Origin of the sequence: Micromonospora sp. NPDC005173, assembly GCF_040608515.1 — a bacterium.
Taxonomy (GTDB): Bacteria; Actinomycetota; Actinomycetes; order Mycobacteriales; family Micromonosporaceae; genus Micromonospora.
In genome coordinates this window covers 57,062-112,538 of sequence record NZ_JBEXIK010000003.1, presented here as the reverse complement: position 1 = coordinate 112,538, position 55,477 = coordinate 57,062, and the positions used below count along the sequence as shown (strand labels likewise).

52 protein-coding genes (2 of these 52 cut by a window edge) are annotated in these 55,477 nt (G+C 71.9%); 23 read left to right on the top strand and 29 right to left on the bottom strand.

The features are described from left to right. Window positions 1-449, bottom strand: the 5' portion of a protein-coding gene (locus ABZV00_RS05740; RefSeq protein WP_355602198.1) for a hypothetical protein. 97 nt of this gene lie to the left of the window's left edge; the window shows 449 of its 546 coding nt (coding positions 1-449); the start codon lies at window positions 447-449; the stop codon falls past the left edge of the window. A 67-nt stretch (window positions 450-516) separates the two neighbouring features. On the opposite strand from ABZV00_RS05740, the gene ABZV00_RS05735 reads away from it, so the two are divergent. Next, window positions 517-1,746, top strand: coding sequence for a trypsin-like peptidase domain-containing protein (locus ABZV00_RS05735; protein WP_355602196.1), 1,230 nt, complete (start codon window positions 517-519; stop codon window positions 1,744-1,746). Between the two features lie 74 nt (window positions 1,747-1,820). On the opposite strand, the gene ABZV00_RS05730 is transcribed toward ABZV00_RS05735, so the two are convergent. From ABZV00_RS05730 to ABZV00_RS05705, 6 genes are all read right to left on the bottom strand, one after another. Then, entirely contained in the window at window positions 1,821-2,966 is a 1,146-nt protein-coding gene (locus ABZV00_RS05730) for an alanine racemase (RefSeq protein WP_355602194.1), read from the bottom strand. Beyond that, window positions 2,963-4,561, bottom strand: a complete 1,599-nt coding sequence (locus tag ABZV00_RS05725; RefSeq protein ID WP_355602192.1) for an IucA/IucC family protein — start codon at window positions 4,559-4,561, stop codon at window positions 2,963-2,965. Before ABZV00_RS05725 ends, ABZV00_RS05730 begins: the two co-directional genes overlap by 4 nt. After that, window positions 4,558-6,183, bottom strand: a complete 1,626-nt coding sequence (locus tag ABZV00_RS05720) for an IucA/IucC family protein (RefSeq protein WP_355602190.1) — start codon at window positions 6,181-6,183, stop codon at window positions 4,558-4,560. The genes ABZV00_RS05725 and ABZV00_RS05720 overlap by 4 nt, the downstream gene beginning before the upstream one ends. Continuing rightward, window positions 6,180-7,349, bottom strand: coding sequence for a siderophore biosynthesis protein (locus ABZV00_RS05715; RefSeq protein ID WP_355602188.1), 1,170 nt, complete (start codon window positions 7,347-7,349; stop codon window positions 6,180-6,182). The genes ABZV00_RS05720 and ABZV00_RS05715 overlap by 4 nt, the downstream gene beginning before the upstream one ends. 79 nt (window positions 7,350-7,428) lie before the next feature. Beyond that, window positions 7,429-8,916, bottom strand: a complete 1,488-nt coding sequence (locus ABZV00_RS05710) for an MFS transporter (RefSeq protein WP_355602582.1) — start codon at window positions 8,914-8,916, stop codon at window positions 7,429-7,431. 92 nt (window positions 8,917-9,008) lie between these two features. Beyond that, window positions 9,009-9,731: a siderophore-interacting protein gene (locus ABZV00_RS05705; protein WP_355602186.1), complete on the bottom strand. Its 723-nt coding sequence runs from the start codon at window positions 9,729-9,731 to the stop codon at window positions 9,009-9,011. Window positions 9,732-9,867: 136 nt separating this feature from the next. On the opposite strand from ABZV00_RS05705, the gene ABZV00_RS05700 reads away from it, so the two are divergent. After that, window positions 9,868-10,428 carry a GNAT family N-acetyltransferase gene (locus ABZV00_RS05700; protein WP_355602184.1) on the top strand — a complete coding sequence of 187 codons (561 nt, stop codon included), beginning with the start codon at window positions 9,868-9,870 and terminating at the stop codon, window positions 10,426-10,428. An 11-nt stretch (window positions 10,429-10,439) separates the two neighbouring features. Here ABZV00_RS05700 and ABZV00_RS05695 read toward each other — a convergent pair whose 3' ends face one another. Further along, window positions 10,440-12,329, bottom strand: coding sequence for a sigma-70 family RNA polymerase sigma factor (locus tag ABZV00_RS05695; RefSeq protein ID WP_355602182.1), 1,890 nt, complete (start codon window positions 12,327-12,329; stop codon window positions 10,440-10,442). A 347-nt stretch (window positions 12,330-12,676) separates the two neighbouring features. Here ABZV00_RS05695 and ABZV00_RS05690 point away from each other — a divergent pair, with 347 nt between their 5' ends. The 3 genes from ABZV00_RS05690 (at window position 12,677) to ABZV00_RS05680 (ending at window position 14,817) form a co-directional block, all read left to right on the top strand. Beyond that, the gene (locus ABZV00_RS05690; RefSeq protein ID WP_355602181.1) at window positions 12,677-12,862 is read left to right on the top strand and encodes a hypothetical protein; all 186 of its coding nucleotides are present in this window, start codon (window positions 12,677-12,679) and stop codon (window positions 12,860-12,862) included. Between the two features lie 348 nt (window positions 12,863-13,210). Then, window positions 13,211-13,933 (top strand): SigB/SigF/SigG family RNA polymerase sigma factor, encoded by a 723-nt coding sequence (locus ABZV00_RS05685; protein WP_355602580.1) that lies wholly within the window; start codon window positions 13,211-13,213, stop codon window positions 13,931-13,933. A gap of 83 nt (window positions 13,934-14,016) precedes the next feature. Continuing rightward, window positions 14,017-14,817 carry an SDR family oxidoreductase gene (locus tag ABZV00_RS05680; protein ID WP_355602179.1) on the top strand — a complete coding sequence of 267 codons (801 nt, stop codon included), beginning with the start codon at window positions 14,017-14,019 and terminating at the stop codon, window positions 14,815-14,817. Between the two features lie 38 nt (window positions 14,818-14,855). Here the strand turns inward: ABZV00_RS05680 and ABZV00_RS05675 are convergent, their stop codons facing one another. From ABZV00_RS05675 to ABZV00_RS05665, 3 genes are all read right to left on the bottom strand, one after another. Then, complete coding sequence (locus ABZV00_RS05675) at window positions 14,856-15,923, bottom strand: DUF2855 family protein (protein WP_355602177.1); 1,068 nt, start codon at window positions 15,921-15,923, stop codon at window positions 14,856-14,858. A 128-nt stretch (window positions 15,924-16,051) separates the two neighbouring features. After that, entirely contained in the window at window positions 16,052-16,225 is a 174-nt protein-coding gene (locus ABZV00_RS05670) for a hypothetical protein (RefSeq protein ID WP_355602175.1), read from the bottom strand. Window positions 16,226-16,674: 449 nt separating this feature from the next. Then, complete coding sequence (locus ABZV00_RS05665) at window positions 16,675-17,007, bottom strand: nuclear transport factor 2 family protein (RefSeq protein WP_355602173.1); 333 nt, start codon at window positions 17,005-17,007, stop codon at window positions 16,675-16,677. A gap of 145 nt (window positions 17,008-17,152) precedes the next feature. Between ABZV00_RS05665 and ABZV00_RS05660 the strand changes: the two genes are divergently transcribed. Then, window positions 17,153-17,668, top strand: a complete 516-nt coding sequence (locus ABZV00_RS05660) for a helix-turn-helix domain-containing protein (protein WP_355602171.1) — start codon at window positions 17,153-17,155, stop codon at window positions 17,666-17,668. A gap of 85 nt (window positions 17,669-17,753) precedes the next feature. On the opposite strand, the gene ABZV00_RS05655 is transcribed toward ABZV00_RS05660, so the two are convergent. Continuing rightward, window positions 17,754-18,647, bottom strand: a complete 894-nt coding sequence (locus ABZV00_RS05655) for a LysR substrate-binding domain-containing protein (RefSeq protein WP_328423058.1) — start codon at window positions 18,645-18,647, stop codon at window positions 17,754-17,756. Between the two features lie 79 nt (window positions 18,648-18,726). Between ABZV00_RS05655 and ABZV00_RS05650 the strand changes: the two genes are divergently transcribed. Together ABZV00_RS05650 and ABZV00_RS05645 are read left to right on the top strand one after the other, a co-directional pair. Further along, on the top strand, window positions 18,727-19,557 hold the full coding sequence (locus ABZV00_RS05650) for an NAD(P)-dependent oxidoreductase (protein ID WP_355602169.1): 831 nt from the start codon (window positions 18,727-18,729) through the stop codon (window positions 19,555-19,557). Beyond that, entirely contained in the window at window positions 19,554-19,961 is a 408-nt protein-coding gene (locus ABZV00_RS05645) for a RidA family protein (protein ID WP_355602167.1), read from the top strand. The genes ABZV00_RS05650 and ABZV00_RS05645 overlap by 4 nt, the downstream gene beginning before the upstream one ends. A gap of 22 nt (window positions 19,962-19,983) precedes the next feature. On the opposite strand, the gene ABZV00_RS05640 is transcribed toward ABZV00_RS05645, so the two are convergent. Beyond that, entirely contained in the window at window positions 19,984-21,561 is a 1,578-nt protein-coding gene (locus tag ABZV00_RS05640; RefSeq protein WP_355602165.1) for an MFS transporter, read from the bottom strand. 184 nt (window positions 21,562-21,745) lie between these two features. Between ABZV00_RS05640 and ABZV00_RS05635 the strand changes: the two genes are divergently transcribed. Further along, window positions 21,746-22,225 (top strand): helix-turn-helix domain-containing protein, encoded by a 480-nt coding sequence (locus ABZV00_RS05635; protein WP_355602163.1) that lies wholly within the window; start codon window positions 21,746-21,748, stop codon window positions 22,223-22,225. Window positions 22,226-22,234: 9 nt separating this feature from the next. Here the strand turns inward: ABZV00_RS05635 and ABZV00_RS05630 are convergent, their stop codons facing one another. The 6 genes from ABZV00_RS05630 to ABZV00_RS05605 form a co-directional block, all read right to left on the bottom strand. Further along, complete coding sequence (locus ABZV00_RS05630; protein WP_355602578.1) at window positions 22,235-23,410, bottom strand: zinc-dependent alcohol dehydrogenase; 1,176 nt, start codon at window positions 23,408-23,410, stop codon at window positions 22,235-22,237. Between the two features lie 127 nt (window positions 23,411-23,537). Continuing rightward, window positions 23,538-25,757 carry a glycoside hydrolase family 27 protein gene (locus ABZV00_RS05625; protein WP_355602161.1) on the bottom strand — a complete coding sequence of 740 codons (2,220 nt, stop codon included), beginning with the start codon at window positions 25,755-25,757 and terminating at the stop codon, window positions 23,538-23,540. A gap of 47 nt (window positions 25,758-25,804) precedes the next feature. Further along, window positions 25,805-27,892, bottom strand: coding sequence for an alpha-galactosidase (locus ABZV00_RS05620; RefSeq protein ID WP_355602159.1), 2,088 nt, complete (start codon window positions 27,890-27,892; stop codon window positions 25,805-25,807). Then, window positions 27,889-28,710 (bottom strand): carbohydrate ABC transporter permease, encoded by an 822-nt coding sequence (locus tag ABZV00_RS05615; RefSeq protein WP_328423044.1) that lies wholly within the window; start codon window positions 28,708-28,710, stop codon window positions 27,889-27,891. Before ABZV00_RS05615 ends, ABZV00_RS05620 begins: the two co-directional genes overlap by 4 nt. Next, window positions 28,710-29,627, bottom strand: coding sequence for a sugar ABC transporter permease (locus tag ABZV00_RS05610; RefSeq protein WP_355602157.1), 918 nt, complete (start codon window positions 29,625-29,627; stop codon window positions 28,710-28,712). The genes ABZV00_RS05615 and ABZV00_RS05610 overlap by 1 nt, the downstream gene beginning before the upstream one ends. Window position 29,628: 1 nt before the next feature. Then, window positions 29,629-30,924 carry an extracellular solute-binding protein gene (locus ABZV00_RS05605; protein ID WP_355602155.1) on the bottom strand — a complete coding sequence of 432 codons (1,296 nt, stop codon included), beginning with the start codon at window positions 30,922-30,924 and terminating at the stop codon, window positions 29,629-29,631. A gap of 159 nt (window positions 30,925-31,083) precedes the next feature. Here ABZV00_RS05605 and ABZV00_RS05600 point away from each other — a divergent pair, with 159 nt between their 5' ends. From ABZV00_RS05600 to ABZV00_RS05565, 8 genes are all read left to right on the top strand, one after another. After that, window positions 31,084-31,830, top strand: a complete 747-nt coding sequence (locus ABZV00_RS05600; protein WP_355602153.1) for an SDR family oxidoreductase — start codon at window positions 31,084-31,086, stop codon at window positions 31,828-31,830. A gap of 37 nt (window positions 31,831-31,867) precedes the next feature. Then, window positions 31,868-32,578 (top strand): FadR/GntR family transcriptional regulator, encoded by a 711-nt coding sequence (locus ABZV00_RS05595; protein ID WP_328423036.1) that lies wholly within the window; start codon window positions 31,868-31,870, stop codon window positions 32,576-32,578. Continuing rightward, complete coding sequence (gene dgoD / locus ABZV00_RS05590; RefSeq protein ID WP_355602151.1) at window positions 32,575-33,720, top strand: galactonate dehydratase; 1,146 nt, start codon at window positions 32,575-32,577, stop codon at window positions 33,718-33,720. The genes ABZV00_RS05595 and dgoD overlap by 4 nt, the downstream gene beginning before the upstream one ends. After that, entirely contained in the window at window positions 33,717-34,553 is an 837-nt protein-coding gene (locus ABZV00_RS05585; protein ID WP_355602149.1) for a hypothetical protein, read from the top strand. Before dgoD ends, ABZV00_RS05585 begins: the two co-directional genes overlap by 4 nt. A gap of 11 nt (window positions 34,554-34,564) precedes the next feature. After that, a complete protein-coding gene (locus ABZV00_RS05580) occupies window positions 34,565-35,185 on the top strand; it encodes a bifunctional 4-hydroxy-2-oxoglutarate aldolase/2-dehydro-3-deoxy-phosphogluconate aldolase (protein ID WP_328423030.1) in 621 nt (206 codons plus the stop codon). Next, window positions 35,182-36,123: a sugar kinase gene (locus ABZV00_RS05575; RefSeq protein ID WP_355602147.1), complete on the top strand. Its 942-nt coding sequence runs from the start codon at window positions 35,182-35,184 to the stop codon at window positions 36,121-36,123. Before ABZV00_RS05580 ends, ABZV00_RS05575 begins: the two co-directional genes overlap by 4 nt. Before the next feature lie 45 nt (window positions 36,124-36,168). Further along, on the top strand, window positions 36,169-37,053 hold the full coding sequence (locus ABZV00_RS05570; protein ID WP_355602145.1) for an SMP-30/gluconolactonase/LRE family protein: 885 nt from the start codon (window positions 36,169-36,171) through the stop codon (window positions 37,051-37,053). A gap of 104 nt (window positions 37,054-37,157) precedes the next feature. Next, window positions 37,158-38,261 carry an L-dopachrome tautomerase-related protein gene (locus ABZV00_RS05565; protein WP_355602143.1) on the top strand — a complete coding sequence of 368 codons (1,104 nt, stop codon included), beginning with the start codon at window positions 37,158-37,160 and terminating at the stop codon, window positions 38,259-38,261. Window positions 38,262-38,358: 97 nt separating this feature from the next. On the opposite strand, the gene ABZV00_RS05560 is transcribed toward ABZV00_RS05565, so the two are convergent. Continuing rightward, a complete protein-coding gene (locus tag ABZV00_RS05560; RefSeq protein ID WP_355602141.1) occupies window positions 38,359-39,114 on the bottom strand; it encodes a dienelactone hydrolase family protein in 756 nt (251 codons plus the stop codon). 165 nt (window positions 39,115-39,279) lie between these two features. Here ABZV00_RS05560 and ABZV00_RS05555 point away from each other — a divergent pair, with 165 nt between their 5' ends. Genes ABZV00_RS05555 through ABZV00_RS05540 form a run of 4 tightly spaced genes read left to right on the top strand, consistent with a single transcriptional unit; the run spans window position 39,280 to window position 41,282 of the window. Continuing rightward, window positions 39,280-39,735, top strand: a complete 456-nt coding sequence (locus ABZV00_RS05555; protein WP_328423020.1) for a hypothetical protein — start codon at window positions 39,280-39,282, stop codon at window positions 39,733-39,735. Beyond that, window positions 39,732-40,235, top strand: coding sequence for a universal stress protein (locus ABZV00_RS05550; RefSeq protein WP_355602139.1), 504 nt, complete (start codon window positions 39,732-39,734; stop codon window positions 40,233-40,235). The genes ABZV00_RS05555 and ABZV00_RS05550 overlap by 4 nt, the downstream gene beginning before the upstream one ends. Further along, entirely contained in the window at window positions 40,232-40,753 is a 522-nt protein-coding gene (locus ABZV00_RS05545) for an SAV_915 family protein (RefSeq protein ID WP_355602137.1), read from the top strand. The genes ABZV00_RS05550 and ABZV00_RS05545 overlap by 4 nt, the downstream gene beginning before the upstream one ends. Beyond that, a complete protein-coding gene (locus tag ABZV00_RS05540; RefSeq protein WP_355602135.1) occupies window positions 40,689-41,282 on the top strand; it encodes a winged helix-turn-helix domain-containing protein in 594 nt (197 codons plus the stop codon). The genes ABZV00_RS05545 and ABZV00_RS05540 overlap by 65 nt, the downstream gene beginning before the upstream one ends. 26 nt (window positions 41,283-41,308) lie before the next feature. Here the strand turns inward: ABZV00_RS05540 and ABZV00_RS05535 are convergent, their stop codons facing one another. The 7 genes from ABZV00_RS05535 to ABZV00_RS05505 form a co-directional block, all read right to left on the bottom strand. Further along, on the bottom strand, window positions 41,309-41,989 hold the full coding sequence (locus ABZV00_RS05535; protein ID WP_328423012.1) for a response regulator: 681 nt from the start codon (window positions 41,987-41,989) through the stop codon (window positions 41,309-41,311). After that, entirely contained in the window at window positions 41,986-44,538 is a 2,553-nt protein-coding gene (locus tag ABZV00_RS05530; protein ID WP_355602133.1) for a DUF4118 domain-containing protein, read from the bottom strand. The genes ABZV00_RS05535 and ABZV00_RS05530 overlap by 4 nt, the downstream gene beginning before the upstream one ends. A gap of 94 nt (window positions 44,539-44,632) precedes the next feature. Beyond that, a complete protein-coding gene (locus tag ABZV00_RS05525) occupies window positions 44,633-45,514 on the bottom strand; it encodes a potassium-transporting ATPase subunit C (RefSeq protein ID WP_355602131.1) in 882 nt (293 codons plus the stop codon). Beyond that, entirely contained in the window at window positions 45,514-47,721 is a 2,208-nt protein-coding gene (kdpB, locus tag ABZV00_RS05520; protein WP_355602129.1) for a potassium-transporting ATPase subunit KdpB, read from the bottom strand. Before kdpB ends, ABZV00_RS05525 begins: the two co-directional genes overlap by 1 nt. A gap of 20 nt (window positions 47,722-47,741) precedes the next feature. Then, on the bottom strand, window positions 47,742-49,397 hold the full coding sequence (gene kdpA / locus ABZV00_RS05515; protein ID WP_355602127.1) for a potassium-transporting ATPase subunit KdpA: 1,656 nt from the start codon (window positions 49,395-49,397) through the stop codon (window positions 47,742-47,744). Further along, window positions 49,397-49,486: a K(+)-transporting ATPase subunit F gene (kdpF, locus tag ABZV00_RS05510; RefSeq protein WP_036390805.1), complete on the bottom strand. Its 90-nt coding sequence runs from the start codon at window positions 49,484-49,486 to the stop codon at window positions 49,397-49,399. Before kdpF ends, kdpA begins: the two co-directional genes overlap by 1 nt. A 519-nt stretch (window positions 49,487-50,005) precedes the next feature. Next, window positions 50,006-51,046: an SAM-dependent methyltransferase gene (locus tag ABZV00_RS05505; protein WP_355602125.1), complete on the bottom strand. Its 1,041-nt coding sequence runs from the start codon at window positions 51,044-51,046 to the stop codon at window positions 50,006-50,008. Between the two features lie 72 nt (window positions 51,047-51,118). Here ABZV00_RS05505 and ABZV00_RS05500 point away from each other — a divergent pair, with 72 nt between their 5' ends. Next, window positions 51,119-51,910: a zf-HC2 domain-containing protein gene (locus tag ABZV00_RS05500; RefSeq protein WP_355602123.1), complete on the top strand. Its 792-nt coding sequence runs from the start codon at window positions 51,119-51,121 to the stop codon at window positions 51,908-51,910. 57 nt (window positions 51,911-51,967) lie between these two features. Here the strand turns inward: ABZV00_RS05500 and ABZV00_RS05495 are convergent, their stop codons facing one another. Together ABZV00_RS05495 and ABZV00_RS05490 are read right to left on the bottom strand one after the other, a co-directional pair. Beyond that, window positions 51,968-52,642, bottom strand: a complete 675-nt coding sequence (locus ABZV00_RS05495) for a TetR/AcrR family transcriptional regulator (protein WP_355602121.1) — start codon at window positions 52,640-52,642, stop codon at window positions 51,968-51,970. A gap of 220 nt (window positions 52,643-52,862) precedes the next feature. Then, window positions 52,863-54,113, bottom strand: coding sequence for a DUF222 domain-containing protein (locus ABZV00_RS05490; protein ID WP_355602119.1), 1,251 nt, complete (start codon window positions 54,111-54,113; stop codon window positions 52,863-52,865). A gap of 260 nt (window positions 54,114-54,373) precedes the next feature. On the opposite strand from ABZV00_RS05490, the gene ABZV00_RS05485 reads away from it, so the two are divergent. Beyond that, on the top strand, window positions 54,374-55,477 hold the 5' portion of the coding sequence (locus ABZV00_RS05485; protein WP_355602117.1) for an acyl-CoA dehydrogenase family protein. It continues 63 nt past the right edge of the window; only the first 1,104 of its 1,167 coding nucleotides appear in the window; it begins with the start codon at window positions 54,374-54,376; its stop codon lies off the right edge, out of view.

Here is a 55,477-nt window from a genome sequence, read left to right as displayed (position 1 = left end):
CCGGGATCGAACTGAACGAGCGGCACCCACTCGCGCATGACCCGGTGCAACTCCTCCTCCAGCTTGAAGTCCTTCTGCTCCGGCGGAATGACGAGGTCGCCGGCCCCCTGCCGGGCCTCGAGGTTCTCCAGAGCCATCATCAACTCGGGAGTGCTGTAGAGGTGGTCGGTGTACAACTCACCGATGCCCCGGGTGTAGCCGCCGAACCGGAACGCGGCGTAGGTCGCGTCCGGCCAGAGACGGCGGGCCAGGGCGTAGAGCTCCCGGCGGTGTGGCAGGTCACGCGCCAGGCGGGTCTGGAATTCGGACAGGCCGTCCTCGTCCTCCTCGTACTCCTCGTACTCCTCAACGTTCAGCCAGCCGGGGATCGCCGCATGGACGACGGCGAAGAGGGTGCGCCCCGGGGCAAGAGCTGAAGCCGAAGACCCGGGACATAGATAGATTTGCATGTTTATCTGGGTTCCGGTATGAAGGCTGCAAGCACGTCTGGGTGCTGGTTCCTGGGGAGGAGCGACGATGAAACATGCCCTGCGACGCCTACGAACGGTGGCCGTCTCGCTCGGTGCCTGCACACTCGGGCTGAGCTTGCTGTCGGTACCCGCCGCCGAGGCGTACTCGGTTCAACCTCTCGCACCGCAGTCCGAGCGGGCACCCGAATCGGATCAGTTCTCGGCCGAGGGCGTCACCACGGTCGGTGAGCTTCGCACCATCAACGGCTCGCTGTCCTACGCTGAGGACGGCGGGACGCAGATCATCCGGCACCCCGGCGCGTCGTACGTCAAGGTGCACTTCAGCTCGCTGCGACTGGCTGACGGCGAGTACGTGACCGTGTCGAGCCCCGACGGCCGGGAGAGCTACCGGTACGACCGCTACCTGAACCGGAAGACCGGCGCGGACTACACCACCGACGGACAACCGGGCTTCTGGGCGATGTCGGTGGACGGCGACACCGCGGTGGTGACGGTGCACAGCAGCCGCACCTCCCGCAGCAGCGCCGCGACCATCGACCGGTTCTGGCGCGGCTACGACCCAACGGAGATCACGCAGCACAACTTCTCCACGCAGTCCGTCTGCAGCACCGACGCCCGCCGCGACGTGGTCTGCTACCAGACCAGCCACCCCAACGAGTACGCCAAGGGCAGGGCGGTGGCGCGGCTGCTGATCAGCGGCGGTGGAATGTGCACCACCTGGCGGGTGGGCAACACCAACCGCATGCTGACGAACAAGCACTGCTTCTCGACGCAGTCCGCAGTCAGCGGCAGCGAGATGCAGTTCAACTACCAGTGCGCCACCTGTGGCGGCTCGAATCCCGGCGCCGGCACCAAGGTCAGTGGCGCCACCCTCTACAAGGTGAGCAGCGGCGGCTCCAACCAACTCGACTACACCCTGTACTCGGTGAACAACTTCACCAACATCCAGACCTTCGGCACCCTGTACCTGGCGACGACCGCCACCACGACCGGCACGAGGATGTACGTCCCGGGGCACGGTGACGGCAGCCCGAAGCGACTGTCGATCTTCGAGGACACCCAGAACGGCGCGAACTGCACCGTCAAGAACGCGAACTACAACACCTGGAACATCAGCTACAGCTGTGACACCTCTGGCGGCAACTCGGGCTCGCCGGTGCTGAACGCCAGCCACCGGGTGATCGCCCTGCACCACCTCGGCGGTTGCCCGTCGAACCAGGGCGCGAAGGCACACCTCATCTACAACGAGATCGCCAGCCTGATCGACAACGGCTGACGGCAACTGACGACCACGGGCCGTCGGGGCGCGCTGCGCTCCGACGGCCCACCGGCATCCAGCACCTGCCGGGGTCACGACCCCAGCGGTCGGGCCGCCCAGTCGGCGGCGAGTTCATCTGGGTCACCGGTCCGGAACAGCGGCGGCTCGTGCAGCAGGAAGTCGCGGTGACTGATGTTCCAGGCATACGCCCCGGCCATGGCGAAGGCCAGCACGTCCCCCACGCCGATCGGCCCCGCGGTGGCCGAGCGGGACAGCACGTCCTTCGGGGTGCAGAGTTGCCCGACCACGGTGACCGGCCCTCCGTCGGTCCGTGGAACGTCGACGTCCCGTCGCCGGTGCACGCCGAACGGCTGCGGGTGACCCTTTGCCACGGGTGTGCGCAGGTGGTGAGTGCCGCCGGTCACCACCACGAACCACTCGCCGTAGGAGCGTTTCACGTCGATCACCTCGGTGAGGTACGCCCCGCAGTAGGCGGTGACCGACCGGCCCGGCTCGATGCGCAGCCGCAGGTGCGGGTACGCGTCGACGACCTTCGCCAGTGCCTGGCCGTAGCTCTCCCAGTCGAACCGTGCCGTCGGGTCGGCGTAGTCGACGGCCATGCCGCCGCCGACGTCGACCTCGGCGGCATCGATCTCGGCGACGGACCAGCGGACCACGGCGGCGGCGACCTCGCCGGCGAGCGGGGCGTCCAGCCCGCTGGCCAGGTGGGCGTGGATTCCGCGTACCTCGATGCCGGCGGGCGGGCGGCGGGCACACTCCACCGCGTCGGCCGGGTCCATGCCGAACGGGCTGGGTCCGCCGCCCATGACCAGGCTCGCCCCGGGCGCATCCACCGGCAGGTTCACCCGCAGCAGCACCTGGGCCGACCTGCCGGAGGCGGCAGCCAGTGCGCCGAGACGCCGTAGCTCGGCCGGCGACTCGACGTGGATGCGGTGCACCCCGGCGGCGAGAGCGGCGGCGAGGTCCTCTTCGGTCTTGCCGGGCCCGGCGTACGCGGCCGGCTCCTGCCCCGGCAGCACCTCGGACAGTCTCCGCAGCTCGCCGCGGCTGGCGGCCTCGAACCCGTCGACAACCGGAGCCAGGGTACGCAGCACGCCCGGATCCGGGTTCGCCTTGACCGCGTAGAGCAGCTCCACCCGCCGTGGCAGCGCGGCCCGGATGGATCGGGCGTGCGCGGCCAGCCCGTCGAGGTCGTGGACGTAGACCGGTCGGGTCACCGTGGCCCGCCCATCGGGTTCGGCACCGGCACGAACGGCGCGGCCCGGTCGGCGTCGCGTCGCCACCGGACCAGCAGGTTCGCCTTGGCCACCAGCGGCTCCCCGTTCAGCAGCCCGCGCAGCTCGGGCGGCTCGCCGAGGTCGGCGGCCACCGCCGCGACGACCGCACGTAGCTCCTGCCACAGCGACCGTTCGATCCCCGGCTGCGCGTCGGCGAGCGCACCGCAGACGCCGGCCAGGTGGTTGACGAACAGGCAGTAGACGATTCGGCGGCGAGCGGCCCGCGGACCGTAGCCGGCCTGCGGTGGGACGCCGTCCGGCCAGGTGACCCACCGGTCGGTGTCCAGCTTCACCCCCTCCAGGTCCCGCAGCAGCATCCGTACCGGACGGCGCTCCCGGTCGAGCACCACGACCACGTTCTGCAGGTGTGCCTCGTGCACGACGCCGTCGCTGAGCCAGCAGCGCAGCACCGCCGGCACCAGCAGCCCGATGTACGCCCGCCACCAGGCCACCGGATCCGGTACCGCCAGCGGCGCGGCGGCCAGCGCCGCCGCGAGGATCGGAGTGTCCCCGGGTCGCAGGTGCGGGCGCAGGCCGGTGCGCAGGATCGTCCCGTACGCCTCGTCCGCGCCCGGGACGTCGACCGTGCGGTAGGCGGGCTCGGCGAGCAGCCCGACCCCGGCCGGCATCGGCACCCGGGCCAGCAGGTCGGTCAGGGTGACCGCGCCGGTGAGCTCGTACCGCGCGTTCTTGCGCAGGCAGTTGGTGATCCGGACGTGCAGGCTGGTCTTGACGAACAGGTCGGCCTCGGGGGCGTAGAGGGTGCGGACGCTCGCCGTCGGCCGTACCGGAACACCGGACGCACCCAGGTGACGCAGCCGGGGATGCGCTGGCGGGATCAGCGACAGTTGCCAGGGGTGTACCGGCAGCACCCGGTGCCCGGCCGGGGGCCGCGGCGGGTCGAGGGCGGCGATCAGCGGGTCGAACGGCCCGGCGCCGGCGACGAGGTCGTCCGGCACGGCGAGCCAGTGCAGTCGGAACGCGGTACGCAGCTCCGGCGCGTACCCCCGCCAGGTGTCCGGATCACCGCTGCGCCACTTCGGCGCCGGATGGTGCGGGTGGCCGAAGACCAGCGACTGTTCGGAGTCGACGTACGCGTCGATGGCCGGCTCGCCGGTGGGAGTGGGGTCCTGTGCCGGGCGCTCGGCCAGCAGCCGGGCCACCGTGTCGCGGCTGGCCCGGACCTGCCCGACGAACTCGTCGTTCACCAGGCCGGTACGGGCGGCGAGTTCCGCCGCGACCAGCGTGGCCAACCCGTCCGCGTCCAGGTCCTCCCACCTGCCGTCGTCGGCCATCCGCTGCACCGGGCCGGCGTAGCGGTGCGCGCCGAGCGGGGAGGTTCGCGCGACGGCGCAGCGCAGCGTCACGTCGAGGTGCCGTAGCAGCAGACGCGCGGCACCGCCAGCCACGGTGGTGTCGCCGTCGGGCAGGGCGATCTCCCGCAGCAGACAGCCGAACACGGTGTGGGCGGTGGCAAGGTCGGCGCGCTGGCTGGTGTCGACGCCCGGCCGGGAGCGCAACTGTGCGCTCGTCATCGTGTCTCCTGTAGGTAGTTCGGGCCGGTGCGCCGGTAGTACTTGTTGATGTCGGCGCAGCCCAGCCGCTGCTTGGGCAGCAGGGTGCCGGCGGTGAGCATCGCCTTGATGGGTAGTCGGGCCGCCTGGAGAACCCCCTCGGTGAAGGATCGCACCGCCGGCCCGTCGCCCCAACGGTCGCGGGCTGCGGCCAGCCGGGGTGCCAGCGCGGCGGCCGGTGACGGCACGGGCAGGCCTCGGGCGGCCAGGGCGATCAGGGGTGCCGCCGCGGCCAGGTGCAGGGTGATGGTGATGAACACGTCGGCGAGCTCCTGCGGATCGCGCGCCCACATCCGGTCGTCCCGCAGCGGGAGCCCGCCGGGACCGCGATGCCGGAGGTCCAGTCGGGCGCCGTCGTTGTCCTTGTAGAGCAGGCCGATCGACCCGTCGGGGTGCACCAGCAGGTGGATGTTCTGCGGGTGCGCCTCAAGGGCCACCCCGTGGCGTAGCCAGAGGCAGACATGCCAGTCGAGCAGGAGGTCCAGGTAGGACCCGAGCACCCTCTCGGGCTGCCCGGCGCTGATCCGTTCGAGGACGGTGCCCGCGACCGGGTCGGGTGCGGCGAGGGCTGCGACCGGCACCACGTGCACGCCGGTCAGGTCGCGCGGAAAGCGGCGCAGCAGGAAACTGCGGCGCTCGTCGCCGTCGACGTGTGCGTAGGTGCTCTCGTCGGCGTGCCGGATCCGGCCGGTAAAGGCTGGTTCCGCGCTGGCGATCCGGTCTAGCAGCCCGGCGACCGCCGCGCCGTCGGCGAGCGAGCCCGGGTCCAGTGTCCGCCGGTTGCGGGCGCCGAGGCTCGCTGTCGGCAGCGGCAACTTCAGGTGAACGTACGGGTCATGGTCGAGCGCCACCGTCCGCATGGAGAGGGTGGGCCGCGCGGAGAACGTCGGCAGGTCCGCCACCGGTAGCGCGTCGCGTGCCGCGATGAGCGGATGCACCGGCATCAGCAGCTGATCCGGGCGCTGTGCCCGCGGCCACCATGGCGGGAGATCGCCGGTGAGCCGCACCTGTTCGGCGGAGGCGGCGTACCAACTCAGCCGGAAACGCGGCGCGTGTTCGGGGGCGTAGCGGAGCAGTTCGTCGTCGCTGAGCCCCGGACGGGAGCGGTCGGTGGGGTAGACCGGATGACCGTGGTGCGCGGCGAGTACGTCGTCCAGGAGCGCCGCCGGCATACCCGTGGGGGTGATCGGGCGCTCGGCGGCCACCTCGGCGAGCACCCGTGACCGAGCAGCGGTGACGAGCCGTCGCGCCCGCAGGTCGGCGCGACACTCGGCTCCGAAGTCCCGCCAGCCTGCCTCGGCCTCCGGGTCGTCGTGCGGAGCGAGCAACGTCAGCAGCCCCTCCACGGTGTCCGTCCGGCGGGTGTCTCCGTCCACGACGACGTGCACCATCGGTGCGGCGCTGCGCAGGGCCTGCTGGAAGCCGCCAGCGCGGACCGGTATCCGCAGCAGCCCGGCACCGTGCGGCACCTCCCACCTGTCGGGGCCGTCCGGCCGGCCTCGGCTGAGCAGACCGAGGTGGTCCTCGCGCAGCAGGGCGTCGAGCACCCGGACGAACACCTCCCGCTCGCAGTCGTCGCTCACTCGACGATCGTCCACTGCAACCCTTGGTGGAAGGCGGCCAGCGACTCCCGGACGGTGTCCTGGTCGGGGCCGATCGCGTGCAGCGCGGCGAGGTAGTCGCGGTTCGTGCCGGTACGATTCGCGATCCGGCCCAGCTCGCGCAGGGGTCGGCAGCCCAACCGGACCTCGCCGTGGACCGTGTCCAGTGGGCCGGGTGCGGCGGTGAGCCGGCCCGACCGGTCCGCGCAGACGTACTCGACCCGGGCGTACCGGTCGACGGTGGCGGGCAGGTCGAGGGCGGCCAGCGGCTCGCCGAGGTGCAGCCGGATGACGTACTCGAACAGCGGCACGCCGAGCAGTTCGGCGAGGATCAGGTCCATCCGGTCGCCGATGAGGCGGTAGTTCACCTCGATCAGCCGGACCCGGCTGTCCTGGACGACGTACTCGGTGTGGCAGGCGCCCAGGCCGACACCGAGCGCGTCGAGGCACGCCCGAAGCTGGGTGCTGATCTGCTCCGCCGGGGGCGACCAGTCGAGGCTCTCCTCGGTGAAGGTCGGTGGCGGGCCGAGGTGGGTGCGCCACCCGCCGAGGACAGCCAGCGCCGTACCGTCGCCGAGAGTGTCATGTGTCCGCAGCTCCCCGGCGAGGTACTCCTCGACCACCAGTGCCACATCCGGCCGCCGGCCGCGGATCTCGGCGACCCGGGCGTCCAGCTCTCGATCATCGGCCACCAGGTAGGCGTCCTCGCTGGCCACCCCCTCGCGGGGTTTGACCACCGCTGGGAACATCTCGCCCGGCGCGGCGGGTGGGACACCAGGGTCGACGGCGACGGCGCGGACCAGGTCGAGCCCGGCAGCCTCGATCGCCCGGCGGGTGGCGGCCTTGTCCTTGCAGAGCCGGGCGGCGTCGGGATCCTTGCCGGGCAGGCCGAGCTTGCGGGCGGCGATCGCGGTGACCTCCTGAAGGTGGTCGCTGTTGGACAGTAGCGCCGCCGGCCGGTCCCCTGCTGTCGCCGCGACCACCGCTGCCGCGTCCCGGATCGCACACCGCGCCACCGGCACCTCGGCCGGCCACTGCTCGGGCCGGTCGGTCAGCACGGTGACCGGCAGTTCGAGTGCGGCCGCCGCTGGTAGGAAACCTTCCAGGACGGCGTCGGTGGGGTTGAGCGCGGTGATGTACAGCCGCATACGGCCTCCGTCGAGGGCGACGATCGTCGTGATTAGGGTAGCCTACCCTTATTGTCGGGATGTAAGTGGCTTGTCCTGACTATCTGCCAACGGCCGGATCGGCTGGCCCGGGGCGCACGGACTCCGATCGCTGCGCCCGGTGCAGCAGCCCGGCGGCGACCAGGCCACCGACAAGCACAGCGGCAGCGCCCACCGTCTGCCCGGTCTCCAGCGCCGAGGCGAAGGCGACGGTGACGGCCTCCCGCTCCGGCCCCTCGCCGGCAGCGGCGAGCGCTGCGGGGAACGACCCGGCGCCGGCCAGGGCGGCGGGCAGCAGGGCGGCGAACCGGGCGTTCAGCACGGCGCCCAGCACCGCGATGCCGAGGCTGCTGCCGACCTCGGTCATGGTGCCGTCGACGCCGGCACCGGCACCGGCCTTCTCCGCCGGGATCGCGCTCATCACCGCCTCGACGATCGCCGGGTTGGCCAGCGCGCAGCCGACGCCCATGATGAGCAGCCCACCCAGCAGCAGCCCGTAGCCGTCGGAGGGGACGAGGGTGATCACCGCGAGGCCACCCGCGAGCAGCGTCATGCCGACGGCGATGGCGGCCGCCAGGCCGAGCCGACGGATCAGGGCGGCGGCGACGCCGCTGACGTTGAGCAGCACGATGGACAGGGCGAAGGGTGCCATCCGCAGGCCCGCCTCCCAGGCGGGGTAGCCGCGGACGAACTGCAGGTGCTGGGTGAGCAGGAACAGCGCGCCGGTGGCCCCGAACGTGATCAGGACGACCCCGGAGACCGCGCCGACGAAGCGCCGGTCCCGAAAGAAGTGCATGTCCAGCATGGGATCGGCGATCCGCCGCTCCCAGCGGACGAAGAGCCCGAGCAGGAGCACGCCGACGGCTGCCGTGCCGAGCACCTCGGGCGACGCCCACCCCCGGTCCGGCCCGGAGATGATGGACCAGACGACCCCGGTCAGTCCGGCGGTGGAGAGCGCCGCGCCGACCACGTCGAGGCGGCCACCGGCCGGGCCGCGGGACTCGGGTATCAGCGCACGGCCGGCGACAAGGCAGACCAGCACGATGGGGACGTTCATCAGGAAGATCGCGCCCCACGGCAGGTGGGCGAGGATGGTGCCACCGATCGGTGGCCCGACGGCGAAGCCCAACGCGCTGGTGGCGGCCCAGATGCCGATCGCCCGGGACCGCTCGGCGCCGTCGAAGACCTGCATGGCGATCGCGAGGGTGGAGGTGGCCAGCAGCGCACCGCCGACGCCCATTCCGGCCCGGGCGGCGATCAACTGCCCGCTGGTGGTGGCGAGCCCGGCGGCGAGCGAGCCGAGTCCGAACAGGACGAGCCCGGCGAGCAACATCCGGCGGCGCCCGTACCGGTCCGCGGCGCTGCCGGCGGTGAGCAGCAGACCCGACAGCACCAGCGCGTACGCGTTGATCATCCATTGCACATCGGCGGTGCTGGCGCCCAGCTCGGTCGTGAGCACCGGCACCGCCACGGTCAGCACCGTGTTGTCCAGCACCACGACGAGTTGGGCGACGCAGAGCACGGCCAGGATGAGCCACCGGTGGGGCAACCGGGTCGATGCCGTGAGCGCGGCGGTCGGTTGACCCGCCGCGTGGGTGTTCGTCGACGTGTCGACGACCGCTCCGCGTCGGCCAGCGGGGGTCACGCCACGGCCTTCGCGGCTTTCCAGTAGCCGAGGGAGATCAGCTGGCTCTTGTCGACGCCCAGGGTACGGCGGATGTGCCGGATGATGCCGCGGGTGCTGGCCGCCTCGCAGGCCACCCAGTAGTGGGCGGTATCGCTGGCCGGCAGGGTGGCGCAGACCGTGTCGACCAGGTGTTGACCCGCGTCGCGCCGGGGCACCCAGGTGACGTCGTGGTGCGCCCGAGCCCGTGGCGCGAGTGCCTTCTCACCCTCGTGGGCGTACTCCAGCCAGACCGTCGCCGGGATGTCGGCGCCGGCGTCGAGCAGGCTGTTCACCGCGGCCAGGGATGCCGCGTCGCCGACGAGGTAGAGGTGCTCGGGCGCGGGGTCGGGCAGTTGGTAGGCGCTGCCCTGGACGGTGGCGCCGATGGTGTCGCCGACCTGCGCCGTGGTGGCCCAGCGGGCGGCGCAGCCGTCGTGGATGGCGAATTCGAGGCTGAATCGGCCGGTGGCCGGGTCCGGGTCCACCAACGTGTAGGCACGCTGGTGCGCACGGCCGTCGTTGTCGAACCACAGCCGGATCCACATGGTGGGGTGAACCCCGCACGCCTCCAGCAGGCCGCCCCCGTCCAGGAGCAGCCGCTGGTAGTGCCCTTCGACCGACTCGGTGCCCAGCACGGTCAACCGAAAGTCCCGGCCTCCCATGGCCTTGAGGACCAGGGCCTCCCAGTTCCGTTTCACGCACCCTCCAAGTAAGGTCAGCCTTCGTTAGGGCAGGGTAACCTAAGTTGAGCGCCCGACGGAACATGCATTCCTCTCGCCTCGGTGCCACGTACCGATGAGCCACTCACCACTCCGCAGCAAGGGACGGCGCCTCATGACATACCAGGAGAAGATCTCGGGCCTCGGCGAGTTGTCGTTGGTAACCGTGCAACCCGACCGGCACGCCGAACTGCTGCACAGTTGGGTGACCCGGCCCCGCAACTCTTTCTGGGGCATGGGGTCGCACACCTTGGAAGAGGTACGCGAGATATACGCGTTCGTCGACAGTCTGCCGACGCACCACGCGTACCTGATCATGATCGACGCGGAACCGGTCGGCCTCTTCCAGACCTATCAGCCCGAGGCGGACCCGGTCGGCGAGCGCTACCCGGTGCAGCCTGGGGATGTCGGGATGCACCTGCTGCTCAGCCCTGACCGGCGCCTCGCCCAGGGCATCACCAGCGCCGTCGGCCCCGCCCTCGCCCGCTTCCTGTTCCGTGACCCCGCTGCCCAGCGGATCGTGGTCGAGCCGGACGTCCGCAACCACCTCGCGCTACGCCGGCTGGAGAGCGAGGGCTTCACCTACGGGTCCGAGATCGACATGCCGGACAAGCATGCCCAACTCGCGTTCCTGACGCGCGCCCGGTTCGAGTCGAACCACCCGACGTCGGCCTGACCGTCGGCTGCTCAGCGGGCGGCCTGGAACGCGCGTCCGACCAGGGTCGCCTCGGTGCCGTCGCTGAACAGCCCGGACCGGTCCTTGTCGGTGGCGGGTAGGCCGAACCAGGCGTAGCGCTGCACGTAGGAGAGTTGGCCCAGCATGCTGGTGGCCGCGGTGAGGAAGGCCGCCTGTTGCTCCTGACTGGGAAACTGCTGGCGTCCGCCGTCGAAGCGGATCAGCGCGAACTCGGTCAGCCAGATCGGCTTCTTGTACCGCTGGTACACGGCCTGCAGGTACTGCTTGAGCTGGTTCACCGCAGTGGCGGTGGTGAACTCGGCACCGAACCAGTGCAGGGTGATGAAGTCGACCCGGTGACCGCGGGAGGTCGCGCCGGTCATGAACCTGTCGAGCCAGCCCTGCGGGTCGGCCCCGCCCCAGGCGACCGCCGGGCTGCCCAGCCTGCTGCCGGTCGCCATCAACTGCGGCCACAGGTCCAGCGCCCGCTCGACGGTCATGTTCGCCTGCTCGGGCAGGTCCGGTTCGTTGAACGTGAGCAGGTACGGCCCGGCCGCCCTGGCCCGGGCCAGATCTGCGGCGGTCACATTCTCGGCGCCACGGATCATCGGTACGAACGTCGCACCCTGCGGAGTGCTGATACCTGGGTGTTGGGTGCCCCAGGTGTAGTACCAGCCGGCCTTCGAGTTCGCCAACGCCTGGCTGACCCCGGCGAAGTTCCACACCCCGACGCCCTTCCTCGTCGAACTGACCGCCGGTGCGGCCGGTGCCCTCGACGACGGTCGCGCACTCGGTGACGGCGCGCCGCTCGGGGATGGGACGGCGGCGGGTGTCACGGCGGGCGGGACGGCCCACGAGGGTGCGGGCGGATCGTCCGGTCGGATCACCACCAACGCGGTGAGGGCGAGGATGACGGCTGCGGCGCCACCGACAAGCGCCGGAAGCAGGCCGCGGGGCCGGTTCACCGCCAGGTTGGCGATGCCCTGTCCGCTGCCGACGTCGGTGGGCACACCGCCGGGTGGGGTCGTCCCGGCGGTGTGCCCGGCCGTCGGGTCCGGGGGGTGGTACCCGACGGCCTGCGAGGCGGCCGGGGGAAGGGCCGCGCTCGGGAAGTGGGCGCTGAGGCTGGCCGGCAGCGGCAGCAGCGACAGACCGGCGAGCAGCCGGTCGATCGGCACCAGGCTGGTGCCCAGGCGCCCGCAGGACGCGCAGTCCCGGACGTGCCGGGCCAGTCGTTTGCGCCACAGTGGATTGGGAGTGCCGTCCCACCCGACGGCCGCGGCCCGCAGGTCCGGGCAGCCGGGGCGGGTCCGTAGCGCGCGGACGACGGCCCGCGCACTCTGGATCTGTTCCTTCATCCGGTGGATCCGCACGGCGACGTGGCCTGGGGAGAGCGCGAGCGCGTCGGCGACCTCGGTCCGCGCGAGCACGCCGGTCTCCTCCAGCCACCAGAGCGACAGCAGTTCCTGGTCGTCCGGGTCGAGCCAGCGGGTCGCCTCGGCGACCTCGCGTCGTTGGTCGGTGAGACCGAGCCGGAGGATGGTGATCGCCGCGAAGTCGGAGGCCGGGTCGGGCACGTTGTGGATCGCATCGAGCCCGGCGTCGCGGTTGAGTGCGACCCGTCGGCGCTGTTCCCAGTCACGCACCTGACGGATGGTGATCGCCACCAGCCAGGACCGGAAGGCTGCCGGGTCGTTGAGCGCGGGCAGGTGCCGGACCACCCGTACCAATGTCTCCTGGACCACGTCGTCGACGTCGGCGTGGCCGCGGAGCGCCCGGCCGACGATGTTGTAGACCAACGGGAGGGAGGCCGCTACGACGTCATTGAGAGCGCGCTGGTCGCCCTGTCGGGCCGCGACGACCAACCCGGTGTCGGGTTGTCCTCGACCGGTTGACGACATGGGTCTCACTCCTTCTGCGCTCATCGTCGGGGCGCTAGCGCTGTGCGCGCGGACACCCTCTTGATCGGAGACCCGTGGCGGCGGGTCGGATTACGGAATTCTCCAGAGACAACTGTCGGCCACCTACCGCCCGGGTGCGAGTCAGGGCGGATGTGGATGGCCCCCGATGGCGGCGCATGGTCGACGGCGACGCCGGGTATGGTGCGTGTGTAGGTGTCGCCGGGCGCTCGCCCGCGATCGAGACACCGTGCTCTGGCGCCAGAGTGAGCGCCGGGTTTATCGCGAGGTTGTGCGGCAGGAACTGCCGACGGCCGGATGCACCCCTCTGCTGAAGACAGGACCCTTGCATGACTTCGAACAACAGTGATCGACCGGCGTTGTTTCTCGCCACCGCGACCGCCGACGGGCTCGACGGCCCGGGCGTGACCTTCGACGGCAGCGAGGAGGCCATGCGGCGACTCCGCGATCCCTTCGCGGTAAAGGCGAGTCGGCCGGGTGCGCAGGACGCCGACAACCCGGATCAGCGCGATTGATCCGGCGGACTCCCGCCGCCGAAGAGGACGCCCGCTCGCACCACGCGCACCTCGCGACTTGCGGGCATCCCCCTTTCGGCTAGTAATACATCGCTCTTTCGGGTAGCGTTCCACCCATCAAGTGGAACGACATGACGCGGTGGCGAGGCCCGTGCTCGTGGCCTTGCGACAGCGCACCCCGCCCGTCCGTGCGCTCCGGCGGCAGCCGGTTCGGAGATCTTCCGGTCGACCCGATCGACGGGCACATGCGGGAAGGACCATCCCATGGTCACTACCTTCGAACCGGCGACCAGCACGCACGTCAGCCAACGGAGCAAGGTCCACAGCGGGGATGAACTGCTGGTCGCGATGGCCGCGATGCAAGCCGACGACCCCCGCCGCCCGGCGCTGCGGGACCGCACCATCGAGGCGTGGTTGCCGCTCGCCCGCCACCTGGCGCGCCGCTACTCCGGACGCGGCGCAGCCGACGAGGACCTGGCCCAGACCGCCGCGCTCGGTCTCATCAAGGCGGTCGACCACTTCGACTCCACCCGGGGCATCGACTTCACCGGGTACGCGATCCCCACCATCATCGGCGAGATCAAGCGGTACTTCCGCGACCGCACCTGGGCCGTGCGGGTGCCCCGCCGTCTGCAGGAACTGCGCCTGTCGATCAGCGCGGCGAACAGCACCCTGACCCAGACGTTGGGCCGCTCGCCGACCGTGGCCGACATCGCGACCTACCTCGAACTGTCCGAGGAGACCGTGCTGGAAGGACTGGAAGGTGCCCGCGCCTACCAGGCCACTTCACTGTCCACCCCGGTCGGCGCTGACGGCAACCGGGAGCTCGGGGACACCCTCGGCGCCGACGACCACGAGATGGACCGTGTCGAGATCCGCGTCGCTCTCGGCCCCGCCCTCGTCAGGCTGCCGGAACGAGAGCGCGAGATCCTGAATCTGCGCTTTCACGGCAACCTGACCCAGGCGCAGATCGCCGATCGGGTCGGCGTCTCACAGATGCACATCTCCCGGCTGGTCGCCCGATCGTTGGCCACTCTGCGCCGCCACCTCTCCGACGACAGCGCCTTCTGACCACCGGCACCGTTACGGTCAAGGTTGCCGGAAGCGGTCCCCCGACTCGGGGCGGCCGGGACGTGCGAACGAACAGGACAACCATGACCGTCCACATCGATCTGGCCGGAATGACCGCGCTGGTCACCGGTTCGACCCAGGGAATCGGTGCCGCCATCGCCACCGGGCTCGCCCGCGCCGGGGCCCGGGTGGCGGTCAACGGCCGTACCGCCGCTGGCGTGCAGCGGGCAGCGGTGGCGTTGCGCAGCGAGGTTCCCGGCGCCGACGTGATCGAGGTCGATGCCGACGTGTCCAGCGACGAGGGCACGGCGCGGGCGCTCGGCCTGCTGCCGACCGTCGACATTCTGATCAACAACCTCGGCATCTTCGGCCCCACTCCGGCGCTGGAGATCTCCGATGACGAGTGGCGTCGCTACTTCGAGGTGAACGTGCTGGCCGGCGTCCGGCTGACCCGCGCCTACCTGCCCGCGATGATGGAACGCGGCTGGGGGCGGGTGCAGTACATCGCCAGCGACTCGGCGGTCGTGATCCCGGCCGAAATGATCCACTACGGCGTCTCCAAGACGGCCCTGCTCGGCGTCTCGCGCGGGTTCGCGAAGGCTGCCGCCGGCACCGGCGTGACCGTCAACTCGGTGCTCGCCGGGCCGACGCACACCGGCGGCGTCGAGGACTTCGTCTCCGAACTCGTGGGCGACAGCCTGCCATGGGATGAGGCGCAGCGGGAGTTCATGCGGCTGCACCGGCCGCAGTCCCTGCTTCAGCGGCTGATCGAGCCCGAGGAGATCGCCAACATGGTCACCTACCTCGCCTCTCCCCTCGCCTCCGCGACGACCGGCGCCGCCGTCCGGGTCGACGGCGGCTACGTCGACGCGATCATCCCGTAACCGGCTACCGCCGCCGGCACGCGTCGGCCATCAACCGTTCAGAACTGGACGACGTGGCCCACGCGCGGCGGCGTGCGACCCGTGAGGACCTCGAGCCACGCGTGCTGCAGGGCCTCGGGTCCCGTACCGACCTGGACGTCGAGCCACCCGCTCACCACGCCGGTGAACCGTCGCCAGGCCTCGGTGAACCGTTGGTCGAGCCCTTCGCGGCCCCAGTCCAGGCTGCGCTTGCGCATCTGAACCGGTGCGAAGAACACCTCCTCGGCGGCGTCGGCGTTCGGCGTCTGGTTGGTGAGCCCGACCGCGATGTCCCGGACGAGCTGATCGCCGAGGTGCCCGCGCAGAGCGGCTCGGGTCGAGGACGCGCCGGACAGGTCGAGATAGACGGTCGGGACCGCGTCCAGGACGCCGATGTCGTGGTAGGAAACGACCTCGTCGTAGCAGCCGAGTGACCGCGTGAAGGCGAGGTTGCCGGGTGAGGTGAGCCCGACCAGACGGGGGCCACGGCCGTGCAGTTCGAACGCGGCGGCATAGGCGGTCTTACTGGACGCCGATGACAGCACCAGCGACGCCGCACCGTAGAAGTCGTTGTCGACGACCTGATCGGCCAGCATGAAAGAGGTGAAGAACAGCGGCCGGAACAGGATCAGCAGGTCCTCCTGGTCCGGCCGGTACGCCGGGTCGCCGGAGGTCGACCGGTAGACGTTGTACGGCGAGGGCAGCCCGGCCCGGTGCGCGCTCGCGTCGCGGAACCCGGACTCGTCCACTCGGTCCGGCCGCACCACCAGGTGACCGGCTGGCGGGAGGTAGCCGTAGACCCGCAGCCCCGCCGCGACCTCCGGAACCCGCGACGCGATCACCTCGGCGAAGCCCCACAACGGCGGCAGCCCCCACTCCCGCCCGAGCCCGCGGGGGTCGGGCGGGAAGAACTGCCAGTAACGCATCGAGTCACCGAGCACCGCGTAGGTCACATTGTTGGCGGTGAGGCCGACGCGGTCCACGCGTAACAGCACCTCGCCGTCGGACAGAGCCGGCGTCGCGCCCTCGACGAGCGTGCTCCGGCCGAGGTCGTCACGGGCCACGGCGAATGTCCACGAGTCAGCCATGGCCTGACGCTAGACAGCCCTCGAAACGGAGACAAGTGCACTGCGGGTGCAAAATCCCACTCGCCGATGCTCGAGATCCGGACGCGCTGAGGTAGCGAGACGGGCGAGCAGCGCGCGCGACGCCACCCTCACGTGGACGGGGCGTCGGCGAGCTCAGCAGGATCGAGGTGCAGGGTGGCGAGCAGCCCGGAATGCTTGGCCGGATCGACCTGCTCCGGCAGCTCGCGCTCTACCCAGTCGGCCCTGGCCTGCTGACCCCGGTCGCGAAGGGCGTTGACGATCTTGCTTCGGGCGATCCTCATCTGGTGCTCCCTGATAGTGCCGTCCGGAACGATCATGCTCACGGACGGCGCGTGAACGCGCGGGTCGGATCCCACCACCGGCCATCGCAGCGAACCGAACGTGCCGTGCCTGGTGAATCCGACAGCCGGGAGTTGGTCGGCGAGGAAACAACACGACCAGCACGTCGCGGAGCTGAGGGATGACGATGGGAAACGCCGCTGATGGGCTGGTGGCGACGGCATCTGGCGCCACCGGAGGTCCCGGTCGACATGTTCACCGTACGCCCCCGGACGGTGTTGGGCCGCACCTGCACCGCTGGCCGCTGGCCGGGATCGGGCGGCGGCAGCCTGGTCAGGGCTCCAGCACCACCTTGCCCGCCCGGTTGCGGGTCTCCGCGAAGAGTCCGGCGGACACCTCGGTGAGCGGACAGCCGGCGGCGATCTGCGTCGAGGTGGCCGTCAAGCGCTCGTCAGGGTGCGATCCGCAGGACCCGGATGGAGCTGTCGTCGTAGTCGCTGAAGCGGTACCGGAGCCCGGCGAACGGGCTGCCGGGGAAGTCGCCGGTGATCGTCGCGGTCACGATGGTGCCGGCGGGGGTGTCCTCGACGTCGGTGATCTCGTACGTCACCAGCGGCACCTCGCGGCGCCACCGGCGGATGGCCTCGATGCCGCGGTACTCGGTCGACTCGTCCTCGACGACGGCGTCGTCGGCGAAGAGGGCGAAGTAGTCATCGTGGTCCGGCTGGCCGGCGAGCTCGAAGTAGCGGCGGATGACGGCCGGCGCGGTGTGGCTGGTGGTCATGGTCGGTGTCCTTTCCGAGGGAATGATCGACATCGGTACCCCTCCAGGCAGCATGACGTGGACGTCTCCGAGACGCCGTATAGTTGCTTCTGAAACAGAACCGACTGACTTCGAGACTAGCACCGACTCGGGAGAGGGCAACTTCGTGGCAGGGAAGATCCGGCTGGAGGACCGCGAATGCCCTCTGTCCAGCGCACTGGGCTACGTGGGCGAGTGGTGGACGCTCCTGATCTTGCATGATGCTTTCGACGGCTACACCCGCTTTGATCAGTTCCAGGCCAATCTGGGTGTCTCGTCCAGCATCCTGACCAGCCGGCTCAAGACGCTCACCAGCCAGGGGCTGCTCGAACGTCGCCGCTACCAGACCAGGCCGGACCGCTACGAGTACGTCCTCACCGACCTCGGGCGCAGCCTGCGCCCCGTCGTCGTCGCCCTCGCCGCCTGGGGAAACTCCCGCCTCGACCCGAGCGAGCGCAGCATGATCCTGGTCGACCGGCACACCGGCGTGGAGGCCGACCCGATCATCGTCGACCGGAGCAGCGGACGTGCGCTCGACGACAGCGACTTCGTCTTCGCCGCCGGCCCCGCCGCGAGCGAGGCCATGCGCAAGCGCTACGAGCACATCCCGACCCGAGCGGTCCCCGACCAGCACCAACCCTGACCGGTCAGCGGTCGCCAGGCCAGTCGGTTGAGGCCGGCGCGCAGACCGGCGCGCCGCGTTCCCGGTACCGCCAGATTCGCCAGGCTCAGCCCAGCCCTGCCGCCCGGTCCAGATGGGTAAGGAACCGCCGCACCGCCGGAGGTCGGCTCCGACCGGCGACGGTGGCGGCGAAGACCCGCCGGACGGAGGCGTCGTCGGGGTGCAGGCGGAGCAGGGTCAGGTCGGGCGGAGCGGCGCGTACGGCCAGGGCCGGCACCAACGCGACGCCCAGGCCGGCCGCGACGCAGCCCAGCTTGCCGGTCCACTCCGCCGCGACGATGTCGATCCGCGGCCGGAAACCCGCCGGCAGGGTGGCTCGCAACAGGGTCTCCTCAGCGGTCGCCGAGCCGGCGATGAACGACTCATCGGCCAGGTCGCGCAGGCGGATGGTCCGCCGGTGGGCGAGCCGATGCGTCCGGGGAACGGCCACCAGCAGCGCCTCGTCGACGAGGTGGTGCAGGTCGAAGTGGTCGCCGTCGAGCGGCTGGTCGGCCGCGGCGCTCACCACGGCGACGTCGGCGTCACCGTCGACCAGGCGCTCCAGCAGCCCCGGCGTGAGCCCTTCGACCAGCGACAGGGCCACCTCGGGATGGTCGGACTTGAAGCTGGCCAGAGCGCGCGGCACGAGCGCGGCGACCGCTGTGGGGAACGCGCCGACCCGCAACCGGCCGGCGGACAGGTCGCGCAGCGCCGCCAGGTCCCGCCGGGCGGTGTCCAGCCGGTCGAGCACGGCCTCGGTGTGGCCGAGCAGGCAACGGCCCTGCTCGGTCAGGGCGACACCGCGCGGCAGCCGGTCCAGCAACGGCGACCCGGTCTCGGCTTCCAGCGCGGCGATCTGTCGGGACACCGCCGACTGGGTGTAGCGCAGGCTGCGGGCCGCAGCCGTGATGGAGCCGTGCTCGGCGACGGCACGGAAGACCTGGAGCGCGTTCAGCTGCATCCTGCCATGTTCTCCCAGCATGGCAGCGATGCGTAACAGTCGTTGGTGGCATGGCTTCCCGCCACCTAGCGTTGGCGACATGAACGAGATCGCCCTGCTGGGCACCGGCACGATGGGCACCGCGATCGGCCGCCGGCTGCTGGCCACGGGCCAGCGGCTCACCGTCTGGAACCGTACGTCCGGCAGGACGGCGCCGCTCGTCGAGGCCGGGGCGCGAGCCGCCGGGAGCCCTGCCGAGGCGGTCCGGAACGCCGACATGGTGATCACCATGCTCACCGACGCGGTCGCCGTCCGGCACACGTTGGTCGACTCCGGCGCGGCGTTGGCGCTGCGCCCGGGCACCCCCGTGGTCGAGATGTCCACCATCGGTCCCCAGGCCGTGGCGGAGCTGGCCGCGCTACTGCCGGCAGGAGTGCCCCTCGTGGACGCGCCGGTCGCCGGCAGTGCCGGCGCTGCCGAGACGGGCCGGCTCGTGGTGTTGGCCGGCGGCGAGGAAGCGGCCGTCGAGCGGGTCGCCCCACTGCTGGAGACGTTGGGCACGGTCCGCCGCTGCGGTGGCTCCGGCCGCGGCGCCGCCCTGAAGCTGGTGCTCAACACCGCACTGGTCACCGCGGTCACCGCGGTCGCGGACGCGCTCGCCGTCGCGGACGCCGTCGGTCTCGACCGACGTACGGCGGTCGAGGCGCTCGGCACCGGGCCGCTCGGCGGTGCGGTCGCCCGGGCGACCGCCACGGACGCCGCGTTCGCCGCCGCTCTAGCCGCCAAGGACGCCCGGCTCGCCCTCGACGTGCTGGGCGACGCGCCGGTGCCCGTTCTGCGCGCCGCCGCGTCGGCGTTGGCGGCCGCGCCCCATCAGCAGGACGACATCGCCCGCCTCACTGAGGCTGCCGCACCGAAGGAGAAAAGATGAACGTGACCCTGGACAATCCGACGACCGTCGCCGCGCCGTTCGGCGACCGGTTCGCGCACGTCGCCCGCCTCGACCTGCCCGGGGGCGCGCTGCTGATGCTCTCCGGTCAGGTCGGGGTCGACGACGCCGGCGCGGTGGTCGCGCCCGGGGACGTGCAGGCGCAGTCCGAGCGGATCTTCGAGTTGATCGGTGCGCTACTCGCGGCGCACGGCGCCACCTTCGCCGACGTGCTGCACGTCCGGACCTTCCTGACCGACCTCGGCGACCTGGCCGGCTACGCGACCGTCCGCAACCGGTACTTCGTGGAGACCAGGCCCGCCAGCACCACTGTCGAGGTGAACCGGCTCTTCCTCGACGGCGCGGTGCTGGAGGTCGAGATCACCGCGGCCGTGACCACGGGCTGACCGCCATTGGCGACCGCTGGCGTCAGTGCTGGTGCGGCCGGTTCCGGACGAGGGCGAGCGCGAGCACGGCGGTGGCCAGGAAGACGATGCCGTTGACCCGTAGCCCGGCCTGCACGCCGGCGGTCAGGGCCTCGGCGAGCGCTGACCGGACCGGGTCGGGCATCGCCTGGTCGCCGGTGGCGCCGGCGACCACCGCCGACTGCACGGCGGTCCGGGTGGGCTCGCCGACCTGGTGGGCGGCGAGCCGGTCGGGCAGGTCGGCCAACATCGTGGTGGTGAGCAACGTGCCCAGCAGGGACGAGCCGAGCACCGAGCCGACCTGGCGGGCGGCATTGACCGCGCCGGAGGCCATGCCCGCCTGGGCGGGCGCGACGCTGGCCAGCGCCGCCGCGGTCGCCGGGGCCACCACCAGGGCGCTGGCGGCGCCGAACAGCGCGAGCAGCGGCCAACGGTGGCCGAACGGGGTGGCCGGGCCCTGGGCGGCCAGCCCGAAGCTGGCCAGGGCACCGAGGACGAGACCGGCGGTGAGGGGTGCCTTGAACCCGGTACGGCGGATCATCCGCCCGGCGCTGAAGGCCACGACCGCGTAGACACCGAAGAGCACCAGCATCCGCCAGCCCGTGTCCAGCGGGCTGAGCGCCTGAGCGCGTTCGTGGAACAGAACGAGCAGGATCGCCACGCCGGTGAAGCCGAACAGCGACACCGCGGCGACGACCATGACGGCGCTGAACGACGCGGACTGGAACAGCCGCACATCGAGCATCGGCGCATTGGTGCGCAACTCGACCAGCACGAAACTGACCAGCGCGGCGGCCGAGACGATCCAGGTCGTGGCCACCACCGGGCTGGTGTAGCCGTCCCGACCGCCCTGGATCATGGCGTAGACGGCGGCGGCGATGGCGAGGGTGCCGAGGAGCAGACCGGGCACGTCGAGTCGGCCAGCGCTCGGCCGAGACTCGGCCACTCCGATGGCGGCCACGACGAGGGTGACCACGCCCAGCACGATCGTCGACACGTAGACGCTGTGCCACTGGTGGTGGCGCAGCAGGGCGCCCGCGATGAGCGGACCTACCGCGAGGCCGATGCCGGAGGCGGCCGACCAGGCGGTGATGACCTCGGTGCGCCGGTGCGGGTCGGTGAAGGTCGCGCCGAGGATCGCCAGGCTGTTCGGCAGGATCAGGGCCCCGCCGAGACCCGCGAGCAGCTGCCCGGCGATCACCCAGGCCACGGTGGGAGCGCCGGCCACGACGGCGCCGCCGGCGATCATGGCAATGACGCCGGCGCTGAACATGCGCCTGCGTCCGTATCGGTTGCCCAGCGTGGCGGCGGACAGCACCAGGCTCGCCACCACCAGGGTGTAGGCGCTGGGAATCCAGATCAGGGTGGTCGGGTCGACGCGCAGGTCCCGCTGGATGGTGGTCAGGGCGGAGACGGTCGCGGTGATCTGGAGGAACGTGATCATCGCGCCCAGGCACATGGCGATCAGGGTGACCGCGCGGGAGCCGCGAAGGGATGGCCGCGCGGTGGCGTCCGGCCCGGGGACGCTCGCGTGCCGCAGGCGTGCTGGCCTGGTCGGGGCCGTGGTGCGCTGGTCGGTCACAGGGCTTCCTAGGGGTCGATCCGCGCGGGCACCGGTGGTCCAGCGCTGGCGGCGGGCGGAGAGGCGGATGGTGGCGGTCGGGGCAGCTGAGGCCCAGCACCTGACTATGGCAGCACGAAGCCAGCCGGACCCTAGTGAAGCACCTGACTAGCCGTCGCGCAAGTCAGGTCGTACCCTGGTAACCATGGGTGACCTCTTGGAGGACCGCGACTCCTGGTCGGCGGCGAACTGCTCCATCGCCCGCGCGATGGATATCGTGGGCAGCAGGTCGACGATTCTGATCATGCGCGAGGCTCTGCTCGGAACGCGCCGATTCGACGACTTCGTCCGCCGAGCCGGGATCGGCGAGCCCGCCATGGCGGCCCGACTCAAGGAGCTGGTCACCGCCGGCGTGCTCGAACGGATCCCCTACCGGGAGCCGGGGCAGCGCACCCGCCACGAGTACCAGCTCACCCGCAAGGGTCGTGAGCTGTTGCCCGTCATCACCGCGCTGCGCAACTGGGGCGACACCTGGGCCGCCGACGACGCCGGCCCCTCCGTGCTCGCCACCCACCATGACTGCGGCCAGCCGGTCCGGGCCGTGCTGCGCTGCGACGCCGGACACGACGTTGGCGAGGGTGAGATCGACATCGCCGCCGGGCCCGGCTTCATCCGGCGCGGATGACGACGGGCGTCATCCAGCGGGCTCGAAGACGGCCCGTACGCAGCCGTCGGTCTTGTTCTTGAACATGTCGTAGCCCTGCGGAGCCTGGTCGAGCGGCATGGTGTGAGTCGCCAGGTGCTCGGTGACGAGTTCACCGCGCGCCATCCGTTCGAGCAACATCGGAATGTAGCGGTGGCCGTGCTGCCGCGCGCCGCGCAGCGTGAGGCCCTTGCTCAGCACCGCGCCGAGCGGGAACCTGTCCACCGGGCCGGCGTAGACGCCGAGCAGGAACACGTTGCCGCCCTTGCGGCAATGGTGGATCGCGTCGCGGGCGGCGACCGGCGGCTCCGATTCCAGCCGCAACTGCTGCTTGATCTGGTCGTACCAGAATTGCTGGCCGGTGCCGTGCGACTCCATCCCGACCGCCTCGATGCACACGTCCGGCCCGCGCCCGCCGCTGCGTTCCAGCAGCTCACCGCCCACGTCGTGGGTCTGATAGTTGAGGGTCTCCACACCCAGGCTCGTCTCCGCCATCCGTAGCCGGTTGTCGAGACAGTCGATCACGACCACCCGCTCCGCGCCCAGCAGGACCGCTGCCCGCGCCGCCATCTGGCCCACCCCGCCGGCACCCCACACCGCCACCACGTCACCGGCCCGTACACCGCCCAGGTCGGCGCCCATCCACCCGGTCGGAGCAGCGTCGGAGGCGAACAGCGCACGCTCATCGCTCACCCCGTCCGGAACAGTGAACGCACCCTGGTCGGCGTACGGGACCCGGATGTACTCCGCGTGACTGCCGGCGAAGCCGCCGAGGGCCTGCGAGTAGCCGTAGCAGCCGGCGGGTGCGAAACCCCAGTCGCTCTCGGCGATCACCGGGTCGGTGGTGCCGTTGTCGCACAACGAGAACTGCTGCTGCTGGCAGTACCAGCAGCGACCGCACGAGACGAACGAGCAGACCACCACCCGGTCGCCCACGGTGTGCCGGCGCACCTGCGGACCGACCTCGACCACCTCACCCAGGAACTCGTGGCCGAGGACGTCACCGCGACTCAGGAACGGGATGTGGCCGCCCAGCAGGTGCAGGTCGGAGCCGCAGGTCACCGTCTTGCGCACCCTGATGATGACGTCCTGCTCGTTGCGCAGCTGCGGGTCCGGCACCTGGGTCACCGCCAGTTCGTTGGCGCCCTGCCACACGAGTGCCTTCACCGTCGTCCCCGCCGCGTTGCCATCCACCCAGCCTGGGGTGCCCGCCCCTTCCGTTGCGGTGATCACCGCAGCACCACCGGAACGGGTGCGGGTGGCGGGCCGCCGGCCGGCGCCCCGCCACCGTGGATCAGAGGACGAGCTGGTGCACCCGGTCGTCCACGCCGCGTACCGCCAGCCAGGCGCTGCCGTTGGCGCCGGCGGCGGCACCCGGTGCGCCCCGGAAGGCGTCGGTGGCGAACTCGCCACGGCGGAACCAGCCGCCCCACGCCCCGTCGACCAGGTTGCGCTGCCAGAGCCGGTTGTCGGCGGCCAACGCGAACAGGTAGACCCGGCCGGCGGTCGCGAGCAGGGTCGGGCTGCCGCTGGTGGTGCCGCCCACGCTGGTCCAGGCCGACCAGGTGGTGCCGGTCCGGCTGCGCCACCACACCTCGTCGGTCCGGCTGCGGACCGCCACGTGCAGCACGCCGGCGTCATCGACGACCGCACTCGGCCGCCCGTAGAACGGCCGGTCCTCGGGCGCGCCGATCCCGGTCCAGCCGGTGCTCGGGGTCCGCGACCAGAGCTTGCCGTCGGCGCCGCGGACGACGAGCGTCCACTCGGTCGGGCTGGTCCAGGCCACCGTGGGTCCGTCGGTCAGCGTGCCACCGAGGCTGCGCCACGGCCCCCACTTCCCGGCGACGTAACTCCGCTGCCAGGCAGCGTTGTCGGTGCCCCGGACGAAGACGTCGAGCCGGCCACCCGGTGAGGCGTACGCCGCCGGCTGGCCGAGGATCCGGCCACCGACCGGGCCGCCGAGTGACGTCCAGCCGGTGCCCCACGTCGCGCCGGAGCGGGTGTTCACCGCCAGCGCGCCCTGCCCGTTGCGAACGAAGGCGGTGGCGTGCGTGTCGTCCACCCGGACCAGCGCCGGGCTGGCGCTGGCGGTGCCGCCGAGGCTGGCGCCGGCGACCTGGTCGGTGCCGGTCAGGCCGAGCATGGCCACCCCGTGCGCCGGGACCTCGACGGTGTACGAGCCGGTGAACGGCTGAATGCCGGCGGTGCCCAGCGCGGCGTCGACGGTGGCACGGGACCACAGGTCGCGGATCGTGACCGACCCGCCGAGCGCGACATCGGCGAAGTTCACCGTGATCGTCTGCGCGGTGTCGTGCCGGTTGAGCAGGGCGACCGCCCGCCGGCCCGAGCCGGTGAGCACCTTGCTCCAGACCTGCGCGTCGACCCCGGTGTCGGCGACCTTGATGCCCTGCCGGACCAGGGGGTCCTGGTTCACCGCGATGATCTCCGGGTTGGTCAGCGCCGAGATCATCTCGGTGGGCAGGCCGCGCGGGTCGGAGCCGATCACCAGCGGGGCGGCCATGATGGACCACATGCCGAGCTGCGTCTTGGACTCCTCCAGGCTCAGCTCGTACCCGCCGCCGGGCAGCGGGCGCATCGGCAGCAGGTAGTCCGGGTCGTTGTAGTGCCCCGGCCCGGTGGCCGCCGGGTGGTACGCGTTGACGTCCATGTTGCGCAGCACCCAGGGGAAGGCCCACTGCGGGGTCGGATCGGTGAGCCCCACGTCGGTGTAGGTCCGCCAGGAGTCGGCGATGGTGGGCGCGTAGGTGTAGCTCCAGGTGGAGAGCTGTTCCGGGGTGTACGGCCCGCCGCCCCAGTCGGAGCTGACCGGGTTGCAGATGTTGAGCAGCATCGGCCGGGGCGACTGGCGTACCGCCTCGGCGAGCTCGCGGAAGGTGGTCTCCGGGTCCAGGCCCGCGGCCCGGCCGCAGAGCCAGTCGGCCTTGAGAGCGTCGAAGCCCCAGCCGGCGAACTGGGCCACGTCGGCCCGGTAGTGGCCGTTGCTGCCCAGCCCACACTGCCCCGGCAGGTACGGCCCGGCGTCGGTGTAGATGCCAGCCTTCATCCCTTTGCTGTGGATGTACGCGGCCAGCCCGGCCATCCCGCCGGGGAACCGGGCCGGGTCGGCGACCAGCCGGCCGGCCTCGTCACGCGGGGTGGGCGCGGCCCAGTTGCCGTCGATCCAGACGTACGTGTAGCCGGCGTCCCGCAGGCCGCTGCTGACCATGAAATCGGTGACCGACCGGACCTCGGCCTCGGTGGGATCCCCACCGAGACCGAAGTAGGTGTTCCAGCCCTGGTACGGCGTCGGCGCGAGCCCACTGTTGAAGAAGGCCGGCGCACCCTGGTCCTCAGCGCCGGTGGCGGCCGGGGCGTGACCGGGTCGGCCCGGCCCGCCGTGGCCGCCGGCCGGTGGTGGAGCGGTGTGCGGTGGGCCGGCCATGGCCGGCAGCGGGCCGACCAGGCCCAGGCCGAACACGGCCAGGGCGGCGGTCAGCGGTCGGATCAGGCGCATGGGGGTACTCCTGTCCCTCGGGGGTGGGGTGCGGTGGTGCTCCGGCCTCAGTCGCGGTGCAGCACGATGAGGTCGGCGTCGTGGGTCGGGCCCCAGTGCACGGGCAGGCCGACCGCGCTGAGGTGGCTGCCGGAGTAGCGCCGATCGCCGTGCCGGTAACGGGCGGCCGGATCCAGGCCGCGCAGTGGCAACCGGACCGGGCGGGACGGGAGCAGGCCTGCGCCGTCCAGCCGGCCGGTGTGCCAGGCCAGCACGACCACCCGGCGCTCGTCCGGCGCGGTGTACTGCACCGCGCAGCGGGCCTGGTGGGGGCCGCCGATCAGGTGCACCTCGCCGTACGTGACGACGTCCCGGATCTCCTTGTACCGGGCGATCCAGCCGGCCGCCTCGGCCCGCTGTGCCGGCGTCCAGGCCCGGATGTCGGCGCCGACGCCGAGCACGCCGGCCATCGCGAGCACGAACCGGAACGCCAGTGAGCGCGGGCGCGGGTCGAACAGGCCGGGCGCGTCGGTCACCCAGGAACTGAGCAGGTGCGGGGCGTTGGCGTGCAGGAAGCCGTACTGGATGGCCAGTCGGTCGAGCGGGCCGGTGTTGTCGCTGGGCCAGAAGACGTCGGCCCGGGCAGCCATCGCCAGGTCGGTGCGCGCGCCCCCGCCGGCGCACGCCTCGATCAGCACGCCGGGGTGATCCCGGCGCAGCCGCTCGTAGATCCGGTGCAGGTTGGCCACGTGCGCGCCGTCCAGGTCGAGCGCGCCGACCCCGTCCGGCCGCCCCGGCTCGGTACGCGGGCGGTTGAAGTCCCACTTCAGGTAGTCGATGTCGTACCGGCGGAGCAGACCGTCCACGGTGGAGTGCACGAACTCGGCGACCTCCGGCCGGCCCAGGTCGAGCAGGTACTGGTTGCGTACCGGGGTGAGCGGTCGGCCGTCGACGGCGTAGACCCACTCCGGGTGCTCGGCGTAGAGCGTGGATCGTGGGTTGACGCACTCCGGCTCGACCCAGAGCCCGAAGTTCAGCCCGAGCGCGCGGACGTCGGCGATGAACGCGTCGAACCCGGCCGGGAACTTCGCCGGGTCGGGCGTCCAGTCACCCAGGCCGGCGGTGTCGTCGTCGCGGCCGACGAACCAGCCGTCGTCCACCACGAACGTCTCCACGCCCAACTCGGCGGCGATCCTGGCGAGCGCCAACTGGCTCTCCGCCTCGACCGCGAAGTAGGTGGCCTCCCAGGAGTTGTAGAGCACCGGACGTGGGTTGAGCCGCTCTCCGGCGAGCAGCCGCTGGTGGGTGTGCCAGACCCGGGCCAGCCCGTCCAGGCCGTCCGGGCTGTACGCCCCGGTGACCACCGGCAGGGTCAGCCGGTCACCAGGGGCCAGCTCCAGCGGGCCGTCGACCAGCTGACGGCCGGCCCGGACCCGGGTCAGGCCTCCGGTGTCCCGATCGGCGCTGATCTCCCACGAGCCGGTCCAGGCCAGCGCCACCCCCCAGGCGGGGCCGGCCGGCTCGGCCGTGTCCCGGACGGCCAGCCAGGGCACGTGCAGGTGCCCGGGCGCGCCCTGGGCACTGCCGATGGTGAACGTGCCGTGGCCCAGCTCGACGTGGGAGAGCTGGAACTCCTGCGCCCACTGCCCCCACTGGTGGCTGAGCAACGCGCCGTGCGGGGTCGGTACGCAGAACCCGGCCGATCCAGCCCGCACCACCCGCAGCGGACCCGTGCCGCCGTTGGTCAGCTCGACCCACCGCTGCACCACGTCGGTGCCGGCGGGCACCCGGTAGTGCACGGTGGCGCGCAGCCCGGTGACCGGGTCGGCGAACCCGACCGCCAGCTCCCGCTGGTCGGCGTCGGCCCGTACCTCGGTGTGACCGAAGCCCACCCGGCGCTGCCCTGCGGAGGTCTCCACCACCAGGTCGGCACCGGTGAACGGCCGGTCGGCGTCGGTGGCGTACTCGATCGGGGCGGCATCTCCGGCGGTGAGGAACGGCACCGGGCCGTCGTAGGCGACCGGCGACGGCCCGTCGGAGACCCCGTGCGGACCCCACGCGACCAGCTCCAGCCACCGGCCGTGCGCCGGCACGGTGACGGTGTACTCGGTGTGCGTGCCGCGCAGCGTCCAGCGCCGCCCGGCCGGGGTGCTCACTTGACCGCCCCGAGCGCCAGACCGGAGACGAAGTGCCGCTGGAAGCGCAGGAAGACCGCGACCGTGGGCACGGCCGCGATGACCGTGCCGGCGGCGATGACGTTCCATGAGGACACGAACTGCCCCTGGAGGCCGAGCAGCGCGGGGGTGACCGGCATGTTGTCGTCAGTACGCAGCACGGTGATCGCCCAGAGCAGGTCGTTGAAGATCCAGGTGAAGGAGAGCGCGCCGAGGGCGGCGAGCGCGGGCCGGGTCAGCGGCAGCATCACCTTGGTGAAGATCTGCGCCGGCCCGGCGCCGTCGATCGTGGCCGCCTCCTGGATCTCGCCCGGCAGCTCACGCATGAAGCCGTGCAGGACGAAGGTGTAGAAGCCGAGGCCGAAGCCGACCTGCACCGCGATCAACGCCCAGAGCGTGTCGTACAGGCCGGTCAGCTCGCTGAACTTGGCCACCGGGATGAGCAGGATCTGTGGTGGCAGCAGGTTGCCGGCGAGCATCAGCAGCAGGATGGTCCGCCGGCCGGGGATCCGGAAGCGGCTGAGGGCGAACGCGGCCATCGCGGCCAGGGCCAGGCTCAGCGCCACCGACGGAACCGTGACCAGCATGCTGTTGATCAGAGCCCGCAGCTCACCGCCGTCGGTCCACGCCTGCCGGTAGGTGTCCAGGGTGAACGAGCGCGGCAGGCTGCCGACCCCGTGCGCGGCGATGTCGTCGAACGATCGGGTCGACATCACCACGACCCAGATCACCGGCCCCAGCCACAGCAGCGAGAGCAGGATCATTCCGGTGTGGAAGGCCCCGGTGCGGAGCTTGTTCATCACGCTTCCTCCCGGAACGCGCGGACCAGGTAGCCGAGGATGACCGCCAGCGCCAGCACGAAGATCACCACGGCGATCGCGGAGGCGTAGCCGAGCCGCAGGCTCTGGAACGCGGTCGAGTACATGTAGGTGCTGAGCAGCTCCGACGAGTGGTACGGCCCGCCCTTGGTGAGTGCCCAGACGATGTCGAACGAGCGCAGCGAGTCGATCACGATGACCGAGAGCACCACGGCGTTGACCCCACGGAGCTGGGGAATGGTGACGTGTCGCAGCCGCTGCCAGGAGCTGGCGCCGTCCATCCGGGCGGCCTCGTGCAGCGCCGGGTCGATCGCCTTCAGCCCGGCCAGGTACAGCACCATGACGTACCCGATCTGCCGCCACAGGGCGGGCAGGATCACCGCGTACAGCGCGGTCTGCGGGTCGGCGAGCCACGGCCGGATCAGTTGCTCCAGGCCCACGGCCCGCAGCAGCGTGTCGGCAACACCGTCGGGCTGGTAGAAGACCCGCCAGACCAGCGCGGTTACCACCAGGGAGAAGACGACCGGGGTGAACAGGGCGGCCCGGTAGAAGCCGACTCCGCGCCGTTCCCGTTGCAGGACCAGCGCCATGCCGAAGCCGCCGAGCACGGAGAGGCCACCGAAGAGGACAAGCCAGATCACCGTGTTGAGCAGTGCGCCCCGGAAGGTGGCGTCGCCGGCCAACTCGACGTAGTTGTCGACGCCGACGAACGTGGGCGGCGACATGCCGTCCCAGCGGGTGAGGGAGAACCAGAAGCCCTGCAACGCTGGCCAGAAGACCCAGACGCTCTCGACCGCGAACGGCACCAGGACGAACGCCACCAGCAGCGGCGACAGTCGGGCCGACCGTCGCCGCCGCCGGGTGGGGGTGACCGGAGTCGTGGAGATCGTTGCTGTCACGTCAGCCCTTGAAGACCTTCTCGGCGCTGGTCTGCCACTCCCGCAGGATCGCGTCGATCTGGTCCGGCTTGTCCATGAACTTGGTCAGCGCGGTGTCCGCGGTCGGCTGGAGCGCGTCGCTGGAGTCGCGGTTGAAGAACTGGGTCAGCTCCTTGGCGTCGTCGAGCATCGCCTTGCCCTTGGCCACCAACGGCGAGTCGGCCGCCTTGGCCCTGGGGTTGGCCGGCAGCACGATGCCCGAGCTGGCCTTGACGTACGCCTCCTGCGCCTCGACCGAGGACAGGTAGCCGAGCAGGGCCTTGGTGCCGGTCGGGTTGGCGGTCTTCGCGCTGGCGAAGAAGCCGTCGGTCGGGGCCTCCTCGGCCACCGGCACCGCCGGGTCGATGATCGGGAACCGGAAGAAGTCCAGGTCGCCGAGAGCGTCCTTCGGCGCCGCGTCGGCGAAGAAGGTGCCGATCAGGAACATGCCGGTCTTGCCGGCCAGCAGAGCGGTCGTCGCCTCCTGGAACGGGTACGCCTTGCCCTTGGGGTCGAAGTAGGGCAGGGCCTCGCGCCAGCGGGTGAAGACCGCCTTGACCTTGGGGTCGTCGAAGCGCTGCTTGCCGGCGAGCAACTCGCGGTGGAACGGGGCGCCGTTGATCCGGATGTTGAGGTAGTCGAACCAGGCCGAGGCCACCCACGGGGTGTCGCCGAGACCGATGCCGATCGGCGGGATGCCCTTGCTCTTCAGCGTCTCGCACAGCGCCAGGAACTCGGTCCAGGTCTTCGGCTCCTGCACGCCCCACTTGGCGAAGTTGGACTTGCGGTAGAAGAAGCCCCACCAGTAGTTGTTCATCGGCACGAAGACCTGCTTGCCGCTGGCGTCGGTGGAGAGGGTGCGCAGCGACTGGGGGTAGTCGCCCAGCGACTTCCAGACGTCGGAGACGTCCAGCAGCAGGTTGCGGCTGGAGTAGTCGTTGGCGACCGAGCCCGCGTACCAGGTGTAGAGGTCCGGCGGGTTGGCCGAGGTCAGGTAGGTGGGCAGCTGGGTCCGGAAGGTCTCCGAGGCGATCGTGTTGAGGCTCGCGGTGCCCTTGCCCTGCGCGTTGAAGTTCGCGATCAGCTTCTCCATCGCCGCCTTGGCCTGCGGCGAGGAGAGATTGGACTGAATGGTGACCGCGCCGGATCCGTTGCCCGTCGTCGGCCCGCTGGCCGAGCTGGCGCACGCGCTGAGGAACGAGCTGGCGCCGAGTGCGCCCAGGCCGGCGAGCCCGAGGTGACCAAGGAATCGCCGGCGACCGGGGTCGAAGTCGCTCACGAGGGTGTCCTTCCTCTACGACACGTAGCGTCACGGCGCAATGTGTCGTCCATGTGAATGTGTGTGACCAGAAGGTTGCATCGGCACTCGTCGGCTGTCAAGATATCTTCGTAATTAATGATTAGATGAGATCAGAGGCGAGGTCAGGTGGATCAGCCTATGCGCCGGCTTGAAGGCAAAAACGCGCTGGTCACCGGCGCGATGGGCGGCATCGGTGCGGCCACCGCACGGCGGCTCGCCGCCGAGGGAGCGGCGGTCGCGCTGCTCGACGTGCGCGATCCGGCCCCGCTGGCCGAGGAGCTGACCGCCCAGGGCGGGCGAGCACTGTCCGTAGTGGGCGACGTCAGCGAGGAGGCCGACTGGACGGCCGCCGTGGCGGCGGTACGGGGCGGTCTCGGGCCGGTGGACATTCTGGTCAGCAACGCGTACGCGGTGCAGGTCGCGCCGGCGCACGAGACCAGCAGGCAGTCCTGGGACCACCAGATCGGGGTCAGCCTCACCGGCTCCTTCCTCGGCGTCCGGGCCTGCCTCGACGACCTGCGGTCGCGTGCGGGCGCGGTGGTGCTGGTCTCCTCGGTGCACGCTCTCGTCGGGCTGCCCGGCCGGCCCGCGTACGCCGCGGCCAAGGGCGGCCTGGTCGCGCTCGGTCGCCAGCTCGCCGTGGAGTACGGCCCACAGGTGCGGGTCAACACCGTGCTGCCCGGGCCGATCCTCACCGGCGCCTGGGCCGACGTGTCCGAAGAGGACCGCCAGCGCAGCGTCACGGAGACTGTGGCGAAGCGGTTCGGCACGCCGGACGAGGTGGCCGCGACAGTGGCCTTCCTCGCCTCACCGGACGCCGCCTATGTCACCGGCGCGAGCCTGGTGGTGGACGGTGGCTGGACCGCAGTGAAAGCCTCGGCCTGAGAGATCGACACCGACCAACAAGAAGGCCAGGAGAGCATTGGCACAGTACGCACGCCGCGGCGTCCACGGGCAGACCGTCGAAGCCATCGCCCGACGCATCCTCACCGGTGAGATCGCCGCCGGGGCGACCCTGAACATCGTCGCGTTGCAGGAGGAGTTCGACGTCAGCCTGACGGCACTGCGCGAGGCGCTGAAGGTGCTCTCGGCCAAGGGCATCGTCGACGCCCGGCAGAAGCGTGGCACGTTCGTCCGGCCGCGAGCGGACTGGAACCTGCTCGACGGCGACGTGATCCGCTGGCAGTTCGCCGAAGGCGCCGACGAGCACCTGCTCGAAAAGCTGCACGAGGTACGCGCCATCATCGAACCGGCCGCCGCCCGGCTGGCCGCCAGTCGGGCCACCGAGGACGACGTGGCCGCTCTCGACCGGGCGCTGGACGAGATGGCCGAGGCCAACGGTGACCCCGCCGCCGCCGTCGCCGCCGACCTGTCCTTCCACCGCGCGCTGCTCGCCGCCACCCACAACGAGCTGCTGGAGCGGATGGAGGTGGTGATGGAGACCGGGCTCGCCGAGCGGGACCGGCTGGTGCACGGCGGCGCCCCGCACGACGACCCGGTGCCCAGCCACCGCGCGGTGGTCGACGCGCTGCGCGCACGGGACGAGACGGCGGCCGAGACCGCCATGCGTGAGTTGCTGGACAAGGCCGTCCGGGACGTGGAAAAGGCACGGAAACAGAGGGGCAGTCGGTGAAGATCGAGCGGATCGAGACCTTCCTGGTCGCGCCACGGTGGTTGTTCTGCCGGGTGGAGACCGACGACGGGCTGGTCGGGTGGGGTGAACCGGTGGTCGAGGGGCGCGCCGAGGTGGTGCGCAGCGCGGTCGAGGTGCTCTCCGAATATCTGATCGGCGAGGATCCGCTGCGGATCGAGCAGCACTGGCAGGTCCTCACCAAGGGCGGCTTCTACCGTGGCGGCCCGATCCTCTCCAGCGCCGTCGCCGGCCTCGACCAGGCACTCTGGGACATCGCCGGGCAGGCGTACGGTGCACCGGTGCACGCACTGCTCGGCGGTGCCGTCCGGGACCGGGTGCGGGTCTACTCCTGGATCGGCGGGGACGAGCCCGACGAGGTCGCCGATGCCGCCGCCGCGCAGGTCGCCGCCGGTTTCACCGGGGTCAAGATGAACGCCTGCGGGCGGCTCTCCGCCATCCCCACCTCTGCCGAGGTGGACGCGGTGATCGGCCGGGTCGCCGCCGCCCGGGAGGTGCTCGGCGCCGACCGGGACATCGCGCTGGACTTCCACGGCCGCGCCGGGCTGGCCGCGGTACGCCGGATCCTGCCCGAGCTGGCACCCCTGCGCCCCTTCTTCGTGGAGGAGCCGGTCCTGCCCGACCAGGCCCACCACCTGCGCGACATCGTCGCCGGCACGCCGATCCCGGTGGCCACCGGCGAACGGCTCTACGGCCGCTCCGAGTTCCTCGGCCCGTTGCAGGCCGGGGTCGCCGTGGTCCAGCCGGACCTGTCGCACGCCGGTGGGATCTCCGAGGTCCGCCGAATCGCCGCGCTGGCCGAGACGTACGGGGCGCTGCTCGCCCCGCACTGCCCGCTCGGCCCGATCTCCCTGGCGGCCAGCCTCCAGGTCGCCTTCGCGACACCGAACTTCCTGATCCAGGAGCAGAGCATCGGCATCCACTACCACGCCGGCTCCGAGCTGCTGGACTACGTCGTCGACCCGGAGCCCTTCCGGTTCGTGGACGGGCACATCGCCCGGCTCGACCGGCCCGGGCTGGGGATCACCGTGGACGAGGCGGCGGTTCGTCAGGCCGCCCGTACCCCGCACGCCTGGCGCAATCCGGTCTGGCAGCACCGCGACGGGTCGTTCGCCGAGTGGTGACCGGAGCGACGTCGGTGCCGCTGCGGGTGGTGTACGACGCGGCGCGCGGCGGCCGATGGACCAGCCTGCGCGGCGGCGGCCGGGAGTGGCTCTGGCGCGGCCCGGAGCCCGGCCGGCACGAGGTACGCCCCGACGACGCGTTCATCGACGCCGGCGGGCTGGAAGAGTGCCTGCCCACCGTGCGCGGCCGGCCCGACCACGGCGAGGTGTGGTCCCGGCCGTGGCGTGCCTCCGGCCCCGACACCCTGGTCATCGAACGCCCGACGTTCACCCTGACCCGCCGGATCACCGACCGGGACGGCGTGGTGGTGGCCGACTACCGACTGGCCGCCGACCCCGGCCACCGGTTCGTCTGGGCGGCGCACGCCCTGCTCGACCTCTCCCCCGAGGCCCGCCTCGACGCGCCCGCCGGCACCCTGACCCGACTGCACCCGGAGGCCGCCGCGCTGCTTCCCCCGGGCGACTGGCCCGCCGGCAGCCCCTGGCTGACCGGGCCGTGGCCGACGCCGGCCGGGTTGACGCTGGACACCCTCGGCCCGGACGACGGCACCGCGCTCGGCGCGGTGCTGCTCGACTGCCCCCGGGTCCAGGTGACCGACGGCGCCGACCGGCTGACCCTGGAGCTGGAGTGCTCCGACCAGCCCCGCAGCACCGCGCTCTGGCGCAACCTGAACGGTTGGCCAACCGCCGCCCCCTACCGCAGCATCGGAGTCGAACCCATGCTGGGCGCCGCCTTCGATTTGACCGACGCCGGCCCGGCCGACGCGGCGGTCGTCCCGCCCGCCGGTGAGGTCGCGTGGCGGCTCACCATCTCCGCCCACCGCTTCCACTGAGGACAATCTCGATGAACCTGCTCGACGAGTTGCGCACCCACCGGCTGCTGGCCATCGTGCGCGGCCCCGACCCGGCCGCCGCACTGACCGCCGTGCTCACCCTGGCCGAGAGCGGCGTCGCCCTGATCGAGGTCTCGCTGACCGGTGCCGACGCGCTCGGCACCATCCGGCGGGCCCGGGCCGCCCTCGGGCCCGACTTCGCCCTGGGCGCGGGCACCGTGCTCAGCGCAGAGGACACCCGGGCGGCGGCTGACGCCGGCGCCGGCTTCCTGGTCACCCCGGCGCTGGCACCGAGCCTCGCCGAGGCCGGCCGACTCGGGCTGCCGGTGCTCGCCGGCGCGCTCACCCCCAGCGAGGTGGTGCAGGCCAGCGGCGCCGGGGCCGCCGCCATCAAGCTCTTCCCGGCTTCCCTCGGCGGGCCCGACTACCTCGGCGCGCTGCGCGATCCGTTCCCCGGCACCGCGTTCGTGCCGGTGGGTGGGGTCGACGCCGACGGCGCGCGGCGCTACCTCGACCGGGGAGCGGTCGCGGTCGGCGTCGGCTCCCCGCTGCTCGGCGACGCCGTCCGCGGCGGCGACCCAGCGGCGCTGCGCGAGCGCGCCGCCGCCTTCCTCGCGGCGGTCCGGCCATGACCGACCTGCTCACCCTCGGCGAGACGATGGCGGCCTTCCGCACCACCGGCCCGCTGCGGCTGGGCGGCACCGCCGGAATCTCCGTTGCCGGGTCCGAGTCGACGGTGGCGATCGGGCTGGCCCGGCTCGGCCACCGGGCCGCCTGGGTCGGGGTCACCGGAGCCGACGAGCCCGGTGAGCTGGTTCGCCGCACGCTGCGCGCCGAAGGCGTCGACCTGACCTGGTCCCGGGTCGACCCGGCGGCCGCCACCGGGCTGATCCTCTTCGAATCCCGGGTCGCCGACATCAACCGGGTCACCTACCACCGCACCGGGTCGGCCGGCTCCCGGCTGCGACCGGCCGACGTCACCCCCGCCTTCGACCCGCCCGGGCCGCCGCCCCGGCTGCTGCACGTCACCGGCATCACCTGCGCGCTGGGCGCCGAGCCGTACCAGGCCGTGGTGGCGGCGGTACGCCTCGCCCGTGCGGCGGGCAGCACGGTCTGCCTGGACGTCAACCACCGGCACCGGCTCTGGTCGGTCGCCGCAGCCGCCGACGCGCTGCGGCCGCTGCTGCCCTCGATCGACCTGGTGGTCGCCTCCGACGACGAGTTGGCCGTGCTGACCGATGCGGCCGACCCGGTCGCGGCGCTGCGGGCGGCCGGGGTGGCCGAGGTCGTCGTGAAGCACGGTGCCGGCGGGGCGACCAGCCACAGCGCGCTCGGCACAGTGCACCGCCCCGCCCGGACGGTGCCGGTGGTGGACACCGTCGGCGCCGGCGACGCCTTCGTGGCCGGGCTGCTCTCCGGCTGGCTGGACGGCGCCGACGCGCCGGCCCGGCTGGACCGGGCGGTCACCACCGGCGCGTTCGCGGTGGCCACCCGGGGCGACTGGGAGGGCCTGCCCGACCGTGCGGAGCTGTCGCTGCTCGACCACGGGCCCGGCGGCACCGTGCGCTGACCACTGGGGGCGGCCGACCGCCGCGCCGATCGTCGAAGGAGCGAGATGGAGCTGACCGAACCGACCGTGTGGAGCGCGGACCGGTTGGAGCTGGGCGAAGGGCTGCGCTGGGTGGCCGGCCGGCTGGTCCTGGTCGACCTGCTGGCCGGGCGTCTGCTGGAGACCGCCGGCGACCGACCGGGCCCACTGCGCGAGCTGCGCCGGCTGGACGTCCCGCTGGGCGCGGTCGCCCCGGTCGCGGGCAGTCCCGGCGACTGGCTGGCCGCCGCCGGGACCGGCGTCGCCCTGCTGCCCGCCACCGGCGACCCCCGGACGGTCGCCGATCTGGTCAGCGACGGTCCCGAGCCGGCCCGGATGAACGACGCGGTCGCCGACCCGCACGGCCGGTTCTGGGCCGGCAGCATGACGTACGCCGGGGTGCCCGGTGCGGGCTTCCTGTTCCGGCTGGCTCCGGGCGCGGCACCGGTGCCGGCCGTGACCGGGCTGACCGTGCCGAACGGGCCGGCGTTCGACGCCACCGGCACCACCATGTACCTGGCCGACTCGCCACGCGGGGAGGTCGACCGGTTCACCGTCGACCCACGCACCGGGGCCCTGCACGGGCGCGAGCCGTTCCTGCGGCTGACCGCCGGGGAGGGCGGCCCGGACGGGATGACCGTCGACGCGGCCGGACACCTCTGGGTCGCGCTCTGGGGCGGCTCGGCGGTGCGCCGCTACCGGCCGGACGGCACGCTGGATCGGGAGATCCGGCTTCCGGCAACCCAGCCGGCCGGCATCTGCCTGGGCGGCCCCGACCTGCGCCGGCTCTTCGTCGGCACCGCCCGGTACGGACTGACGTCGGCGGGACCGGTGGATGGCGCCCTGCTCGCCGTGGACGTTCCGGTCCCCGGCCTACCCACTGCGCTCGCCGCCGCGCCGGGCACGAGCTGACCGGAGGCATGTCGGCCGCCGGGGCGGGAATAGCCACCCACGGCCGGCGTGAGGTCCGGCCGACCGGTTGGGGGCGAGACGATGAGAACCGTGGTGCGGGCGTCATGAACGGACCGGTCGGCGACGAGCCGCTCGGCGAGTTGGAGCTGGTGCACACCTTCACCGGCCCGATGCCGACCGGAGTGAGCGTCTCGCACCGGGGCCGGATCTTCGTCAATTTCCCCCGGTGGGGCGACGAGGTGCCGGCCACCGTCGTCGAGCTGCGCGACGGCCGGGAGGTGCCCTACCCCGACCAGCCGTGGAACGACCCGTCGGGCGACAACGACTCCGGCGCGTTCGTCTCGGTGCAGAGCATCGTGGTGGACCCGGCCGACCGGCTCTGGGTGCTGGACACCGGCAGCCCGATGTACCAGCCGACGACGCCGGGCGGGCCGAAGCTGGTCCGGGTCGACCTGGACACCGACACGGTCGCTCAGGTGATCACCTTCCCGGCGGAGGTGGCGCCGCCGACGACGTACCTCAACGACGTCCGCTTCGACCTGCGGCGGGGTGAGGCCGGGGTCGCGTACATCACCGACTCGGCGTCCGCCGGGCCGAACGGGATCATCGTGGTGGACCTGGCCAGTGGGGCGTCCTGGCGGCGGCTGCACGACCACCCGTCCACGAAGGCGGAGCCGCTGACGACGTTCCGGCCGGTGGTCGAGGGCCGGCCGTTCCTGAAGCGGCCGGCGGACGGGCCGCCGAAGCCGGTGTCGACGGGCTCCGACGGCATCGCCATCTCGGCTGACGGCACCCGGCTGCACTACTGCCCGCTGGCGTCCCGCCGTTGGTACAGCGTGGCCGCCAAGGCGTTGGCTGACCCGTCGGTCACCCAGGAGGCGGTCGCGGCGACGGTGGTCGACGAGGGAGACAAGGGCACTGCGTCGGACGGGCTGGAGTCCGACGACGCGGGGCGGCTCTACCTCACCTCCTACGAACACAACGCGGTGCTGCGCCGGCGGCCGGACGGCGAGTACGAGACGGTGGTCCACGACCCGCGACTGCTCTGGCCGGACACCATGTCGGTGGCCACCGACGGGTACCTGTACGTGACCGCCAACCAGCTGCACCGGCAGCCGCAGTACCAGCGGGGCCAGGACCTGCGGCGCCGGCCGTACGCGCTGTTCCGCACCCGGATCGACGCCGGGCCGGTGCTGCTGCGCCGCTGACCGTCCGAGCGCACACCCGGCCGGCCCCGGAACGACCGGGACGCGCCGGGCGGCTTCGGCTGACGACCGGCCCGGTGCGCAACCCCGCTGGGCTTCTTCAGCCGACCGGCAGGGCCCGGTCCAGCAGGTCGAACAGGGCGGCCCAGTGCCGCTCGGTGGCCTGCTCGTCGTACGCCGGGGTGTCGGCCATGGTGTAGCCGTGGTGCGCGCCCGCGTACACCTCGGAGCGGTACCGCACACCGGCGGCGTCGAGCGCCTTCTCCAGCGTCGCGATCTGCTCGGGCGTCATCGACTGGTCCGCGTCGGCGTGCCCGAAGTACACCTCGCCGCTGATCGAGTCGACGCCCAGGTGCGGGCTGTCCGGCGCGTCGGTGACGATCCGCCCGCCGTGGAAGCTCGCCGCCGCGGCGATCCGGTCCGGGTACGCCTCGATCGCCCGCAGCGCGTTGGTGCCCCCCATGCAGTAACCGGTGATCGCCACCGGCCCCGGCCGGACGTCGTCGCGGGCCGCCAGGAAGTCGAGGTAGGCGGCGGTGTCCCGGATGATCACGTCGGGGGTCAACGCACCGACCAGCGGCATGATCTTCTCGAAGATCGCGCCGCGCTGGTCCGCCTCACCGAGGCGGGACAGGTCGAACAGCGGCGCCCGGCCGGCCCGGTAGAACAGGTGGGGTGTCAGCACGAGGTAACCCCGGGCGGCGATCCGCTCCGCCATCTCCACCAGACGGGGCCGCGGGCCGAAGGCGTCCTGGAAGAGCAGCACCGCCGGGAACGGGCCGTCCCCGTCCGGCCTGGTGAGGCAGGCGTCGGCGACCCCGTCGCCGGTCGGAACGTCCACCGTCGTCGTCTGCACGCGATCCTCCTCGTACGCCAACCGTTGGTCCGTCCGGGACGCTACTCCCCGCGTCAGCGGGGCCGGCCGGCACCGGCGTGAACGGGGCGTCAAGAATTGGCGGTGGTCCGTCAGAACGGCGTATCGGCGCTCGATCCGCCGTCGCCGGGTGGTGACGATGGGTCCATGAGTCCTTGGCGGATGACGCGCTGGGAACGCGGAGACCTGCCACCCGGCACCGACACGACGTCGGGCCGGGACGGCGAACCGCAGGCCCCTGACGGCAACCCCGACGAGCCGGCGGAACCTCCCGCGAACGGGACGGACGGGCCCGATCGGCGGCACGAGGCGCTGGTCAGCGTCCGGCTCGGCCCGTCCGCGCCCGGCAGTCACCTGGTGGAATATCTGCGGCACGAGCCGTGCGCGGTCGCCGCGTGGTGGATCGCGGCCGACGTCGACGCCGTGGTGCGGCTCTCCGCCGACAGCATCACCGTGCTGCACCGGGCCGTGGCCGACCTGCGACGTCGCGCCGGGGTGGAGGTGGTGGTGGCGCACTTCATCCTCCGCGCGCTCGACCTGACCACACCGGCCGACCCGCGTGTCATGCGGGACGCCCCAGCGTGGGCGGTGCCCGCAGCATGAGCAGCCCTTGCCCCGCCCCCCGGATCGTGGTGGGCGTCGACCGGTCGTTCGCCGGGATGCAGGCGCTGCGCCGCGCGGTGCAACTGGCCCGCCGCGACGGTGCGCAGTTGGACGCCGTACGGGCGTGGGTCTTCGCGCCGACGTGGCGGCCCGGCACGCTGACCTGGCGCTGGCAGGACGAGTGCGACCGAGCGGCCCTGACCTACCTGCGGGGCGTCTTCGACGCGGCGCTGGGTGGGCTGCCCCGCGACGTACCCGTGCGGATGGTGGTGACGCAGGGCTACGCCGGGCAGGTGCTGGTCGACCACGCACACCGGCAGTCCGACCTGCTCGTCGTCGGCAGCCCGGAACGCCGCCGGTTCGGCGGGTCGCGCGGTCACGTCACCCGGTACTGCGTGACGCGGGCGGCCGTGCCGGTCGTCGCGGTGCCCGCGCCGTCCTGGGCCCGGGCCGCGACGATCCGCCGCTTCGCCCGCGACCTCGAACGTTTCAGCAGATGACCGCCGCCAGAGCGGCGGCGCGAACAGAAAGGACCACCTCGACCATGGACGAGGCCCCGATAATCTACGCCGTTCCGGTGCGGGAGCTGCCGGGACGGCTGGTGGGGACGGTACGGACCGGCCGGTCACCACAGGGTCAGCGGGTGGGCATCGCCTTCACCCGGCCCGAGCTGCTGGTCGCCGCGATGGGCGCGGATCAGGCATGGGAAGAACTCTGCGAGTCCGCTCTGCGCGGCATGCTGCGCCCGCTCGGGATCGACCGGATCCAGGTCGACCCGCTGCTGGTGGCGCCGCCGCTCGACCCGAGCTTCGGAGACCGGGCGGCGCCGACCGTACCGGCCCTGGTTCCGGCCGCACTCGTCAGCCCGCGGTCCGGGGCCGACCCGGTCGCGGTCGCGGTCGGCACCTTCCAGCGCCCGGTCGACCCGGGCCCGTCTCTGCGGAGGTCTTCAGATGCTGTCCCCGGTCACCGTTCTGCCGGTCGTGCCACGCCGGTCGTCATCCGCACCCGAACCTGAGCCGCAGGTCGTCACGGTCGAGATCTCCATCGTGGTCCGATCCGGTGCGGCCGGCATCGAGCGGCTGGCCGAGTTCGCCGAACGGGTCTCCGCGCTCGCCGCCGGCGTGCTCCACCAGGAGGTGTCGTCCGGCGGCCCGATCATCGGGATCGACAGCCCCTCGGCATCCTTCGGCGACGGCGGTGCCACATTAGGCAGGTCGTCGGCCGCCTCCCAAACAACCCGCCCCGAGCTGCTGCTGCGACCGGTACGCCGGACCGCCCAGCTCAGTGGCGAGCCGGTGACGTTCACCCGGCGCGAGTACGACCTGCTGCTCCACCTGGCGCGCCACCCTCGTCAGGCACTCACCCGGGGGCAACTGCTGCGCGAGGTCTGGGGCTACGAGATGTGCCGAGGCGCGCGAACCGTGGATGTGCACGTGCGTCGGCTACGGCAGAAGCTGGCCGGCCGTGGTCCGGTCATCACGACCGTGCACGGCATCGGCTACCGCCTGGACGCCACCGAACGGCTACGGGTTGCCGCGGACTGACGTCACGCACGGTCGGACGCTGCCGGTCACGGCCGGTAGCGGTAGCCCATCCCGGGCTCGGTGATGAGATGCCGGGGGCGGGCCGGGTCGTCCTCCAGCTTGCGCCGTAGCTGGGCCAGGTACTGCCGCAGGTAGTTGGTCTCGTTCTGGTACTCCGGCCCCCACACGTCATGCAGGAGCTGGCGCTGACTGACCAGCTTGCCGGGGTGGCGCAGCAGCTTCTCCAGCACGCTCCACTGGGTGGGGGTCAGCTTGACCTCGGTCCCGTCGTCCCGCCGCACGGCGTGGTCGGCCAGGTCGACGGTGTGCTGGCCGATCCGCAGCGCGGGCACCGCCTCGCTGGGCGCGCCGAGCCGCCGGGTCACCGCGCGGATGCGGGCCAGCAACTCCTCCACCCCGAACGGCTTGGTGACGTAGTCGTCCGCTCCGGCGTCGAGCGCGGCGACCTTGTCCTCACTGCCGGCCCGCCCGGAGAGCACGATGATCGGCACGGCGGTCCAGCCGCGCAGGCCGCGAATCACCTCGACGCCGTCGATGTCGGGCAGGCCGAGGTCGAGCACCACCAGGTCGGGCGGGTGGCTGGCGGCGGCTTTCAGCGCGGCCGCCCCGGTCCCGGCGACGTCCACGTCGTACCGGCGGGCCCGCAGGTTGATCCGCAGGGCGCGCAGGATCTGCGGTTCGTCGTCGACGACCAGGATGCGCGTCATTCCTGCGGCCCCTCCGAGCTGGTCTGTACGGCGGCGGGCAGCCGCAGCACCATGGTGAGCCCACCACCAGGGGTGGTCTCAGGAGTGATGCTGCCACCCATCGCCTCGGCCAGGCCCCGGGACAGGGCAAGCCCGAGGCCGACTCCGGTCTGGTTGTCCCGGTCGCCGAGGCGCTGGAACGGCAGGAAGACGTGCTCCCACTGCTCCTCCGGAATGCCCGGTCCCCGGTCGATGATCCGCAGCTCCACCTGGCCGGCGTGCGCGCTCCCGGTGATGGTGGGCGGCTGCCCGGGCGGGCTGTACCGCAACGCGTTCGCGATGACGTTGACCAGCACCCGTTCCAACAGGCCGGGGTCGGCGGTGGCCGCGGGCAGGTCGGCCGGGATGTCGGTCACGACGGCGGCGGCGGGCGGGCCGAGCTCGTCCAGCGCCCGGGGTACGGCGTCCTCCAGGCCGATCACGGTCGCCGTGTTGCCGAGGACGCCGGCCTGGAGCCGACTCATGTCCAGCAGGTTGCCGACCAGCCGGGCGAGCCGGTCCAGCGACTCCTCGGCGGTCTCCAGCAGCTCCTCGCGGTCCTGCTCGTCGAACTCGATGTCCTGGCTGCGCAGGCTGGTCACAGCGGCCTTCGCCGAGGCCAGCGGGGTACGCAGGTCGTGGCTCACCGCGGCGAGCAGCGCGGTCCGCATCCGGTCCGCCGCGGCGAGGGGCCGGGCGGTGGCCGCCTCCTCGGCCAGCCGTTCCTGGCGCAGCGCGACGGCGGCCTGGGCGGCGAACGCCTCGACGATCCGTCGGTCGGCGGCCTCCAGCCGACGGCCGCTGAGCACGACGGTGATCCGCTCGTCGACCGGCACCGCCGTCTCGCCCTCGTCCGGTGTGCAGGCCGGACGGTCGCCGACGCTGGCCACCACGCACCAGGCGTGCTCCTCGCGGGCTCGCTCCGGGCGACCGCTTGCCTCCTCGGCCAGCTCCAGCACGCTCACCGCGCGCAGCCCGAAGGTTTCCCGGAGCTGGTCGAGCAGCGCGGGCAGCGGACGTTCACCGCGCAGCACGCCACCGGCGACGGCCGCGAGGGTCTGCGCGTCGGCGGCGGCACGGGCGGCCTCCCGGGTCCGCCGCGCGGCCACGTCGACGATCCAGCTCACCGCCAGCGCCACGCTGACGAAGACGGCCAGGGCGAGCAGGTTGTCCGCCTCGGCGATGGTCAGCGTGCGGTACGGCGGGGTGAAGAACCAGTTGAGCAGCAGCGAGCCGCCGAGCGCGGCGACCAGGGCCGGCCACAGCCCGCCGACCAGGGCGACCACCACCACCGCCACCAGGAAGAGCAGGATGTCGTTGGTCAGCGTCAGGTCGGGCAGCACTGTCAGCAGCAGGGTGAGCAGTGGTACGCCGACCACGGCCAGGGCGAAGCCGAGCAACCGGCGACGCCGGGACAACGCCGCCGGCACGGCCGCCGCCCGGCGTCCCCTACCGGCCTCGGTGTGGGTGACCAGGTGCACGTCGATCGAGCCGGAGAGCGCGGTGGTGGTCACCCCGACGCCCCTGGCGAACAGCTGCGCGAAGCGGCCCCGCCGGCTCGCGCCGAGCACCAGCTGGGTGGCGTTCACGCCACGGGCGAAGTCCAGCAGCGCGGCGGGGACGTCGGTGCCCAGCACCTGGTGGTAGGTGCCGCCGAGGCTCTCCACCAGCACCCGCTGGCGGGCCAGTTGGGCCGGGTCCGCGCCGGCCAGGCCGTCGCTGCGGGAGACGTGTACGGCGAGCAGGTCGGCACCCTTGCTGCGGGCCGCGACCCGCGCCGCCCGGCGGATCAGTGTCTCGCCCTCCGGGCCGCCGGTCAGCGCCACCACGACCCGCTCCCGAGCCTCCCAGGTGGCGGCGATGCCCTGCTGGCTGCGGTACCGGTCGAGCTGTTCGTCGACCTTGTCGGCCAGCCAGAGCAGCGCCAGCTCGCGCAGGGCGGTGAGGTTGCCGACCCGGAAGTAGTTGCCCAGCGCGGCATCGATCTTGTCGGGTCGGTAGATGTTGCCGTGCGCCATCCGCCGGCGTAGCGCCTCGGGGGTCATGTCGACCAGCTCGACCTGCTCGGCGGCACGGACGATCTCGTCCGGCACGGTCTCCCGCTGGGTGGTGCCGGTGATCTGCGCGACGACGTCGTTGACCGACTCCAGGTGCTGCACGTTGACCGTGGACAGCACGTCGATCCCCGCGTCGAGCAGCTCCTGGACGTCCTGCCAGCGTTTGTCGTGCCGGGAGCCGGGCACGTTGGTGTGCGCCAGCTCGTCGACCACCGCGACCTCCGGCCGGCGGGCCAGCACCGCGTCCAGGTCCATCTCGGTGAACTCGGCACCCCGGTAGTCCATCGTGCGGCGCGGGACCTGCTCCAGGTCACCGAGCATGGCCGCGGTGTGCTGGCGGCCGTGGGTCTCCACGAAGCCGATCACCACGTCGGTGCCGCGCGCGGCACGCCGCTGGGCCTCCTCCAACATGGCGTACGTCTTGCCGACGCCGGGGGCGGCCCCGAGATAGATGCGCAGTTCTCCGCGTGGCACGGGAACATCCTTCCTGGTCGGGTTCGCCGATGCGGGAACCGGGCGAGGCCGTCCCCGTGGAACGGCCTCGCCCGGTGTCGTACTCAGGGCTTGCTCAGCGCGCCGCGAACTGCTTGTCCAGCGCGATGTTGAGCTCCAGCACGTTGACTCCCGGCTCGCCCATGAAGCCGAGTCCTCGCCCGGAAGTGTGCTCGTCCACCAGCCGGCGGACCGCCTCCGGGTCCGCGCCGCGCTCCCGCGCGACCCGGTTCACCTGCAACTCGGCGTACGCCGGGCTGATCTGCGGGTCGAGGCCGCTGCCGCTCGCGGTGACCGCGTCGGCGGGCACCGCCGGGTCGGCGGGCGCGTTGCCGCGGATCGGGGTGACCACCCCGCCAGCGGCCACGTAGTCCTCGTCGGGCTGCGCCAGCTCCACCGGCACCCCCTGGTACGAGGCGACGAACGGGGTGGCCGGGGCGACCTGGTTGACGCTGACCACCCGGGTGACCGGGCCGGTCAGACCGTCCGCGCGGAAGACCGCGAGCACGGCACCCACGCCCTCGGTGGTGCAGAAGGGGCGCCCGCCGTCGACGCCGTTGAGCTCGCCGACCTCCTTGCTGCGCCCGCAGACCTGGGTGAGCAGGCTCTCGCTGGACTCCTCCGGGTCGCTGGCGATGGTGTCGACCACGCTCTCCGGGCCCAGGTTGCTGGCCGAGGTGGAGGTCGGGTCGTAGCCGTCGCCGGCGGCCGACGGGCGGGACTGGAAGTACCGCGGGACGGGGTTGCCGTCGGCGTCGGTGAAGGACTGACCGATCAGTGAGCTGCCGACCGTCGTCCCGCCCTCGTCGATCAGCGAGCCGTCGGCCTTGTGGTTGAGGCCGGGTAGCTGGCCAACCGCGACCAGGGCCAGCGGGTAAACCAGCCCGAGCAGCACCGTGAAGACGAGCACGGCGCGCAGGGCGGCGAGGTGTTGGGCGAGCCAGTTGGGTAGGCGCATCACGAAATCCCCGGGATGAACTGGATGAGCAGGTCGATGAGCTTGATCCCGATGAACGGCACGATGATGCCGCCCAGTCCGTACAGCCACAGGTTGCGGCTGAGCAGCTTCGACGCGGCGGCCGGCCGGTACCGCACGCCACGGAGGGCGAGCGGGATCAGCGCGATGATCACCAGGGCGTTGAAGATGACCGCGGACAGGATCGCCGACTCCGGGCTGGACAGCCGCATGATGTTCAGCGCGTCCAGGCTCGGGTAGAGGCCGGCGAACATGGCCGGGATGATCGCGAAGTACTTCGCGATGTCGTTGGCGATGCTGAACGTGGTCAGCGCGCCCCGGGTGATCAGCAACTGCTTGCCGATCTCCACGATCTCGATGAGCTTGGTCGGGTCGGAGTCAAGGTCGACCATGTTGCCGGCCTCCTTGGCGGCCGACGTACCGGTGTTCATGGCCACCCCGACGTCGGCCTGGGCGAGCGCCGGTGCGTCGTTGGTGCCGTCGCCGGTCATGGCGACCAGCCGGCCACCCTCCTGCTCCCGCTTGATCAGCGCGAGCTTGTCCTCCGGCGTCGCCTCGGCCAGGAAGTCGTCGACCCCGGCCTCGTCGGCGATCGCCTTCGCGGTACGCGGGTTGTCGCCGGTGATCATCACGGTCCGGATGCCCATCCGGCGCATCTCGTCGAACCGCTCCCGCATCCCGGACTTGACGACGTCCTTGAGGTGGATGACGCCCAGCGCGCGAGCCGACTCACCGTCGACGTGCTCGGCGACGACCAGCGGCGTGCCGCCGGTGCTGCTGATGCCGTCCACGATCTCACCGACCTGCTCGGTGGGGTGCCCGCCGTTCTCGCGGACCCACTTCATCACCGCGGCGGCGGCGCCCTTGCGAACCCGGCGCCCCGTTCCGGACGCCCCGGCGTCCACGCTGGCCTCCGGGGCCATGTCGACGCCGCTCATCCGCGTCTGCGCGGTGAACGGTACGAAGGTGGCGTGCGGCATCACGCCGGGCTCGCGCTCGCGCAGCCCGAACTCGTTCTTCGCCAGCACCACCACCGAGCGCCCCTCCGGGGTCTCGTCGGCCAGGCTGGACAGTTGCGCGGCGTCGGCCAGGGTCGCGGCCGTCACCCCTTCGACCGGTACGAACTCGGCGGCCTGCCGGTTGCCCAGCGTGATGGTGCCGGTCTTGTCCAGCAGCAGGGTGTTGACGTCGCCGGCCGCCTCGACGGCCCGGCCGCTCATGGCCAGGACGTTGCGCTGCACCAGCCGGTCCATGCCGGCGATGCCGATGGCGGAGAGCAACGCACCGATCGTGGTGGGGATGAGGCAGACCAGCAGCGAGATCAGCACCACGCCGGTGACACCGGAGTCGGTGATCGCGCCGCTGTCCGGCGCGGCCGCCTGGTACGCCTTGGAGAAGATGGCCAGCGGCTGAAGGGTGACCACGGCCAGCAGGAAGATGATCGTGAGCGCGGCGAGCAGGATGTTCAGCGCGATCTCGTTCGGCGTCTTCTGCCGGTTGGCCCCCTCGACCAGGGCGATCATCCGGTCGATGAAGCTCTCCCCCGGCTTCTGGGTGATCTTCACGACGATCCGGTCGGAGAGCACCTTGGTGCCGCCCGTGACCGCGCTGCGGTCGCCACCGGACTCCCGGATGACCGGGGCCGACTCGCCGGTGATGGCCGACTCGTCGACACTGGCGATGCCCTCGACGATGTCGCCGTCACCGGGGATGATGCCGCCCGCCTCGACCAGCACGATGTCGCCCTGGCGCAGTTGCGGCGCGGGCACCGCCTCGTCCCGGTAGGTGTTGGCTCGGGCGCCCGGCGACCAGTCGACCAACCGGGTGGCGATGGTGTCCTGCTTGGCCTGCCGCAACGCGGCAGCCTGGGCCTTGCCCCGACCCTCGGCGACCGCTTCGGCCAGGTTGGCGAAGAGCACGGTCAGCCAGAGCCAGATGGTGATCGCCCAGGCGAACACCGACGGGTCGGTCACCGCCAGGACGGTGGTGAAGGCCGCGCCGACTTCCACGATCAGCATCACCGGGTTGCGCCACAGCGTGCCCGGGTTGAGCTTGCGCGCGGCGTCCGGCAGGGACCGGATCAGCTGCTTGGGGTCGAGCAGTCCCCCGCCGACCCGGTTGCCCTGGGTGGCCGGGGTGCCGGCGGTCGGTTGCTCGCCGGTCCCGGATGTCACGGAGGTGACGGACATGTCCTCGTTCCTCATGATGGTCAGAGCCCCTCTGCCAGCGGGCCGAGCGCGAGTGCGGGCAGGAAGGTCAGCGCGACGAGGATCACCGTTACGCCGACGACCATCCCGATGAACAGCGGTCGGTGAGTCGGCAGGGTGCCCTCGGACGCGGGGGTGGGTGCCTGGCGGGCCAACGAACCGGCCAACGCAAGCACGAAGATGATCGGCAGGAACCTGCCCAGCAACATGCACAGCCCGAGCGCGGTGTCCCACCAGGTGGTGTTGACGGTTATGCCGCCGAACGCGGAGCCGTTGTTGTTGCTGGCCGAGGTGAACGCGTAGAGCACCTCGGAGAGGCCGTGCGGACCGACGTTGAGCGCGGTGGAGTTGTTACCGGTGGCGAACGCCGCCGCCGTGCCGACCAGCACCAGGATCGGCGTGATCAGGAAGTACAGCGAGGCGAACTTGATCTCCCGCGAGCCGATCTTCTTGCCCAGGTACTCCGGGGTACGGCCCACCATCAGGCCGGCCACGAAGACCGTGATCACGGCGAGGATGAGCAGGCCGTAGAGACCGGAACCGGTACCGCCCGGGGCGACCTCGCCGAGCATCATGTTGAACATGGTCATCATGCCGCCGAGCGAGGTGAACGAGTCGTGGAACGAGTTCACCGCACCGGTCGAGGTCAGCGTGGTGGCCGCGGCGAAGGTGGCCGAGTTCGACACGTCGAACCGAACCTCCTTGCCCTCCATCGCCGCGCCGACCGCCTGCGGCACCGTGCCGTGGCCGGCCAACTCGAAGACGTTGGTGATGACCACGCTGGCGAACGCGAGGATGGCCATCACCGCGGCGATGGCGTAGCCCTGGCGGTTCTGCCCCACCATCCGGCCGAAGACCCGGGGCATGCTGAACGGAATCACGAAGATCAGGAAGATCTCGATCCAGTTCGTCCACGTGGTGGGGTTCTCGAACGGGTGGGCGCTGTTGACGTTGTAGAAGCCGCCACCGTTGGTGCCCAGCTCCTTGATCACTTCCTGGCTGGCAACAGGCCCGCCGGTGATGGTCTGGGTGCCGCCGGTCAGCGTGGTCACGTCGGTGCCGGCCGAGAGGTTCTGCACCACCCCGCCGATCATCAGCGCGATGGCGCCAAGCACCGCGATCGGCAGCAGGATCCGCAGCGTGATCCGGGTCAGGTCGACCCAGAAGTTGCCGAGCTGCCCGGTACGGCTGCGGGCGAACCCCCGCAGCAACGCCACCGCCACCGCGATGCCGACCGCCGCCGAGACGAAGTTCTGCACCGCCAGACCGGCCATCTGCACCAGGTGGCCCATCGTCGACTCACCCGAGTACGACTGCCAGTTGGTGTTGGTCACGAACGACACGGCGGTGTTCCACGCGCCGTGCGGCACGACCGCGTCGAAGCCAAGCGACAGCCACAGGTGGTTCTGCACCCGCTGGAACAGGTACAGGAACAGGATCGAGATCCCGGAGAACGCCAGCACGCTGCGGGCGTACACGCCCCAGGTCTGTTCGGCGGCCGGGTTGACCCCGACCAGACGGTAGATCCCCCGCTCGACCCGGGACTGCCGGGTGCCGGAGACCGCGCGGAACATGTAGTCGCCGAACGGCTTGTAGACGGCGACCAGGGCCGCCACCAGCGTCAGCACGAAGATGACGCCCGCTGTTGTCATGGTCATCAGAAGCGCTCCGGAAACAACAGGGCGAACACCAGGAACGCGCCCAGGACGATCGCGAGCACCAGACCGACGGCATTGACCGCGTTCACAGCTTCTCCACCGCCCGGACCACCAGGGCGAGCACTGCGAACAGCGCCACCGTCAGGATCACGAACACCACGTCAGACACGCTGACTCCTCATACCGGGAAAGTTCGCCGCGACCGCCTCCCGGTCGCGCCGGGCAATCAAAGCCCCACCACCTCGCGAATGGCAGGGGTCATAACGCGACCATGACGGAGGCGAACCATTTATTGACGCGGTTTTCACATCGCCACCCGAACAGGTGCAACGCGGCACAAAGCTCTCGGCAGGGCGCAGACGGGCCAACGTTGAAGGTCCGCACAACTTCAGGGAAGGAGTCGCCTCCCACGCGCGCGAGGTGACACTTTCCTTGTTCTTGTGCAGATCTGGCAATACGAGGGCAGACGGACAGCCCGCGGGCGACACCTCGCGGGTCGGAATGTGCGGACGCGGTGGTGCCACGGAGTGCTGTGGCGGGTGTGGCCGTGTGGCGGGTGGGGTGCGGCGGCCGGTCAGGCCGTGTGGCGGGTGGGGTGCGGCGGCCGGTCAGGCCGGGCGGCGGGCCACCAGCACGTCACGCATGATCGACTGGTCGACGCGGTGGCGCAGCGCGCGGTAGGGCTCCGCGTCGACCACGGTCAGGCCGGCCGCGGCCAGTGCCGCCGCAGCGTCGTCCCGGCTGGCCACGTGGGTGTTCCAGGAGATGCCGAGCGCTCCACCGGGGCGCAACAGTCGCGCCCAGACCGGCGCGGCGTCGGCGAGCAGCGCCAGCGGGTCCCGGGTCAGCCCGTGATCGGCCGTCCGGCTGCCGTGCTGGACGCCGTACGGGGCGTCCGCGACGACCAGGTCGACGGTCTCCGGGCGGAAGAACTCGCCCGCACGGGTGGTGTCGGCGTTGACCACGTCCAGCAGTTGGAGGTCGCCGGCCTTGTGCGCCTCGCGCGTGGGGGCCAGCTCGATCCGCACCCGGCGACCGACCACCTTGCGCTCCCGGCGCACCGGCCCCGACTCCAGCACCCGGTGCTTGATCCGCTTCTGCTTCAGCCAGGTGGTGATGAACGCCCGGTACGCCTCGACATCCTTCTGGTCGCGGTCCATCCCGGCGGCGTCGAAGCCGTACATCAGCGCCTGGTTGAGGGTGGTGCCGCGACCGCAGAGCGGGTCGAGCACCCGGAACCGGCGGCTGGTCAGCTCGGCGGCCCAGTCCGAGGCGAGCAACGTGACGTTGAGCAGCAGCTTGGTGAACTGCTCGTTGGTCTTGCCCGGGTACTTCTGGATGGTGATCAGGTCATCGTCGTAGCGGTCCAGCCGGCTCCACTCGATCGGGCGCAACAGCTCGCCGACGAACTCGAACAGCGCGTACCCGGCGGAGAGGTTGCCCAGCACGGCCAGGTCCCGCTCGGTCAGCCCGTCGCCCGTGAAGGTGACGTAGCTGGCCCCGCCAACGGTCGCGGTGTCCAGCTCGCCGATCCGGCCGTCGAGCGCCGAACGGCCGAAGATCTCCAGTTCGGCCCGGGTGAGGTCGACGGCGGAGCGGGCGTACACCCGGTTGGTGGAGGGCAGGATCAGCAGGCCGTAGCGCGTCATGATCGGGCGAGTATTCCATAACGGGCCACAGCCGCCGGGAACCGGAGTGGCGGCCGGACCGACTACCCGTACATGGGGTGTGAGCAGTGGCGGGAGGTCCTGTCCGCGCAGTTGGACGGCGAGGAGACCGCCGAGGAACGGGCGGCGGCTCAGCGGCACCTGGACGGGTGCGCCGAGTGCCGGGTCTGGTTCACGGCGGCGGCCGGGGTGACCCGTCGGGTGCGTACCCGATTGGTCACCGAACCGCCCGACCGGACGGAGACGATCCTCGCCGCCGCCGCTGCCGCGCCGCCGGCCCGTCGGTGGCGGTGGTGGCCCGCTGCGGCCGGGCGCGGCCGACTGGTCACCGGGCTGCGCGGGGCGCTCGGGCTGCTCGGGGCGGTGCAGTTGGTGCTCGGCCTGGCCCAGGTGGGCCGGGGCACGGCCGCCGATCACCTGCACCCGGCCGGTCAGCACCTGTGGCACGAGTCGGCGGCGTGGAACGTGGCGGTGGGCGCCGGCTTCCTCTTCGTGGCGGTACGCCGCAGCCCGCCGGCCGGCCTGCTGCCAATGCTCAGCGCGTTCGTCGGCACGCTGCTGCTGCTCTCGGTCAACGACCTGGCCACCGGAACGGTGAGCGGGGAGCGGCTGGTCAGCCACGGTTTCCTGGTGATCGGCTACCTGATCACCGTGCTGCTGTCCCGGCCCGGGTTGCGCCCCGGAGGCCCCGCGCCGCAGCGCCAGCCCGCGCCGTCGCGCTGGCGGTTCCGGGCGGACGAGGTCGACCGGCCGCTGCGGGTGGTCCGGTCCGAGCCGTACCCGGCACAGGCGGCCGAGCGCCACGCCGCCCTGGCCGCACTGTCCACCGACCGGCGGGCCGCCTGAGCGTCGGCCGTGCGCCCGGTCAACCGGCGCGGCCGTGGTCGGTCTGTGGGCCAGACGTCAGGAAGACATCGGTCGAGCGGGCCGGGTCGTCTCCGTCGCGCCAGCCTGGCCGCCGCCTGCGATGGCCGCCGGGATGACCTGTTCGACGATGGCCAGCAGCGTGGTGGTGAGCAGCAGGTGCACCTGGTCGCGGGTCAGCGCGCCGCGTTGGAGCCACTCCCGGGCGGTCGAGGTGGCCAGCCCGCCGTACGCCCGGACCATCCCGCGCAGCTCCTCGCGGTGCTCCGCCTCGTCCGCCAGGCCGACGGCGACCAGCATCCGGTCGGCGGCAACCTCCTCGGCCTCGGCGAGCACCCGCTCCACGTCGGCGTCGCCGCCCATCCCCCGAGCGGTGACAGCGGCCAGCCAGGAGGTGCCGTGCCGGGAGACCACGTCGAGGAACCAGGAGACGCTGGCGTCGACCCGGGACCGCAGGTCTCCCTTGGGCAGCCGCTCCAGGGCCACCTCCGGGATGGTCACCATGACCCGGACGACCTCCAGGTAGAGGTCCTTCTTGGCGCCGAAGTAGTGGTTGACCAGGCCGCGCGCGACACCCGCCTCCCGGGCTATGTCGGTGGTCGACACATCCGGGTACGCGCGCTCGCCGAACAGCCGGACCGCGCAGGCCAGGATCTGCCCACGCCGGGCATCCGGCTCCAACCGGCGGCGGCGCGGAGCGGTCTCGACAATCATCTGCCCGACCCTATCGGCAGCTCACGACGTCGGCCTACGCTCCGCCGCGCCGCCGTCGCGCCTCTTCCATGATCGCTTAGTCACCCGGACCGGTTTGGACCTACTGAGCATCCAATGATCACCGCACAACGTAGGTACCCGTAGGAAATGAGTCAGCATCGCGACTAGGGAGTTCAGCCTCTGGTTGATCGATGATGCGTGCTGGTGAAACGGCCGAGTTTTACGTGCGATGGTGGTAGTGGTTGCGGCGGGGTAGCTGATCCGGATCGAGCCAGGCCGGGGGCACGAACTCCGGGTGACCATCGCCGCCAAGCCGGACGGTCCAGTCGCTGTGATGGATGTGCCGGTGGTGATGGCCGCAGAGCAGCACCGCGTTCGTAAGACTGGTGGGACCGCCGTCGGCCCAGTGGCGGATGTGGTGGGCGTCGCACCAGCGTGGTGGACGGTCACAACCTGGAAAAGCGCAGCCGTGATCGCGCAGCACCAGGGCCCGCCGCAGGGGGCCGGTGATGAGGCGGCGTTGCCGGCCCATGTCGAGGACCTGACCCGCGCCGCCGAGCACGGCAGGCAGGATGCTCGCGTCGCAGGCCAGGCGGCGCACCGCCTCCGACGTGAGCGCGAGACCGGTGTCGAGAGCACCCGCGTCGAGGTCCTTGAGCAAGGTGTCGTACGCGGTGGTGACCACGACCTGCGCCGGGTCGCCACCGTGCTCGGGCAACTCACCCGTGCGCAGCGCGAGTCGACACACGTCGGCGAGCGCGTCGTGACGACGCTGCCCCGGGGTGCGAGTGTCATCCGGCCCAGCGGGCCCGCCGAGCGGGTCGATGACGGCGCGCAGCACTGCGGCGGCTTCGGTGTCGAGGCTGCCGGCCAGGCGCAGCCGACCATCGGACTGCTCGCTTATGGTGACGTGCCGGTCCCGGGCAGTCCGGCGGGCCTCCGCCTCCAACCCGGCCCGGGCTGCGGCGTCGGCGACCTCAGGGGCGACATGCTCGAGAATCCGACCGCCGAGTTTGCGCAGCAGCGTCGGGTCGAACTGCCCGGCCCAGTCGACCAGCACGCCGACGGCCTTGTCGGCGGCCTCGACACCGGCCGAGGCCGACACGGTCGCGACCGTGTCGGCGATGACCCGGGCCTGTTCCACGGTGATGCTTCCGTAGGCGAGCGCACCACGCACGCCCGAGGCACCGGCGTCCAGCGCCGCAGCGAGGTCGACCAGTCGGCGGGCAGCGGGGACGGTGAGCCGCAACCGCTCCCGCAGCCACACCGCAGTCGACGAGGCGCCCTGCGCAACCGCCGTGCCACGCCCGTCCAAATCCCGCACGGCCGCCAACTGCACCGCTGCCAACCGCTGCTGAAGGCGATGCGACGCGTCGATCACCGCGACCAGATCCGACTCCGACATGGCCCAGGTGGCCGCGCCAACGCACGCCGCTACTGCGGCTTCTGCCTGCGCCAACTCATCGACCACCAGCCGAGATTAGAACAGACGTACGACAATTCGGCGGCGCTGGGTCCCGCCGCAGGCATGCCGCCGCAGACATGCCGCCGCGGGCTGGCCCACTCGGTCGCCGCGTTCCGGCCGATTCGGGTTCTGCAGTGCGATCGGGCGGCCTGCGATCGCCCAGCGTCGTCCTTCGGCCGGCGCTGCCCAACGTTCGGCACCCGGGACGGACGACTGTTGATCGAGACTTATTGACATGCCGTCAACAGCGCGCGAGGGTGATGCACATGCCGACGCTCGCATCCGACGGTCCCCCCTCGCCCTGGCGCGAACCGGAGCACGACGACCTGGCCGATCTGGCCCGCACCTTCTTCACCAAGGACGTGCTGCCGCACGCCGACCGGCTGCTGGCGCAGGGCCATCCGGACCGCGAGCACTACCGGCGAGCCGGCGAGCTGGGGCTGCTCGGCCTCTCCGTGCCGGAGGAGTACGGCGGCGGAGGCGGCGGGTTCACCCACGAGGCGGTCCTGCTGCACGAGCAGGCGTACACCGGGGAGGGCAGCCTCGGGCTGGCCGTCCACAGTGGCATCGTCACCGGCTATCTGGTGGCGTACGGCAGCGAGGAGCAGAAGCGGCGCTGGCTGCCCGGCCTGTGCAGCGGTGAGCTGGTCGGCGCGATCGCGATGACCGAGCCGGACGGCGGCTCCGACCTCCAGGCGATGCGTACCCGGGCGATCCGTGACGGCGACGACTATCTGGTCACCGGCGCGAAGACGTTCATCACCAACGGTGGGCTCGCGGATCTGATCATCGTGGCCGTGAAGACCGACCCCGAGCAGCGGGCGGCCGGTGTCTCGTTGCTGGTCTGCGAGGTCGGGGGCGACCCGGCGGGCTTCCGCCGGGGCCGGCTGCTGTCCAAGATCGGTCTGCACGCCAACGACACCGCCGAACTGTTCTTCGACGAGTTCCGGGTGCCGGCGGACAACCTGCTCGGCGGTGCCGAAGGGCTGGGCTTCATCCAGCTCATGCAGCAGCTTCCGCAGGAACGACTGGTGATCAGCGTCGGCGCGGTCGCCGCCATGGAACGCGCCGTCGAGCTGACCGTCGCGTACACCAGGGAGCGCACCGCCTTCGGCAAGCCGCTGATGGGCCACCAGAACACCCGGATGGTGCTCGCCGAGTGCGCCACCCGCGCCCGGGTCAGCCGGGTCTTCCTGGACGACTGCATCGTCCGGCACACCCGCGGCGACCTGGACGTGGCCACCGCCGCGATGGCGAAGTGGTGGCTCACCGACGGCCAGTGCGAGGTCATCGACCGCTGCCTGCAACTCTTCGGCGGTTACGGCTACACCACCGAGTACCCGATCGCCCGGATGTACGCCGACGCCCGT

What these genes read in the sequence shown, in the direction of transcription:
- ABZV00_RS05735 (WP_355602196.1), top strand. Translation starts at nt 517, where the DNA reads ATGAAACATGCCCTGCGACGCCTACGAACGGTGGCCGTCTCGCTCGGT.
- ABZV00_RS05725 (WP_355602192.1), bottom strand. Translation starts at nt 4,561, where the DNA reads ATGACGAGCGCACAGTTGCGCTCCCGGCCGGGCGTCGACACCAGCCAG.
- ABZV00_RS05715 (WP_355602188.1), bottom strand. Translation starts at nt 7,349, where the DNA reads ATGCGGCTGTACATCACCGCGCTCAACCCCACCGACGCCGTCCTGGAA.
- ABZV00_RS05700 (WP_355602184.1), top strand. Translation starts at nt 9,868, where the DNA reads ATGACATACCAGGAGAAGATCTCGGGCCTCGGCGAGTTGTCGTTGGTA.
- ABZV00_RS05695 (WP_355602182.1), bottom strand. Translation starts at nt 12,329, where the DNA reads ATGTCGTCAACCGGTCGAGGACAACCCGACACCGGGTTGGTCGTCGCG.
- ABZV00_RS05690 (WP_355602181.1), top strand. Translation starts at nt 12,677, where the DNA reads ATGACTTCGAACAACAGTGATCGACCGGCGTTGTTTCTCGCCACCGCG.
- ABZV00_RS05685 (WP_355602580.1), top strand. Translation starts at nt 13,211, where the DNA reads ATGGCCGCGATGCAAGCCGACGACCCCCGCCGCCCGGCGCTGCGGGAC.
- ABZV00_RS05680 (WP_355602179.1), top strand. Translation starts at nt 14,017, where the DNA reads ATGACCGTCCACATCGATCTGGCCGGAATGACCGCGCTGGTCACCGGT.
- ABZV00_RS05675 (WP_355602177.1), bottom strand. Translation starts at nt 15,923, where the DNA reads ATGGCTGACTCGTGGACATTCGCCGTGGCCCGTGACGACCTCGGCCGG.
- ABZV00_RS05670 (WP_355602175.1), bottom strand. Translation starts at nt 16,225, where the DNA reads ATGAGGATCGCCCGAAGCAAGATCGTCAACGCCCTTCGCGACCGGGGT.
- ABZV00_RS05665 (WP_355602173.1), bottom strand. Translation starts at nt 17,007, where the DNA reads ATGACCACCAGCCACACCGCGCCGGCCGTCATCCGCCGCTACTTCGAG.
- ABZV00_RS05655 (WP_328423058.1), bottom strand. Translation starts at nt 18,647, where the DNA reads ATGCAGCTGAACGCGCTCCAGGTCTTCCGTGCCGTCGCCGAGCACGGC.
- ABZV00_RS05650 (WP_355602169.1), top strand. Translation starts at nt 18,727, where the DNA reads ATGAACGAGATCGCCCTGCTGGGCACCGGCACGATGGGCACCGCGATC.
- ABZV00_RS05645 (WP_355602167.1), top strand. Translation starts at nt 19,554, where the DNA reads ATGAACGTGACCCTGGACAATCCGACGACCGTCGCCGCGCCGTTCGGC.
- ABZV00_RS05635 (WP_355602163.1), top strand. Translation starts at nt 21,746, where the DNA reads ATGGGTGACCTCTTGGAGGACCGCGACTCCTGGTCGGCGGCGAACTGC.
- ABZV00_RS05625 (WP_355602161.1), bottom strand. Translation starts at nt 25,757, where the DNA reads ATGCGCCTGATCCGACCGCTGACCGCCGCCCTGGCCGTGTTCGGCCTG.
- ABZV00_RS05615 (WP_328423044.1), bottom strand. Translation starts at nt 28,710, where the DNA reads ATGAACAAGCTCCGCACCGGGGCCTTCCACACCGGAATGATCCTGCTC.
- ABZV00_RS05600 (WP_355602153.1), top strand. Translation starts at nt 31,084, where the DNA reads ATGCGCCGGCTTGAAGGCAAAAACGCGCTGGTCACCGGCGCGATGGGC.
- ABZV00_RS05580 (WP_328423030.1), top strand. Translation starts at nt 34,565, where the DNA reads ATGAACCTGCTCGACGAGTTGCGCACCCACCGGCTGCTGGCCATCGTG.
- ABZV00_RS05575 (WP_355602147.1), top strand. Translation starts at nt 35,182, where the DNA reads ATGACCGACCTGCTCACCCTCGGCGAGACGATGGCGGCCTTCCGCACC.
- ABZV00_RS05570 (WP_355602145.1), top strand. Translation starts at nt 36,169, where the DNA reads ATGGAGCTGACCGAACCGACCGTGTGGAGCGCGGACCGGTTGGAGCTG.
- ABZV00_RS05565 (WP_355602143.1), top strand. Translation starts at nt 37,158, where the DNA reads ATGAACGGACCGGTCGGCGACGAGCCGCTCGGCGAGTTGGAGCTGGTG.
- ABZV00_RS05555 (WP_328423020.1), top strand. Translation starts at nt 39,280, where the DNA reads ATGAGTCCTTGGCGGATGACGCGCTGGGAACGCGGAGACCTGCCACCC.
- ABZV00_RS05550 (WP_355602139.1), top strand. Translation starts at nt 39,732, where the DNA reads ATGAGCAGCCCTTGCCCCGCCCCCCGGATCGTGGTGGGCGTCGACCGG.
- ABZV00_RS05545 (WP_355602137.1), top strand. Translation starts at nt 40,232, where the DNA reads ATGACCGCCGCCAGAGCGGCGGCGCGAACAGAAAGGACCACCTCGACC.
- ABZV00_RS05540 (WP_355602135.1), top strand. Translation starts at nt 40,689, where the DNA reads ATGCTGTCCCCGGTCACCGTTCTGCCGGTCGTGCCACGCCGGTCGTCA.
- ABZV00_RS05535 (WP_328423012.1), bottom strand. Translation starts at nt 41,989, where the DNA reads ATGACGCGCATCCTGGTCGTCGACGACGAACCGCAGATCCTGCGCGCC.
- ABZV00_RS05525 (WP_355602131.1), bottom strand. Translation starts at nt 45,514, where the DNA reads ATGCGCCTACCCAACTGGCTCGCCCAACACCTCGCCGCCCTGCGCGCC.
- kdpB (WP_355602129.1), bottom strand. Translation starts at nt 47,721, where the DNA reads ATGTCCGTCACCTCCGTGACATCCGGGACCGGCGAGCAACCGACCGCC.
- kdpA (WP_355602127.1), bottom strand. Translation starts at nt 49,397, where the DNA reads ATGACCATGACAACAGCGGGCGTCATCTTCGTGCTGACGCTGGTGGCG.
- ABZV00_RS05505 (WP_355602125.1), bottom strand. Translation starts at nt 51,046, where the DNA reads ATGACGCGCTACGGCCTGCTGATCCTGCCCTCCACCAACCGGGTGTAC.
- ABZV00_RS05500 (WP_355602123.1), top strand. Translation starts at nt 51,119, where the DNA reads ATGGGGTGTGAGCAGTGGCGGGAGGTCCTGTCCGCGCAGTTGGACGGC.
- ABZV00_RS05495 (WP_355602121.1), bottom strand. Translation starts at nt 52,642, where the DNA reads ATGATTGTCGAGACCGCTCCGCGCCGCCGCCGGTTGGAGCCGGATGCC.